General features: G+C 59.6%; 53 protein-coding genes, 1 tRNA gene and 2 pseudogenes (1 of these 56 only partly in view). 27 read left to right on the top strand and 29 right to left on the bottom strand.

Annotation, left to right across the window (positions count from 1 at the left end; all coding sequences use genetic code 11):
* The 6 genes and pseudogenes from ATY80_RS28595 to ATY80_RS12945 all read right to left on the bottom strand — a co-directional run.
* A pseudogene (locus ATY80_RS28595) lies at positions 1-124 on the bottom strand (S-(hydroxymethyl)glutathione dehydrogenase); the annotation flags it as partial.
* Positions 125-257: 133 nt separating this feature from the next.
* Positions 258-1,526: a hypothetical protein gene (locus ATY80_RS12965; RefSeq protein WP_088692821.1), complete on the bottom strand. Its 1,269-nt coding sequence runs from the start codon at positions 1,524-1,526 to the stop codon at positions 258-260.
* A 99-nt stretch (positions 1,527-1,625) separates the two neighbouring features.
* Positions 1,626-3,635: an acetyl/propionyl/methylcrotonyl-CoA carboxylase subunit alpha gene (locus ATY80_RS12960; RefSeq protein WP_088692820.1), complete on the bottom strand. Its 2,010-nt coding sequence runs from the start codon at positions 3,633-3,635 to the stop codon at positions 1,626-1,628.
* 84 nt (positions 3,636-3,719) lie between these two features.
* Positions 3,720-4,427, bottom strand: coding sequence for a hypothetical protein (locus ATY80_RS12955; RefSeq protein WP_088692819.1), 708 nt, complete (start codon positions 4,425-4,427; stop codon positions 3,720-3,722).
* Positions 4,428-4,524: 97 nt separating this feature from the next.
* Complete coding sequence (locus ATY80_RS12950) at positions 4,525-5,403, bottom strand: DMT family transporter (protein ID WP_088692818.1); 879 nt, start codon at positions 5,401-5,403, stop codon at positions 4,525-4,527.
* A 328-nt stretch (positions 5,404-5,731) separates the two neighbouring features.
* Positions 5,732-5,816, bottom strand: a tRNA-Leu gene (locus ATY80_RS12945).
* A 172-nt stretch (positions 5,817-5,988) separates the two neighbouring features.
* Here ATY80_RS12945 and lipB point away from each other — a divergent pair.
* Positions 5,989-6,708: a lipoyl(octanoyl) transferase LipB gene (gene lipB / locus ATY80_RS12940; protein ID WP_088692817.1), complete on the top strand. Its 720-nt coding sequence runs from the start codon at positions 5,989-5,991 to the stop codon at positions 6,706-6,708.
* 60 nt (positions 6,709-6,768) lie between these two features.
* On the opposite strand, the gene ATY80_RS12935 is transcribed toward lipB, so the two are convergent.
* Together ATY80_RS12935 and ATY80_RS12930 are read right to left on the bottom strand one after the other, a co-directional pair.
* Complete coding sequence (locus tag ATY80_RS12935) at positions 6,769-7,137, bottom strand: hypothetical protein (protein WP_088692816.1); 369 nt, start codon at positions 7,135-7,137, stop codon at positions 6,769-6,771.
* Positions 7,138-7,383: 246 nt separating this feature from the next.
* Positions 7,384-7,878, bottom strand: coding sequence for a peptide deformylase (locus ATY80_RS12930; protein WP_088692815.1), 495 nt, complete (start codon positions 7,876-7,878; stop codon positions 7,384-7,386).
* Between the two features lie 164 nt (positions 7,879-8,042).
* Here ATY80_RS12930 and mgtE point away from each other — a divergent pair, with 164 nt between their 5' ends.
* Both mgtE and ATY80_RS12920 read left to right on the top strand, forming a co-directional pair.
* Complete coding sequence (gene mgtE, locus ATY80_RS12925) at positions 8,043-9,458, top strand: magnesium transporter (protein WP_189637144.1); 1,416 nt, start codon at positions 8,043-8,045, stop codon at positions 9,456-9,458.
* 77 nt (positions 9,459-9,535) lie between these two features.
* Positions 9,536-9,928: a MerR family DNA-binding transcriptional regulator gene (locus ATY80_RS12920; RefSeq protein ID WP_016554043.1), complete on the top strand. Its 393-nt coding sequence runs from the start codon at positions 9,536-9,538 to the stop codon at positions 9,926-9,928.
* On the opposite strand, the gene ATY80_RS12915 is transcribed toward ATY80_RS12920, so the two are convergent.
* Positions 9,929-10,915, bottom strand: a complete 987-nt coding sequence (locus ATY80_RS12915) for a DUF1624 domain-containing protein (RefSeq protein WP_088692813.1) — start codon at positions 10,913-10,915, stop codon at positions 9,929-9,931.
* Entirely contained in the window at positions 10,916-11,680 is a 765-nt protein-coding gene (locus ATY80_RS12910) for a DUF599 family protein (RefSeq protein ID WP_088692826.1), read from the bottom strand.
* A 185-nt stretch (positions 11,681-11,865) separates the two neighbouring features.
* Here ATY80_RS12910 and ATY80_RS12905 point away from each other — a divergent pair, with 185 nt between their 5' ends.
* The gene (locus ATY80_RS12905; RefSeq protein WP_088692812.1) at positions 11,866-13,272 is read left to right on the top strand and encodes an L-serine ammonia-lyase; all 1,407 of its coding nucleotides are present in this window, start codon (positions 11,866-11,868) and stop codon (positions 13,270-13,272) included.
* Positions 13,273-13,331: 59 nt separating this feature from the next.
* Positions 13,332-13,769, top strand: coding sequence for a DUF1489 family protein (locus ATY80_RS12900; protein ID WP_016554039.1), 438 nt, complete (start codon positions 13,332-13,334; stop codon positions 13,767-13,769).
* Here the strand turns inward: ATY80_RS12900 and ATY80_RS12895 are convergent, their stop codons facing one another.
* The 7 genes and pseudogenes from ATY80_RS12895 to ATY80_RS12855 all read right to left on the bottom strand — a co-directional run bounded on the left by ATY80_RS12895 (position 13,770) and on the right by ATY80_RS12855 (position 19,880).
* On the bottom strand, positions 13,770-14,048 hold the full coding sequence (locus ATY80_RS12895) for a hypothetical protein (protein ID WP_088692811.1): 279 nt from the start codon (positions 14,046-14,048) through the stop codon (positions 13,770-13,772).
* Positions 14,049-14,157: 109 nt separating this feature from the next.
* Entirely contained in the window at positions 14,158-15,621 is a 1,464-nt protein-coding gene (locus ATY80_RS12890; protein WP_189637142.1) for a D-alanyl-D-alanine carboxypeptidase, read from the bottom strand.
* A 118-nt stretch (positions 15,622-15,739) separates the two neighbouring features.
* Positions 15,740-16,489, bottom strand: a complete 750-nt coding sequence (locus ATY80_RS12880) for a hypothetical protein (protein ID WP_088692809.1) — start codon at positions 16,487-16,489, stop codon at positions 15,740-15,742.
* A gap of 235 nt (positions 16,490-16,724) precedes the next feature.
* Positions 16,725-17,330 (bottom strand): transglutaminase-like cysteine peptidase, encoded by a 606-nt coding sequence (locus tag ATY80_RS12875; RefSeq protein ID WP_088692808.1) that lies wholly within the window; start codon positions 17,328-17,330, stop codon positions 16,725-16,727.
* Between the two features lie 372 nt (positions 17,331-17,702).
* A pseudogene (locus tag ATY80_RS28925) lies at positions 17,703-18,480 on the bottom strand (alpha/beta fold hydrolase).
* A gap of 56 nt (positions 18,481-18,536) precedes the next feature.
* Positions 18,537-19,148 carry a PilZ domain-containing protein gene (locus ATY80_RS12860; RefSeq protein ID WP_088692806.1) on the bottom strand — a complete coding sequence of 204 codons (612 nt, stop codon included), beginning with the start codon at positions 19,146-19,148 and terminating at the stop codon, positions 18,537-18,539.
* A 78-nt stretch (positions 19,149-19,226) separates the two neighbouring features.
* Positions 19,227-19,880 carry a PAS domain-containing protein gene (locus tag ATY80_RS12855; protein ID WP_088692805.1) on the bottom strand — a complete coding sequence of 218 codons (654 nt, stop codon included), beginning with the start codon at positions 19,878-19,880 and terminating at the stop codon, positions 19,227-19,229.
* A 290-nt stretch (positions 19,881-20,170) separates the two neighbouring features.
* Here ATY80_RS12855 and ATY80_RS12850 point away from each other — a divergent pair, with 290 nt between their 5' ends.
* Positions 20,171-20,941, top strand: a complete 771-nt coding sequence (locus ATY80_RS12850) for a rhomboid family intramembrane serine protease (RefSeq protein ID WP_088692804.1) — start codon at positions 20,171-20,173, stop codon at positions 20,939-20,941.
* A gap of 104 nt (positions 20,942-21,045) precedes the next feature.
* Positions 21,046-21,480, top strand: coding sequence for a CBS domain-containing protein (locus tag ATY80_RS12845; RefSeq protein WP_088692803.1), 435 nt, complete (start codon positions 21,046-21,048; stop codon positions 21,478-21,480).
* Positions 21,481-21,496: 16 nt separating this feature from the next.
* On the opposite strand, the gene ATY80_RS12840 is transcribed toward ATY80_RS12845, so the two are convergent.
* The 3 genes from ATY80_RS12840 to folE form a co-directional block, all read right to left on the bottom strand.
* Positions 21,497-22,471, bottom strand: a complete 975-nt coding sequence (locus tag ATY80_RS12840) for a patatin-like phospholipase family protein (protein ID WP_088692802.1) — start codon at positions 22,469-22,471, stop codon at positions 21,497-21,499.
* Positions 22,472-22,585: 114 nt separating this feature from the next.
* Entirely contained in the window at positions 22,586-23,044 is a 459-nt protein-coding gene (gene hisI, locus ATY80_RS12835) for a phosphoribosyl-AMP cyclohydrolase (protein ID WP_088692801.1), read from the bottom strand.
* Between the two features lie 26 nt (positions 23,045-23,070).
* Positions 23,071-23,691: a GTP cyclohydrolase I FolE gene (gene folE, locus ATY80_RS12830; protein WP_088692800.1), complete on the bottom strand. Its 621-nt coding sequence runs from the start codon at positions 23,689-23,691 to the stop codon at positions 23,071-23,073.
* A gap of 307 nt (positions 23,692-23,998) precedes the next feature.
* On the opposite strand from folE, the gene ATY80_RS12825 reads away from it, so the two are divergent.
* The 4 genes from ATY80_RS12825 (at position 23,999) to thrS (ending at position 27,602) form a co-directional block, all read left to right on the top strand.
* On the top strand, positions 23,999-24,445 hold the full coding sequence (locus tag ATY80_RS12825; RefSeq protein WP_088692825.1) for an iron-sulfur cluster assembly scaffold protein: 447 nt from the start codon (positions 23,999-24,001) through the stop codon (positions 24,443-24,445).
* 12 nt (positions 24,446-24,457) lie between these two features.
* Positions 24,458-24,856, top strand: a complete 399-nt coding sequence (gene yidD, locus ATY80_RS12820; protein ID WP_088692799.1) for a membrane protein insertion efficiency factor YidD — start codon at positions 24,458-24,460, stop codon at positions 24,854-24,856.
* Positions 24,857-24,969: 113 nt separating this feature from the next.
* Complete coding sequence (locus ATY80_RS12815; protein ID WP_088692798.1) at positions 24,970-25,494, top strand: DUF1697 domain-containing protein; 525 nt, start codon at positions 24,970-24,972, stop codon at positions 25,492-25,494.
* A gap of 122 nt (positions 25,495-25,616) precedes the next feature.
* Positions 25,617-27,602: a threonine--tRNA ligase gene (gene thrS, locus ATY80_RS12810; RefSeq protein WP_088692797.1), complete on the top strand. Its 1,986-nt coding sequence runs from the start codon at positions 25,617-25,619 to the stop codon at positions 27,600-27,602.
* Between the two features lie 85 nt (positions 27,603-27,687).
* On the opposite strand, the gene ATY80_RS12805 is transcribed toward thrS, so the two are convergent.
* Positions 27,688-28,785 (bottom strand): hypothetical protein, encoded by a 1,098-nt coding sequence (locus ATY80_RS12805; RefSeq protein WP_088692824.1) that lies wholly within the window; start codon positions 28,783-28,785, stop codon positions 27,688-27,690.
* Between the two features lie 113 nt (positions 28,786-28,898).
* Between ATY80_RS12805 and ATY80_RS12800 the strand changes: the two genes are divergently transcribed.
* From ATY80_RS12800 to ATY80_RS12790, 3 genes are all read left to right on the top strand, one after another.
* Positions 28,899-29,483, top strand: a complete 585-nt coding sequence (locus tag ATY80_RS12800; protein WP_088692796.1) for a nitroreductase — start codon at positions 28,899-28,901, stop codon at positions 29,481-29,483.
* Positions 29,483-30,085, top strand: coding sequence for a flavin reductase family protein (locus tag ATY80_RS12795; protein ID WP_088692795.1), 603 nt, complete (start codon positions 29,483-29,485; stop codon positions 30,083-30,085). Before ATY80_RS12800 ends, ATY80_RS12795 begins: the two co-directional genes overlap by 1 nt.
* A gap of 101 nt (positions 30,086-30,186) precedes the next feature.
* Positions 30,187-31,323 carry a DUF2336 domain-containing protein gene (locus ATY80_RS12790; protein WP_088692794.1) on the top strand — a complete coding sequence of 379 codons (1,137 nt, stop codon included), beginning with the start codon at positions 30,187-30,189 and terminating at the stop codon, positions 31,321-31,323.
* Here the strand turns inward: ATY80_RS12790 and ATY80_RS12785 are convergent.
* On the bottom strand, positions 31,320-31,730 hold the full coding sequence (locus tag ATY80_RS12785) for a hypothetical protein (protein WP_088692793.1): 411 nt from the start codon (positions 31,728-31,730) through the stop codon (positions 31,320-31,322). The two genes, ATY80_RS12790 and ATY80_RS12785, sit on opposite strands and share 4 nt — an antisense overlap.
* Before the next feature lie 115 nt (positions 31,731-31,845).
* On the opposite strand from ATY80_RS12785, the gene ATY80_RS12780 reads away from it, so the two are divergent.
* Positions 31,846-32,304, top strand: coding sequence for a GNAT family N-acetyltransferase (locus ATY80_RS12780; RefSeq protein ID WP_088692792.1), 459 nt, complete (start codon positions 31,846-31,848; stop codon positions 32,302-32,304).
* Here ATY80_RS12780 and ATY80_RS12775 read toward each other — a convergent pair whose 3' ends face one another.
* Positions 32,305-33,462: an AI-2E family transporter gene (locus ATY80_RS12775; RefSeq protein WP_245306838.1), complete on the bottom strand. Its 1,158-nt coding sequence runs from the start codon at positions 33,460-33,462 to the stop codon at positions 32,305-32,307.
* A gap of 236 nt (positions 33,463-33,698) precedes the next feature.
* On the opposite strand from ATY80_RS12775, the gene ATY80_RS12770 reads away from it, so the two are divergent.
* Together ATY80_RS12770 and ATY80_RS12765 are read left to right on the top strand one after the other, a co-directional pair.
* Positions 33,699-34,304, top strand: coding sequence for a GntR family transcriptional regulator (locus tag ATY80_RS12770; RefSeq protein WP_245306837.1), 606 nt, complete (start codon positions 33,699-33,701; stop codon positions 34,302-34,304).
* Between the two features lie 3 nt (positions 34,305-34,307).
* Positions 34,308-34,763: an OsmC family protein gene (locus ATY80_RS12765; protein ID WP_088692789.1), complete on the top strand. Its 456-nt coding sequence runs from the start codon at positions 34,308-34,310 to the stop codon at positions 34,761-34,763.
* 5 nt (positions 34,764-34,768) lie between these two features.
* Here ATY80_RS12765 and parE read toward each other — a convergent pair whose 3' ends face one another.
* The gene (gene parE / locus ATY80_RS12760; protein WP_088692788.1) at positions 34,769-36,841 is read right to left on the bottom strand and encodes a DNA topoisomerase IV subunit B; all 2,073 of its coding nucleotides are present in this window, start codon (positions 36,839-36,841) and stop codon (positions 34,769-34,771) included.
* Positions 36,842-37,059: 218 nt separating this feature from the next.
* Here parE and ATY80_RS12755 point away from each other — a divergent pair, with 218 nt between their 5' ends.
* From ATY80_RS12755 to ATY80_RS12740, 4 genes are all read left to right on the top strand, one after another.
* Positions 37,060-37,944: a phospholipase gene (locus ATY80_RS12755; protein ID WP_088692823.1), complete on the top strand. Its 885-nt coding sequence runs from the start codon at positions 37,060-37,062 to the stop codon at positions 37,942-37,944.
* Between the two features lie 193 nt (positions 37,945-38,137).
* Positions 38,138-38,908 carry a triose-phosphate isomerase gene (tpiA, locus tag ATY80_RS12750; RefSeq protein ID WP_088692787.1) on the top strand — a complete coding sequence of 257 codons (771 nt, stop codon included), beginning with the start codon at positions 38,138-38,140 and terminating at the stop codon, positions 38,906-38,908.
* A gap of 107 nt (positions 38,909-39,015) precedes the next feature.
* Positions 39,016-39,525 carry a preprotein translocase subunit SecG gene (gene secG, locus ATY80_RS12745; protein WP_088692786.1) on the top strand — a complete coding sequence of 170 codons (510 nt, stop codon included), beginning with the start codon at positions 39,016-39,018 and terminating at the stop codon, positions 39,523-39,525.
* A 139-nt stretch (positions 39,526-39,664) separates the two neighbouring features.
* Complete coding sequence (locus ATY80_RS12740) at positions 39,665-41,293, top strand: CTP synthase (protein WP_088692785.1); 1,629 nt, start codon at positions 39,665-39,667, stop codon at positions 41,291-41,293.
* A gap of 124 nt (positions 41,294-41,417) precedes the next feature.
* Here the strand turns inward: ATY80_RS12740 and ATY80_RS12735 are convergent, their stop codons facing one another.
* Positions 41,418-42,506 carry a citrate synthase/methylcitrate synthase gene (locus ATY80_RS12735; RefSeq protein WP_088692784.1) on the bottom strand — a complete coding sequence of 363 codons (1,089 nt, stop codon included), beginning with the start codon at positions 42,504-42,506 and terminating at the stop codon, positions 41,418-41,420.
* Positions 42,507-42,591: 85 nt separating this feature from the next.
* Between ATY80_RS12735 and ATY80_RS12730 the strand changes: the two genes are divergently transcribed.
* The 6 genes from ATY80_RS12730 to ATY80_RS12705 all read left to right on the top strand — a co-directional run bounded on the left by ATY80_RS12730 (position 42,592) and on the right by ATY80_RS12705 (position 49,408).
* A complete protein-coding gene (locus ATY80_RS12730; RefSeq protein WP_088692783.1) occupies positions 42,592-43,746 on the top strand; it encodes a citrate/2-methylcitrate synthase in 1,155 nt (384 codons plus the stop codon).
* A gap of 88 nt (positions 43,747-43,834) precedes the next feature.
* Positions 43,835-44,368, top strand: coding sequence for a FecR domain-containing protein (locus ATY80_RS12725; protein WP_088692782.1), 534 nt, complete (start codon positions 43,835-43,837; stop codon positions 44,366-44,368).
* Between the two features lie 5 nt (positions 44,369-44,373).
* Positions 44,374-46,233: an adenylate/guanylate cyclase domain-containing protein gene (locus tag ATY80_RS12720; protein ID WP_088692781.1), complete on the top strand. Its 1,860-nt coding sequence runs from the start codon at positions 44,374-44,376 to the stop codon at positions 46,231-46,233.
* Positions 46,234-46,330: 97 nt separating this feature from the next.
* A complete protein-coding gene (locus ATY80_RS12715) occupies positions 46,331-48,208 on the top strand; it encodes a DEAD/DEAH box helicase (RefSeq protein WP_088692780.1) in 1,878 nt (625 codons plus the stop codon).
* A gap of 56 nt (positions 48,209-48,264) precedes the next feature.
* The gene (locus tag ATY80_RS12710) at positions 48,265-48,696 is read left to right on the top strand and encodes a GNAT family N-acetyltransferase (protein WP_088692779.1); all 432 of its coding nucleotides are present in this window, start codon (positions 48,265-48,267) and stop codon (positions 48,694-48,696) included.
* Positions 48,697-48,715: 19 nt separating this feature from the next.
* Positions 48,716-49,408, top strand: coding sequence for a 50S ribosomal protein L11 methyltransferase (locus ATY80_RS12705; protein ID WP_088692778.1), 693 nt, complete (start codon positions 48,716-48,718; stop codon positions 49,406-49,408).
* Here ATY80_RS12705 and ATY80_RS12700 read toward each other — a convergent pair.
* The 4 genes in view from ATY80_RS12700 to trpC are tightly spaced (at most 59 nt apart) and all read right to left on the bottom strand, a layout consistent with a single transcriptional unit that may run on beyond the window.
* Positions 49,389-49,838, bottom strand: coding sequence for an ACT domain-containing protein (locus tag ATY80_RS12700; protein WP_088692777.1), 450 nt, complete (start codon positions 49,836-49,838; stop codon positions 49,389-49,391). The genes ATY80_RS12705 and ATY80_RS12700 overlap by 20 nt on opposite strands.
* A gap of 59 nt (positions 49,839-49,897) precedes the next feature.
* Positions 49,898-51,121 (bottom strand): gephyrin-like molybdotransferase Glp, encoded by a 1,224-nt coding sequence (gene glp / locus ATY80_RS12695; protein ID WP_088692776.1) that lies wholly within the window; start codon positions 51,119-51,121, stop codon positions 49,898-49,900.
* Complete coding sequence (moaC, locus tag ATY80_RS12690) at positions 51,118-51,618, bottom strand: cyclic pyranopterin monophosphate synthase MoaC (protein WP_088692775.1); 501 nt, start codon at positions 51,616-51,618, stop codon at positions 51,118-51,120. Before moaC ends, glp begins: the two co-directional genes overlap by 4 nt.
* Before the next feature lies 1 nt (position 51,619).
* Positions 51,620-52,134, bottom strand: the 3' portion of a protein-coding gene (trpC, locus tag ATY80_RS12685; protein WP_088692774.1) for an indole-3-glycerol phosphate synthase TrpC. Its footprint extends 298 nt past the window's final position; only the last 515 of its 813 coding nucleotides appear in the window; its start codon lies beyond the right edge, outside the window — the gene reads right to left on this strand; the stop codon is at positions 51,620-51,622.

Here is a 52,134-nt window from a genome sequence, read left to right as displayed (position 1 = left end):
TGTGGCAGATGCCCGTCGCCTTCACCTCGACCAGCACTTCGCCGGCCCGTGGTCCCTCCAGCTGAACGGTCATCACTTCAAGCGGCTTTCCAGCCTCAACGGCAACGGCGGCGCGAACGTCCATGTCAGGTGTCTCCTGCTGATTTGATAGCGCGGACCTTTGCACGCACGGCGCGGACGGCTCAAGGAAAAACTGTCCGTGACCATGAGTTTCCCTTCCGAATACACTGATTGCGCCAGGCGTTATACGGCCTGCGTCAAAAGAGCGTTTCAGTTGCGAAAATAATGGCATAGCCGTGTACTGCGATGGCCGCGTAGAGACCGAAGGCAACCAGCATGCGCTCGCCATCCCTCATCTCTTCGAGCATCTGGCGCGGCTTCACCGAACCGCCACTCACGAGGCTGACAAGCGTGAAGACGAGCAGGCCCGCCGTCAGCATGTTCGCGGGCAAACCGACCTCGAATCCAATGCCGAGAATGCAGAGCGTCACCACAAAACTGGCTGCAATCTGCGACCTTCGCGTACGGAAGATCTGCCGAAGAACCTGACCTCCATCGAAACGATGCATCGGCAGCAGGTTCAGCAAGTTGAAAGCGCCGAGGATCAACATGAAAATGAGCAGAGGTCCGCGTGACGCCACGGGCAGTAGGCCGGCATCCGAAAGCTGCGCGGCGACCGCAAGAATTGGAACCACAAAGGCCGACATTCCCGCGCCCATCAGCGCACAGGTTGCCACCTCGAACAGCGAGCGGTATGGCCTCCCGCCGATAGCGATGCCTCCAAGCAACGGGACAAAGATCATCCTGACGGATGCGTGACCGAACATGCGGTAGGCCGCCATATGCCCCAATTCATGCAACACGACGACCAGCGTCAGGAAGGTCGAGAGCATCAGGCCACCCGCATCGAACCCAAAGAAGGGCCAGAGGAGCAGAGTCGATACCACAGCAAGACCGCCTTGGACCCACGGTCGCTCAAAGTGACCCTGCGGCAGCGATTCGCCTGTCTTCAACCATCCGTCGAGCGCCTTCATTTCCCGGCGCAGAACAAAATAGCGAAACATGAGGAAAGCCAGTCCGCGGTATCTGTCCGTCTGCTCGACCTCCAGCAGGGCACCATCCGGTGTTGGTCGAATGATGCGCCGCTCCCGGTAATCGTTCCAGAATGAGGGATCGAGCGTGCTGTCATCGATGATGCGAGCCTGGAATCCTTGGGCATTCTTCGCGACCGATGGCAGCGGTTCCAACGCAAGCAGTCGGCGCGACGGCGCACCGTTCTTGTCGAGATGCTGGTAAGTCTGCTCCACGATACCGCATCGATTAGCAAGCGCACGACTGCTGATGACCGAGTGGTGCCACGACGCCTCCGAACCAGCGGGATTCATCGCGTTCCAGAGTATGTCGGGGGAGCATTGATAGGTTCGGCTGAGGCAGATGGTTCTACGTCCCAGCGGGACGCGCATCAGAAGCCAAAGAAGGCCGAGATTTGTGACCAGCAAGAGGATCGCCGATTGCAGCGCCGTCATTTGCTACCTCCACCCGGCATCCTGCCGGGCGGACCACGATAGGCAGTCAGCCGTTAATAAAACCTGACCGGCGAGACAGGAAAGGCGGCAGGGCGCTGGTCAGGCAAATTCCAGAATGACGGCATCAACAGCAAGGCTCTCTCCGGGCTTGGCGTTGATTTTACCGACGACCAGATCTCGCTCCGCGCGCAGGACGTTCTCCATTTTCATGGCTTCCACCACGGCAAGCGTTTCACCAGCTTTGACTTCCTGGCCCTCGACCACGGCAATGGAAACGACGAGGCCGGGCATTGGGCACAGCAACAGCTTCGACATATCGGGCGGAAGCTTCACCGGCATCAGCTTATCGAGCGCGGCGTGCCGCGGCATCAACGCCTTGGCCTTCAGAGATATCCCCTGCCAGTCCAGCCTGTGACCGTTAAGAACCGGGCGGATTTGTGCAATTACGTTTTGGCCCGCGACCTTGCCGTGCCAAACGGCGTCGCCGGGTCTCCAGTCGGTGACGACGTTGGAAATCCTGCCACCGATCTCGATGTCCATGTCGAACGGGATCGTCACCAGCCCGTCAACCAAACGCGCATCAACGTAACTGTCACCGAGCCTGACAGTCCAGTCGTCGCGGGTCGCACCGGTGGGAGCGCGCAAGCGGTCGGCGAAGCGCTCTCGACGATTGGCCTCAATGAGAGAGGCCGAAAGAGCGACCGCCGCGAGAGTCGCTTGCTGGTCTGCATCGGGCACCATCGGCGCAAAGCCATCCGGATACTCCTCGGCGATGAAGCCGGTAGACAGGCGCCCCTCGCGCCAGCGGGGGTGCTTCATCAGGGCGGCGAGAAAGGGGACGTTGTGTTCGATTCCATCGACAACGAAACCGTCGAGCGCCTCATTCATCGCTTCGATCGCCTCCAGGCGTGTCGGTGCCCAGGTGCAGAGTTTCGCGATCATCGGGTCGTAGTACATCGAAATCTCGGCACCCTCGAAGACGCCGGTGTCATTGCGCACGATGGCGCTTCCGGACCTGCCTTCCGCAGGCGGGCGATACCGCGTCAGCCGACCGATCGAGGGCAGAAAATTGCGATAGGGATCCTCGGCATACAACCGGCTCTCGATCGCCCAGCCGTTCAGCTTTATGTCGCCCTGCACGAACGGAAGCTTCTCGCCAGCTGCAACGCGGATCATTTGCTCGACCAGATCGATACCGGTCACCAGCTCCGTAACCGGATGCTCGACCTGCAGGCGCGTGTTCATTTCCAGAAAATAGAAATTGCGGTCACGATCGACGATGAATTCGACTGTGCCGGCGCTTTGATATTCCACGGCGCGGGCAAGCGCGACCGATTGCTCACCCATCGCCGCGCGCGTGTTGGCATCGAGGAACGGCGAGGGCGCTTCTTCGACGACTTTCTGATTGCGGCGTTGAATCGAGCATTCGCGTTCGCCGAGATAGACGATGTTGCCGTGCGCGTCGGCGAGCACCTGAATCTCGATATGGCGGGGCTCGACAACGTATTTTTCGATGAAGACACGGTCGTCACCAAAGGAACTCTTCGCTTCGGAACGTGCCCGGTCGAAACCGTCGCGCACATCCACTTCGTTCCACGCAATCCGCATACCCTTGCCGCCGCCGCCGGCGGACGCCTTGATCATAACGGGATAGCCGATCTCGGCGGCGATCTTTTCCGCGTGACCCGCATCCTCGATCACGCCGAGATAGCCGGGGACGGTCGAGACCTTGGCGGCGTTGGCAAACTTCTTCGATTCGATCTTGTCGCCCATCGCCATGATGGCCTTCGGCTTCGGACCGATGAAGACAATTCCTTCCTTTTCCAATGCCTCGCAAAACGACGCTCGTTCGGACAGAAAACCGTAGCCGGGATGGACCGCTTCGGCGCCGGTCTGCTTGCAGGCTGCGATGATCTTATCCGCGACGAGATAACTTTCGGCGGCTGCCGCGGGACCGATATGAACAGCCTCATCAGCCATATCCACGTGGAGTGCATCCCGATCCGCATCCGAATAGACCGCTACCGTCGCAATTCCCATATGGCGCGCGGTCTTGATAACGCGGCAAGCGATCTCGCCGCGATTCGCGATCAGGATTTTCTTGAACATGGAGACTCCACCCAAAATATGCGTTCCGGAGTTTTACGCATAAACACCGGAACGCACAATCAGCCGAAAGAATATCCGAGGGTGTCAGGCGACCGCGGTTTCGCCACCGAAGCTGTCATCCACGATCCTGAGCCACCGGCTGCGGCGCGGGGCCTCGGCGTAGTCCACGAGCTGGAGCGCTGATAGAATGTCTGCCCAACGCGGATGATTTGCGGCTGGCAGCGTTTCCTCCGCGATCCGCATCATAACACTCCAGGTGAGGGGCGGCGCATTGATGACGCCGGCATCGCTGACACCGCGCAGAATCCGCATGACGTAGTCGATATCCTGGCGCGTGATGCCCTTTCGATCCACTGCGCGACACAGCTTGTAGCCGCCGACGCTTTCTGTCAACGCAAGACGCAGTTGGTCGAGTGCGAAGGCGCGCAGCTCATCCGGCACGTTCGCGGAGATTTCCATTGCGTGCAGAACCAATTCAAGCTCTAGCGCCGAATTGACCACGCCATCTGTCGCGACCATGCGCATGAGCCAGGCCACATTGATCTCGTCGAGGGATCCTTGAGGGTAAGTGTAGTTGACGATGAAACCAGCGAGCTGCTCCACAAAGAAGGAACTCCACTCAGGGCATTTTTCGGGGCAGGAATTGTTCAGCGCCAGCATGGCGACCACGTCGTCCGCGGTCCGGATGCCTTCCGGAAAGGTATGCTTGCGCAGCAAACTTATATCTTCGGCCGTCAGCCGATGCTTCCCGGCAATCACACATGCCGGAAAAGCGAGACGGAATTCGCTCATTTTTTGTCTCCAAACCTCATCATGAGGCCGAAGGCCCTTCTACCGCGAGCGAATTGATGATCTCTCAAGAAGCACTGTTAACGGCACGCTCACCCAATCACGACGTTTTTAACGATCGCGCCTGCACGCGCTCCCGCCAGATGATGAAGAGACCGGAAGCGACGATGATCAGGATACCGATCCACTTCGAAGCGTTCGGAAAGTCGCCGAACAGCGCGTAGCCAAGCACCGTCGCGGAGATGATTTCGAAATACTGGAACGGTGCAAGGAGCGACAATGGTGCCAGCCGAAAAGCGCGGACGATGACCATGTGCGCATAGCCCGAAATCGTGCCGAGAATCAGCAACAGAGCGAGCGCCAACGCAGAGGAGGGCAAGGAGACGTGGAAATCACCGATGCCGAGTCCATTACCCACAATCAATGCCGCCGCCATGAAGGCAGTACCGCCGATGCCCGCCATCGTCTGCATCGTCAGTGGTGAATCGGCATCACCGATTGCCCGGTTCAGAAAGAGATAAAGTGAGTACAGGAAGGCGCAAAGGACAGGCAAGAGCGCTTTCAAGCCGAAGATTTCGTAGCTCGGCTGTATGACGATCATTGCACCGCCGAAACCAACGAAAATCGCCATCCATCGACGCCATCCAACCCTGTCACCGAGGAAAATTGCCGATAGCGCAGTAAGCATGAGGGGTTCAACGAAGTAGATCGCGAACACGTCCGCGAGCGGCATGTATTTCACTGCAACGAAGAAGAGCAAGCTCGCCGCACCGTGGAGGATCCCGCGAAACAAATTCATCCAGGGGCGTTTGGCGTGTAGGGCCTTGCGGCCGAAGATCACGAACAGAAACGGCAGCGTGCAGACGAGCTGGAAGAAGAAGCGGTAGAATGTCACCTGGCCCGGCGACATCGCCTCGAATGTCGCCATGTATTTCGCGATTGCATCCATCGCCGGCAACACGAGCATGGCGCCCGCCATCAGAGCCATTCCCTGCAGAGGATTTTGGTGTTCGGGAGAATTGTGCATCAGTGAGATTCTATATTCGGTCCAAGGGGCTATACAGAAAGTCACGGTTGGGGTGAAGGGGTCGAAGACGCACTGCAGACATAGCAGCTCATAGCGGACGCGAGCGTTCGCACACTCGGCAGTCGTGAAGCGAGCCTCGTTCGAATCGGGGGTAATGCGAACGCCAATACTTGCGAGGAAAAGCTATCCCACAAGTCGCAGCCAATACCGCGCCTGGGGTTATCTCCGATCGAAGATGAAAGAGAAGAGCCGAACTCTTGATAACCATCCCAGGGATGGTTGGTGCGGTCGAGAAGACTCGAACTTCCACGGGTTGCCCCACAGCGACCTCAACGCTGCGCGTCTACCAATTCCGCCACGACCGCATCGTGGTAGGTGCCGATTTGTGCCGGCGGGGCAGCATGTAGCAAAAGCGTTTGGGGTACACAAGGGCGATATGGCAGATTTTTTCAAAAGAAATCACAGCATTTGAATCGCCCTTGAAACGAGGCCATATAGACCTTCGCAACGCTGCCCCAGGCGCAGCAGCGACAAGGAATGGCTATGCTACGCACAGATATCGAATTCTCCATGTTGCCCCGTGAAGGCTCGCGGCCGATCCGATGGCGCATCGCCGACGGGCTCGTGCCCTACGAAGAGGCTGTGGAAAACATGGAGCACGAGGTCGCTGCGATCGCGGACGGCGGCGACGAACTCGTCTGGCTCGTGGAACATCCGCCTCTCTATACGGCGGGAACCAGCGCGGATGCCAAAGACCTAGTGCAACCCGATCGGTTTCCTGTCTTCGCGACCGGCCGCGGCGGTGAATATACATACCACGGGCCAGGCCAGCGTGTTGCTTACGTCATGCTCGACCTGAAGCGCAGACGCCAAGACGTGCGCGCCTTTGTTGCCGCACTCGAGGAGGTGGTCATTCGTACACTTGATTCGATGAATGTCCGCGGCGAGCGGCGCGAGGACCGTGTGGGCGTCTGGGTGCGCAGACCTCATAAAGCGCCTTTGCCCGATGGCACCATGGCTGAAGACAAGATTGCAGCGCTGGGCATCCGGCTACGAAAGTGGGTGACCTTCCATGGCCTATCGCTGAATGTCGAACCCGATCTCGACCATTTCGGCGGAATCGTTCCGTGCGGGATTTCCGCCTATGGCGTTACGAGCCTCGTCGATCTTGGCCTGCCAGTCATGATGGCTGATGTCGACATCCGCCTTCGGCAGGCGTTCGAATCGGTCTTCGGCGAGACTGTCAATGATCGGTGATCCAAAGCTCTCTCGAGGAAGGCGCAAAGGGCCGGATGCCCGACCCCTTGCAGTCGACGTCTATTTGTCGCCGATGTCGCGGCAGGCATCCGAGTGTGAAGCTCCGCTGTCGCCGCCGGCTGTATGCACCCTGGAGTTCGTCTTCATGTAGTCGCAGTCGGGCAGGGGCTTGACGCTCGCGGTCGTCATTTTGTCTACGGACGAAGACGTCCGCGTCGGGGCAAAGCCGTCGCTGTCGTTCGTGTAGTCGTCGGAATATTCCGGTGCCTTGCGATTGACGTAGTGAACCGGCTTCTTCGGCGTCATCTGGACAGGCGCAAACCCGTCGCTGTCGTTACTGTAGTCGTTCGAATACTGCGATTGGGCGAAGGCCGCACTTGCCAGGCCGAGGGCGAGAATGGAAGCGGCGGCAGCAAATTTGAAGCGCATGGGAAATATCCTCAATTCTTCGTTGTAGTGACAACGATACCAAACCCTCGGCAACGATGAGTTCGCGCTTGAATTGCGGCAAGAATGTGGGCGAAAAATCACGCATGCGCTGCTGCTTTATCAAATGAAATCACAGATCCGCGACCTAATTTGACAGTTTCGTGATGGAACTTTGTTTCTTATTCCAGAGCGCGTGCTGGCTGTATTTGCACAATCAACACGAGATTAATTCTGTAAAAATAACGGTTATGTGCGCATCTTATCCCAGCGCTTGGCCAACCGTTCGCGCTTGAGCCGTGAGAGGCGCTGTATCCAAAAGATGCCGTCGAGCTGATCGATCTCGTGCTGGATGCAGACTGCGAGGAAACCCTCCGCTTCTTCCTCGTGCTCGGCGCCGTTCAGGTCGCGGTAACGAACGCGAATGGCCTTGGACCGCACTACCTCGTCGGTCATTCCGGGCATTGAAACGCTCCCTTCGACATGGCGAATCGTGTCGTCGGAAGCAAAAGTGACCACCGGGTTGACATAGAAACGCACGCCCTCGCCACGGCTCAGCTCTATCACGAAGAGCCTACGGAAGACGCCGATATGCGCGGCGGTGATGCCAACCCCTGGCGCGGCCCGCATCGTATCCAGCAGGTCATCCGCGAGTTCACGCAATCGCTCGTCAAAGACGTCGACGGGCTCGCAAACGGTTCTAAGACCGACATCGGGGAACTGTAATATGGGGCGGATGGCCAATGGCGGGGTTCCTGATTTCAGTTGCGCGGAAACTATCGCTACGCACATGCATTGTCATCCACGCGAGGCGTTTGCGGCTGGACGGACTATGAGGTTTCGGCTAGCACAAACTCATATATTTCGACGCTTAGTCGTTGAACTTCAACCGGATGCGAGGGCGGCAAATCATGACGAACGACGCAGAAGAGCTCGTCCGCCCGCGGCCAGACAGCAGCGACGCCGACATCTACGACGAAAGTGGCAACGTCCGAGGCGATTTTCTGGCGCTCGTAGGCGCAGCCATCGCCGATCGCGACACGATCTTCCTGCGCCAGCACGTTGCCCGCCTGCACGAATCCGAAATAGGCGATCTTCTCGAATCGCTGCAGCCAGACCAGCGACTCGCGCTTGTTCGTCTCCTTGGCGACGAATTCGACATGACGGCGCTGACCGAGGTCGACGAAACGATTCGTCGCGAGATCGTCGACCAGCTGCCGAACGAGCAGATTGCCGCCGCTATCGGCGAACTCGATTCGGACGATGCTGTCTACATTCTCGAGGATCTCGACACCGAGGACCGCGAGGAGATCCTTGCGCAGCTGCCCTTTACCGAACGCGTGCGGCTGCGGCGTGCGCTCGATTATCCGGAAAGCTCGGCTGGACGCCGCATGCAGACGGAATTCGTCGCGGTGCCACCGTTCTGGACGGTCGGTCAGACGATCGACTACATGCGCGACGAGGAAGACCTGCCATATTCCTTCTCGCAGATCTTTGTCATCGACCCGACATTCAGGCTGTTGGGTGCCGTCGATCTGGACAAGATCCTGCGTACCAAGCGGCAGACAAAGATTGAATCCATCATGCGGGAGACGAATCATCCGATCCCCGCGGAGATGGACCAGGAAGAAGCCGCCCAGCTTTTTGAGCAGTACGACCTTCTCTCCGCCGCCGTTGTCGACGAGAACGACAGGCTGGTCGGCGTGCTTACGATCGATGATGTGGTCGATGTCATTCATGAGGAAGCCGACGAAGACATCAAGCGTCTGGGCGGTGTCGGCGACGAAGAGCTGTCGGACAATGTTTTCTCGACCGTCCGCTCTCGCTTTCTCTGGCTGGTGATCAACCTCGGAACGGCTTTGCTGTCTGCAAGCGTTATTGGGTTGTTTGACGAATCGATCGAGAAGATGATCGCGCTCGCCGTGCTGATGCCGATCGTGGCATCCATGGGCGGCAATGCGGGCACGCAGACGATGACCGTTACTGTCCGCGCATTGGCGACCGGCGACATCGATATCTACAACGCAGGCCGCATCATCCGCAGAGAGGCGGGCGTCGGCATCGCCAACGGCGCGCTCTTCTCGGTCATCATGGGCGCCATCGCCGCCACGTGGTTTCACGACTACCAGTTGGGCTTCGTGATCGGCGCTGCGATGATTATCAACCTCTTTGCGGCAGCCCTTGCCGGAATCCTGCTGCCTTTGCTGTTGCATAAGGTGGGAGCAGACCCGGCCATTGCTTCATCAGTTTTTGTCACGACGGTGACCGATTGCACGGGCTTTTTTGCCTTTCTCGGCATCGCTACATGGTGGTTCGGAATTTAGCCGGCTCGAATTTCGTTGCAGAAATTGACTATTACGTAAAAGTCAATATTATTGGCTACCTTAGTGGTGGGGAGCCCATGCCGGTCAGCAAATACTATAGCATAACCGAATTGACGCGCGAGTTTGGAGTGTCAACGCGTACGCTGAGGTTCTACGAAGACGAAGGATTGATTCATCCCGAGCGCCGTGGACGCACACGGTTGTTCCGTCCAGCGGACCGCCGCCTCATCCAGGAAATCCTGCGTGGCCGACGCATCGGCTTTACCATCGCGGAAATCCGCGAGATCATTCAGGTTTACAAGGAGCCGCCGGGTGAGCTGGGCCAGCTCAAGCTCCTGATGAAGCGCGTCGATGAGAAGCGCGAAGATCTACGCCAGAAGCGTAAGGACATCGACGACACCTTGGCCGAACTCGACAACATCGAAGAGGCATGCCTCGGTCGTCTGGCCGATATCGGCGTCGGCACCTGATTATTGCGTGTTGGCACTACACTCGCTCGCCAGCGCCATGATCCGCCCGTCATCCGGCTTGATGGCGCCAGACTGGAATTCCGTAAAGAGCTTTTGATTTTGCAGTTTATCGAGGGTGCATTGGCAGAAGCTGCGGCATACCGCTTCGCCTTCCTGCATCACGCACGAAGCATTGCATTGCCTCAGGTAGGTTTCGACAGGATCCGGTTTCGCGGGCGGAATAATCACGGATAGTCCGTAGGCAATTGCGATCAGCACAGGCTGGTGGATCAGGTAGAAGGCGAGGCTATGGCGCCCGGCCTTCGCCGGCAGGCTTGAGCCTGTGCCAAGCCGTGCGAGCTTGTCGAGCAGCCGCGTCCTCATCGCAAGCAAGGTCGCCGTCATGCCAAGCAGGAAAGGTACCGCCCAGGGGAAGATCGGAACATAGTCGTTCGATCGTTGCGGCATCTCGGCGAGTCCGATCCAGGCGAGGTAGCGCGCATTGAAGATCGGCGAGCGCAGTAGATCCGGCGCAACCCAGGTATCCACGACCCATGCCGCGGTGACTGCAGCGGTCGCGGCGATGGTGAAAGGCAAGGGCAGACGCAGGAAGACAAGGCCAAGCAGGCTGAGGACCGCGATGCAATGGAGAATGCCGAAGAATATCCATTCCCCGGGGAAGACGAACCGCGTCACCACCGAGATCGCAAGCGCGGCAGCAGCGATCATCGCAAACCGCTTCCAGAACGAGCGCAAGCGAATCTCCGGCGTGTTTGCGAGCACCAGGCTGACGCCGACAATGAACAGGAACGTCGATGCGATGGCGCGGGCATAGAGCTTCAGCCAGCCGGTTTCGGCGGTGCCTGGGGCAAGGTAGCCCATGAACTCCATATCCCAGGTGAAATGATAGCTCGCCATCGCGAGCAGGGCGACACCGCGCGCTGTATCCAGCAAGCCGATGCGAGGCGGCTTAACGCTCGCATATGTTTCCGTTGCCAGAGCCGTCATTCACAATCCCTCGGATGAATCGTTGCCATCGTTCGAAGGCTCAGCGCGGGGAATAGGAGAAAGGTGGAGATTTGATGACGGCTGAGCGTCCATGATCGCCAGACGCGCCTCAGAGAAGAACTGCCGCCTTGTCAGGACGACAATGACGATCGTCGTCGTCAGCATGAAGACATAGGGGTTGATGAACCAGCCGAGGTAACCGATCGAGAGGAAAATGGCGCGCAGCCCCTCGTTGAAATGACCGGCAGCAATGATGTTCATGCGGATGACGCGTTCGGCCGCCCGCTCGGCGGCAATCACATCCTGTTCGCTGTCACGCATCATCGGAATCGAGCCGAAAAGAATAGTGCAGTAGTTGAACAGGCGATACGACCAGCCGAACTTGAAGAAGGCATATCCGAAAAGCGCCGCCAGGCCGCCGACCTTCATTTCGAAGACGGCATGCCCGCTATGAAAGACGAAGGGCAGGTCGGCAAAGACGGCATCGACCTTCTCCGTGGCGCCCAGCAGGGCAAAGCAGCTGCCGATGGCGAAAATCGATGTCGACGCGAAGAATGCGGTGCCGTTCTGCAGGCCGGCCATGATCTGGGTGTCGATCATCTTCAGGTCGCGCCGGAGCGAATTGTAGATCCACTCGCGCCGGCGCTCCCGCATGGCATGAGTGAGGCTGGTCCTGCCGAAGAAATTCGCACCCTGCAGCAGGCGCGCGTAGCCAAACCAGATCGCCGCAAAGAACACCAGTGCAATGTAATCCGCTGTCGTCATCATTATATTGAATCAGGTTCCTGTCGCCGCGCCACTCTACAGATGCGGGCGCACGCTGCAATGACTGGCAAGCCGCAGCACTTCGTTTTACAGATGTCGCATGCGTGAAATGCCATGTCGGTCCATCGCAGTGATCACGAGAGCCGTTAGCGTAGATTTACGCAGCAACTTTATAGGACGCAGTCATGTTCCTTTCCGTTTTCGACGTATTCAAGATCGGTGTCGGGCCTTCCAGTTCGCACACGATGGGTCCGATGACTGCGGCCAATCGTTTCCTCGATCTGATTCTATCGGACGATTGGCCGCGTCCGACCTCTGGCGCTCAGGTTGCGTCCATCAAGGTTAGTCTGCACGGTTCGCTGGCGCATACTGGCATCGGACACGGGACGGGCAGGGCAGTCATTCTCGGGTTGATGGGAGAGCAGCCTGACAGCGTCGATCCGGACAAGATGAACGGTATTATCGATCAGGTGGAACGCTCCGGACGCATCTCGCCGCCCGGCCATCCGAGCTACAGCTTCCAACCGAAGAACGATCTGATCTTTGACAAGAAGCTGCCGTTGCCGGGCCACGCCAACGGCATGTCGCTTTCCGCTTTCGACAAGGACGGTCGGATGCTGATCAAGCGCATCTACTATTCCGTTGGTGGCGGCTTCGTTGTGACTGACACCGAGCTCGAGCAGATGCGCGCCAAGAAGAAGGTACCTTCCGATTCGCGTAAGGTTCCGTATCCTTTCTCCTCAGCCAGGCAGATGCTCGACATGGCCGCGCGTTCCGGCCTCTCGATCGCGCAGATGAAGCGCGCCAATGAGGAAACGCAGCGCAGCCGCGAGGAACTGGACGCAGGCCTTGATCGCATATGGGAAGCCATGCGCTCCTGCATCGAACGCGGCCTCAAGGTCGATGGCATCATGCCGGGTGGACTTAATGTGCGCCGCCGCGCCCGTGCGATTCATGACAAACTGCAGGAAGAGTGGCGCAGCAACCGTATTAACCCGCTGCTCGCGAACGATTGGCTGAGTGTCTACGCCATGGCAGTCAACGAGGAGAACGCCGCTGGCGGTCGCGTGGTTACGGCTCCCACGAACGGTGCAGCGGGCGTGATCCCGGCAACGATCCGCTATTACGAGCATTTCCACGACGACTGGGACCAAAACGGGATCCGCGACTATCTGCTGACTGCCGCCGCGATTGGCGGGATCATCAAGCACAACGCCTCTATTTCCGGCGCAGAGGTCGGCTGTCAGGGCGAGGTAGGGTCCGCGGCCGCCATGGCGGCTGCCGGCCTCGCGGCGGTTATGGGCGGCACGCCGGAGCAGATCGAGAACGCGGCCGAAATCGCGCTGGAACATCATCTCGGCATGAGTTGCGACCCCGTTGCCGGGCTCGTGCAGGTTCCCTGCATCGAACGAAATGCCCTCGGCGCGGTCAAGGCAGTTACAGCGGCGTCGCTGGCAATCAAGGGAGACGGCAAGCACTTCGTTCCCCTGGATGCCTGCATCGAAACTATGCGGCAGACCGGCAACGACATGAGCGAGAAGTATAAGGAGACATCCACCGGCGGGCTTGCCGTCAACGTCGTGGAATGTTGACTTTGTGAACATGCGACTTGCCGCTTGACGTTGCCCGATAAAAGGACTTCAACGGCGGCATGGCATTGCATCTCATTAAATTATGCGTAGGCGCGGACTCGATTGACGATCTGCGCGAATGGGTCGCAGAACGCTCTCTCCGGGCGATTGCGGCCGGGCTTGAGCCGCATTCCGTACATACGACAAGGATGGTCCCGAAGCGTGTCGAGGAACTACTCGACGGCGGTTCGCTCTATTGGGTGATCAAGGGGCAGGTGCAAGCACGCCAGAAACTGCTCGACATCCAGACCTTTACCGATGGCGAAGGAATCTCGCGATGCCATCTTGTGCTTGGGCCTGAAGTCATCGAAACGGCCGTGCAGCCGAAGAGAGCTTTCCAGGGCTGGCGCTATTATCCGCAGGACGATGTACCGCGCGATTTGAACAGCCTGGGAGAAGGGATTGCAGAAATGCCCGCGGACCTTCGCCGCGAGCTCTCCGAACTCGGCCTGCTCTGATCAGCGCAGGCGCAGCGTTACCGGTGCCCGACCTTCCGGACACGTGACATGAAGGTGGATGTTGGCTTCCGCCTGCGAGCAGCGCCACGCCCGCGCGCCGTGGCACAACAGCAGATTAATCAGGTCCTTGGTCTTTGCCGACTTTGGCTTCTGCCGCTGCAACCCCACCTCTGCCAGCCGCAAAGCCGCTTCGTGTAGTGGGTGCAAACCGGCTCGCGGATTCTTGCCGGTCACCCGGCCATGTGGCGGAAACTCCGGAACATTCTCGTTGATCGCCATTCTCATCCCCTACGCATTACAAACCGAGTCTCAGAACTCCGTCGGATCAAAAACACCGATCACGACGTCCTAGACTGCCGCCTGCGCATGTCAGGCGGCAGGTCGCTGATCACTGAGCCGTGGCCCAGCACTTCACGCCAGCCCGCTTGAGGGCGTTGCAGGCGTTCACGGCAGAACGCTGATCATCAAAGCCGCCGAAGCGAGCACGATAGCTTCCGGCGTTAGCGACTGCGATAGGCTTCGCCGAGCGCAGAGCCTTGCCGCCCTTGCTCTTGGCGCTGTCGAGCAGATCCATTGCACCTTCCTTGCTTGCGGAAACGCCAATCTGGACAGCCCACCCCGTTAGTTGCGCCTCCTTGGTGGAGGCAGTCGTCAGTTCGTCGACTGAGGTGTCACCCTGTTCCGGCGGTACATAGGCCGGCGCAGGTGCCGGCGTGGCGACAGATGCCTGCTTGATGGCCTGCGTCTTGACCTTCTTCGGCGCGGGCATTTCTTGCTGGAGTAGCGGATTTTCGGACTTCGACTGGGCGACATCGGCATACGCGACCTGCGCAGATGCCGGCTGAGAGCGCGGGTCCGGAGCAGTGCGCGGCACGCTGACTTCAGCCGCAGCCGAAGCGACGCGCGTTTCCGCGACAGGCGCTGCGGGTTGCGATGGGGTCTGGGCGACCAACTCCGAAGAACCGCCGCGGCTGGATGCCTTCGGCAGATAGGCCGCAATCAGCTTGCGCATCTGATTGTCGCGGGCAGGGGTCGACGCACCGCCGAGAACAACTCCAACGATCGACTTGCCGTCGACCTGAACGGAGCTCACCAGGTTGAAACCCGCCGCGCGGGTATAGCCGGTCTTGATTCCATCGACGCCGCGCACAGAACCAACGAGACGGTTGTGGCTTCGGATGATGCGATTGCCGAACTTAAAGCTCTGCGTGGAGAAATAACCGTAATACTGCGGGAAATGCTGGCGAAGTGCGATACCGAGGCGGGCCTGGTCGCGAGCGGTCGTCATCTGGGCGGTATTCGGCAAACCGTTGGCATTGCGATAGGTTGTACGCGTCATGCCCAGCGCGTGTGCCTTGGCGGTCATCACTTGCGCAAAGCGATCCTCCGAGCCACCGAGCAATTCGCCGAGAGCCGTAGATGCATCGTTGGCTGAGAGCGTGACAAGGCCGAGGATTGCCTGTTCGACCGTGATCGTACCGCCGGCGCGGACACCGAGCTTCGTCGGCGCCTGGGCGGAAGCGTGTGCAGAGAAGGGAACTGGAGTATCCAGGCGAATGCGGCCCTGTTCCAGGGCTTCGAAGGTCAGGTAGAGCGTCATCATCTTGGTGAGGGACGCCGGATACTGCAGACGATCCGCGTTCTCGCTGTAGAGAACATTGCCGGTCTTCGCATCGACAACGATGCCGGCATATTTCGAGTTGGCAGCCTCCGCATCGGCATCGATCGAGTCGGCCATGACGATACCGGCAGCGAGAGACAACGCCGTGACCGCTCTTATCAGAAAATTGCGGGATCGCGATGGGGATACGGAGGAGACTGACCTTAGCACTATTCTACTCTTCGCTTGCATTTCGGATATTGGAGAGATCGCCCGCCCTCTCGGCGCGATCGCTCTCTCACCAAATTTATCCGTCCGGGGTTACCAATCCGTTTATGATTAATCGTTTGTTTCGCCACATCGGATCATTCTAGCGACCTGTCGCAGAAGTGTTCACAAGCCGTGCCTCCACAAAATGGCGAATAGCGGCGTCAATATGGTCCCAATCGGGCAGATGCGTGCTTGAGAACCGGTAAAGCACAGTTAAATCGCGACCGACTTTTATGTCACGCTGGCAATCGCCGCGGGTGGCCATTTGAGGCATTGCCGGCAAGGTGCAACGCACGACGTAATCCGGCGCGCCGGTGCGCGGCGCGGTCAACAGAACCTCGTCGGCATAGCCTGCGTCTGCGCGCAGGTGATGCAGCGTCATGCCATTGGCAAAGGGCGCGCCGTTGCCCTCGATCAGATGCGAGTAGATCGGCTCAAGGCGACCGGACATATCCCGGGACATGGTGCTTTGCGCGATCTGGAGGAAGATCAACCCCGACGACTGGCTGATATCGTCGAATCGCTCCCGACGGGCCTTGTTGTAGCCCTGCATTTCCGGCCACGTGAGGTAGAGGTCCGCCCGTTTGGATGGGCCGTCTTTCCGCTGACTGGGGAAGCGCAGCGTGTTTTCGGGAAGACTGATGGTGTCGCGGCCGATTGTCAGAATTATTGGAGTGGTCGAAGCGGTATTGCCAGCGAGGGAAATGCGAGCACCGAACCAACGGCCACCGAAACTGATAATCATCGTCAATGCCGCAAGGCAGGCGACAGCGATCGTAAGGCGGATGATGAAACGCGTCGAAAGGAGGGGCGATTCCTCGATCTCGCGGACGGTACCGGTATGGTTCATGGCGACCTTCGGCTGTCAGACCGCCGCGAAGAGAACAGAGTCGCCGGTGCCGTTGATAATTCCGCTATGATCCCGCCATCACAGTTAACGAACAATTAAGCCACATATTGGGGCACGATAAAAAGCGAACCGCTCCCGGGACAGCGGGAGCGGTTCTATGGCACCGGTCAGGGACGGGGATGCGGGGGACGACCGGAGCCGTATGGTTGTCGTCATCTATCCGGCGACGTCATGCTTACTTGACGCTGCCGACCGCCACTGCACGACCATCCTGCAGCTTGACCCAGCGGGTCGGATCGTCAGCCGACTGACGTTTCAGGTACGTGTATTCTGTGTCGGCCCAAAGCATGACCTTGTTGCGCATATTATCGAGAATGAAATCGCCGCGGTCGGTGCGGACCGTCAGCACCGCATGGCCTTCGCCATTCGGCTGCAGGACGACCGTCATCAGCAGATCAGAAGGCGAAAAGCCGGCATCGATCAGCATCTTGCGCTTCAGCAGCGCGTAGTCTTCGCAATCGCCAGCCGTGCGGGGATAGGCCCAGCGCTCTTCAACGCCGTAGATTTCCTTGTCGGTCAACGGCGTAATCGACGAATTGACCTGGTAGTTCACCTTGAGGATCGTCTTCCAGCGCTCTTCCGTCAGAAGAAGTTCGCCTTGGTCGCCAGCTGCATTGGCGCAATCGGCAGGCATCTCCTTGCAGAATTGATAGGCGCCGATCGGCGGGCTCGCATTGCCAAGGACGGTCATGTTGAGGGGGCTCGCTTGTCCCGAACCCACCATCGCAATCAACATCGCACCGACGGCTAAACTGCCCTTGATGAAAGTTGCTATCGTCATTTGTCGTCTCCCCGTTGTGAGAAGAACCTGACACGGACGCTTTTATTCTGCGCAAAATTACGCAGATAAATTAAAGGCTTAGTTGATTTAAACACGCAGAGAAATCGACTAAAAGGAAAGTCGAATACACATAAAATTCGAAGCGCTTTTGCGCTAATTTCGATTAAAATTGTTCCTTCCTCGGAAAGGCGTCCGGCGAGTGATCGGAGCATTTTGGGACAATTTATTAACGGCGCGACCGGACTCGGAGTTTTCGCAGAACTTGTTTACCATCCGAGATGGCCTCGGCACGAGCCTGCACCTCGATTGAAACCGAAGAATCGGCGCTGAAAGTGGCCGATTGGCCCAGCGATTTCAGTTTCGGCGCCAGAATTATTTTCGAGAAACTTCGCGAAAGATGTCTGTCGAGTCGACGATCGCGCCCGCCAAACCCTGGTGCGACGCCGAATGGGCGGCAGCCTCAACGATAGCAAGCCGGCTTTGCGGCCAGGCTTTCGACAGCTCCCATGCCGTCACGAGCGGGGCCTCCAAGTCCAGCCGGCCCTGAACAAGCACGCCGGGTATGCCTGCCAGTTTTCCGGCATCGCGGAGCAGAACGCCGTCGTCTAGCCACGCGAGATTACGGAAGTAGTGCGTATGATCCATGCCCGCGTCAGTAAGTAGCCGGGATCTTGCCGGCGGCAAGGGAGGCCCTTGGGATCAGCAAGGAGGATCGAGGCGGCCTCCCATTCGTGCCAATTTCGAGCTGCGCGCGAACGCTTGCTGGATATGTCTCAGCGTAGGCAAGTGCCAGCGTCGAACCCCAGGACGTTCCGAGCAACAACCAGCTTGTCACTCCCAGGTGATGCCGCAATCTCTCGACATCGTCGACCGAGTGCCAGGTCGTGTTCGCGCCAAGTTCGGTGGTCATATCGGCAGCGCTCGGCAAGCTCCGACCGCAATTGCGCTGACCGAAGCGGACAATCCGGTAGACTGCGGGATCAAAGTAGCGACGAGCGAATGTCGAACAGCCAGAGCCAGGGCCACCATGAAGATAGAGCGCCGGCAGACCATCCGGATTGCCTCAAGCCTCCCAATAGACCTGCTGCCTGTCGCCCACATCGAGAAGGCCGTGCTCGTAGGGCTCTATTTCAGGATACAGACTCTTCATACGCCAATCTTCCGGCAGCGTCGTGCATCATGTTCGTGACGTACGGATGACAGAGATCAGAGAAACTCGCGGAGCGTTTCCCGCGACTGAATGGAAAGAAACTCGACCGCGACGCCTTCTACGAAATGGCGAACAACACGACCGCGCATGTTGCCGAGACGGAGAGGCGTGCCAATCGGCGGACGCACCTCGACATCAATCGCGGCGCCAGAAAGCGACAAGTCCATGATACGGCAGCTGTAGCGGGCGCCGTCTTCCAGGGTGATTTCGGTTTTGGTCTCGCGCGGCGTCAGGCGGTCGTGGCGACGGTCTTCCGGAAGCCCGAGTTCATGCTTGTTCGCAAGCCAGGTGAGCTGCGCCGCGAGTTTCTCCCGCTTGCGTTCGGTCGCATGGATCGACATCGAGAAGCCATGACCGTCGACCGCCTGCACATAACCTTCGACGCGTCCGAGATGGTCGATATAGGCAACAATGCGCTCATTGGCGCGAGGACGACCCAGGCAGGTCACGTACATATCGCCCGGCGACATGTCGATGACCATGCACTCATATTCCTCATAGTTCGCCAGCATCAGCCGGCCCTGCATGTTGATGGGAACGCGTTGAAAGGCACCTTGTTCGAGGCGAGGCGCAGTCCGTTGCGTCTGAACTTGCTGGAACGCGTGCATCAAAGGGCTTCTTCATGAAATACAACCGCCCGATCATTACCCGTAATCCCTTAACAGAAGGTTGTTCAGGTTCGGCCTCTATGCACGCACGCGGTTGTGTCGAATCGAAACAGCAGAGACATCGCGTTCCGCGAGCAGATCTGACACGACGCGTCGCATTGTATCGGCAATCGATGGCCGACGCACGTAGAGCGTGTGTTCATTTTCAAGCTCCGCGTCATTGCGCTTCTCCTCGCCGCCAAGTCGTTCATGCAGCAATCGGCTGCGATCAAAGGCAAGGAACTGCAACGGCACGACTTCGAGCCAACTTACCGCGACGGCGGGAGCGATGGCGCCCAACAGCTTGTCACACTTGCTATCCTCGGAGCGCAGCGGCAGCAGGACAATTTCGAAGCAGGCACTATGGCCGGCTGCGGTGAAACCCGTCGCATTGAGCAGCGCGGGGATCGCATGAGCCATCACGCCCGCCGCCGTGTGCTCGATATCGTCGCTCCCATGCGCCCAGAGTTCGGAAAACGGAGCACCACGGAGGTCGCGACCAAAGAGATCACAAATGCGCGTTCCGGCAAGACGGAACGCAACGCGGCCCGTTTCGTTTGTTTCGAGGAGAAACACACTTGATAGGATCTGGCGCAAATCCGTTGGTTCGACCTGCGATCTCAGCGGTGCCACGTCGTGGCCGCGGATGCGATTCCAGTATTCGAATAGGTCGATCGTCGTTTTGACACGCATTACGGCACCAGTTGCTTCAGTTTGGATCAAAACACGGCCGTCATGGCCGTGCGCTCTTATGCCGTGCGTATTTCATGCCAACTCGCGGCAATTAAGGTTAAGAAAGGGTTTCGATTGAGCTGCCAGCCGTGCCGTGGCAGTGTTTGCCCATCGCTTCCTACCTTTGGGAAGTTCAGCACAGACTGTCGGGCGGCTCCCTGGGACGCTCGGAGCCGTCCGGCCTCTGCCTGACGGCTTTTTTTTTGACCTTTCGTCCTGTAAGGCTGTGCCGGAATGAAGTGAGGACGAAGATGAACGAGCACTCGGTCGAGCCGCAAGCGGCGATGGAGCCCCCGGCAACGCCGCCGTCAGCGCCCATCTTCAACCTTCCAGGCCCGGTGCTCGCAGCCCTTGGACTGTTGGGGCTGATATATGCCGTTCAATCAACGCTTCTGTCTGGTAACGCTCTCGACTGGCTGTTTTTCAATTTCGGCTTCATTCCGTTGCGCTACATTACGCCACTGTCGGAACAGGGGCCGCAGCTCTTCTGGACACCGATCACCTATTCGCTTCTCCACGGCAGCATTGAACATATCGTTTTCAACGGGCTATGGCTCATGGCTTTCGGAACGCCGGTGGCGCGCCGCATTGGAACGTTTCGCTTCCTCGTTTTCTGGGTGCTGTCCGCGGTTGCGTCGGCCGCTCTGCATGCGGCGCTGAATTGGGGAGAGGCCACGCTGCTAATCGGCGCATCCGGCGTTGTGTCCGGCCTAATGGGCGCTGCCTGCCGCTTTGCGTTCCCGCCGGAACAGCGGATCACCCGACCGGCGCATCTCAATCCCCGTCTTTCAATGGTCGAATCTTTTCGCAGCCGCACGGTCGTCGCTTTCATTCTCTTCTGGTTCGTGGGCAATATCCTGATTGCGGTGGGCGTCCCACTGATCGGCGACGGCTCGCAAGCAATCGCCTGGGACGCCCATATAGGTGGGTTCATTTTCGGCTTCGCTCTCTTCCGTCTTTTTGACCGCAGACCGCCCGAGCCGCCGCCAACTTCAGAGACATCGGATATATTGCAATCTTGACAGTTGGAGTGCACCATTCGAACTGATCCGTGTCGAGAGGAGAGACCGTCGCGGATGCCTGTGATCAGTTGAAGTGCTGCACTTTCGACATAGGAGGTTCAAAAATGTCCAATTCAGTCAAGGCCATACTCGACGTAAAAGGCAGAGATGTCGTAACCGCCGGGCCGAACACGACTGTTTCTGAAGCGGCCGTGATTCTCAGCAAGAAAAAGATCGGCGCGATCGTCATCGTCGGGATGGAGAACAAGATTTCCGGGATTTTCACGGAACGTGACGTGGTGCACGCAATCGCCAAGGCGGGTGCCGCCTGTCTCGATCAGCCCGTTGGCTCGTTGATGACCTCCAAGGTTTACCGGTGCCATGAAGACTCAACCGTGAATGACCTCATGGGACTGATGACAAGCCGCCGCTTCCGCCATGTTCCCGTTGAAACGAACGGCAAGCTCGCCGGCATCATCTCGATTGGCGACGTCGTGAAGACCCGTATCGCGGAAGTCGAACTGGAAGCCGAACAGATCAAAGCCTACATCGCCGGCTGAAACGCTTCGCCGGCGCTCAGAGAGGGCCGGCGAATATCTCCTGCATTCGTTTCAATTCAGGAAGCCGCAGCTTGGCTTCCTCATAGCCGCGCTCGATCGCTTCTCCGGCGCGATGGAACTCCGACAAACCGATATCGCCGAGACGCGGCTGAAGCGATAGATCCGGCGGATCACCCGCCAGGCGCGCACGCGCGATCCTGTCCTGGATAATGTTAAAAGCCTGCACCATCACGCCGGTCATGCCGAGTTTGGCATAGGGTGCCTCCTCGCGCCGGTGCACTTCGGACGGTGAGAGGGTGGCGTTGTGCCGGACGACAGCAGACCGACCATAGAGATCGTAGTTCAGGTTGACGGCGACCACCAGCGGTTGCTCATAGGCACGGCATACCGAAACGGGAACCGGATTGACCAAGGCGCCGTCGACGAGCGTCCGCTGGTTGCTGCGAATTGGCTCGAAAATGCCGGGTAGGGCATAGGAAGCGCGAAGCGCGGTGATCAACGAGCCGTTGGCGATCCAGACTTCATGCCCGGTGTTGACCTCCGCGGCGACGGCCACGAACGGCCGGTCCAGATCTTCGACGTTCAGGCCTTCCAGATGCTCCTGCATGCGCTTCGTCAGTCGCATGCCACCGAACAAGCCGCTGCCGCCGATCGTCAGGTCAAGCAGACTGGCAATACGCCGCATTGTCAGCGAACGGGCGAATCCTTCCAACTCGTCAAGCTTGCCGGCCAGATAACAGCCCCCGACCAAGGCGCCGATCGAGGTTCCGGCGACCATGCCGATCTCGATGCCTTCCTCGTCCAATGCGCGTAGGACACCTATATGCGCCCAACCGCGCGCGGCACCACCGCCGAGTGCAAGGGCAAGTTTCGCTTTTTTGGGGGGGGCAGGCGCGGGAATGGCGGGAGCGTTCATGTCTGGCGCTGTCGGGGTACTGATGTTGGACGTGCCCAGCTCAGAGCTTTGGCGGTACAAACCCCAATTCAGCATGGCTCGCCTCCCTCCCGGCAAACAATCAAAAACGAACTATATTAGTGTCCCGTGTCCCTTTCCAATTCGTATATAGGCGTAGATTTTGGCCCAATAAGAGGCGATTTTCGGCTTTTATGAGTCTTTTCCGTAAACTTCATTCGGATCGAACTGGAGATCGTCATCGACGATTTCAAGCATCGGCTTGCCATCTTCGAGGTTCACGGTCCGATAGAAGCAGGAGCGGCGGCCCGTATGACAGGTGGCATCGTGACCAGCTACCTCAACCTTCAGCCAGATGGCGTCCTGATCGCAATCCGTCCGGATTTCCTTGACCATCTGAGTGTTGCCCGACGTTTCGCCTTTGATCCAGAGCTTGCCACGCGACCGGCTGAAGTAGTGCGCCTTTCCGGTCTGGATGGTCAGGGCGAGAGCCTGTGCATTCATATGCGCCACCATCAGCAACTCGCCATCGGTAGCATCTGTGACGATCGCAGTGATCAGACCGCGGTCGTCAAATCGCGGCGTGAAGTCGCCCGCGTCCTCGAGTTCGGATTTATCGTCGGACGGTGCATTGAAGGCAAAGGGCATCATCGCGGCTTTCTCATTCGAAGCCGTCTTCAGCGGCTCCGGACCATGGACATGAATCGGGCTTGATCAGCCGGCTCAGTTTTGAACGTTCCGGTAAATGTTGTCGTCAATGTGGTCGAGCCCTGCTTTTGCACACCGCGCATTGCCATGCACATATGTTCAGCCTCGATCATGACGGCAACGCCGCGGGGAGCGAGTGTGTCGTCGATGGCCTTCGCGATCTGGGCGGTCATGGTCTCCTGCGTTTGCAGGCGGCGACCGTAGATTTCCACGACGCGCGCGATCTTAGAAAGACCAAGGACTTTGCCGTCGGGCATATAGGCGACATGCGCCTTTCCGATGATCGGCACCATGTGGTGTTCGCAGTGCGAAAAGAAAGGAATGTCCCTGACCAGGACCATGTCGTCGTAGCCGGCGACCTCTTCGAAGGTGCGGCCAAGCACGTCTTCGGGGTCCATATCGTAGCCGGCGAAAAGTTCGCGATAGGCCTTTGCCACGCGAGCCGGAGTATCAAGCAGGCCTTCGCGCGACGGATCGTCACCAGCCCAGCGCAGGAGCGTGCGGACGGCGTCCTCGGCTTCCTTCTGGCTGGGCCGATCGGCTTCTAGATCGGTGGGGGTCTGCGGAAAATTCTTGATGATGGCGTCCATATGTAACAGTCTCCTGGTCCGCTTTAGCGAACCGTCTTTCGGACTAGCCACTGGCAATTCCACTCGAGGGAATTCATGCACCTTTGGCAGGCTCCGGGGCTTTCAGGGCTCAAATAGCTACCCTTCCGGCACGGTTTCCCAATCAAACTTAGCCGAGGCCATTGCATTTTTATGGCCTTCGAACGACATACATATAGGAAAACGGCACCTTTATGTAAGTCTCCCGGCACGACACGCTGTGTTTTTCTTTTGTGCTACAATGAGTTTCAAGGCGCCGATCCGCATGAATTCTGGAGCGGAATCCACGATGGACGATATCTACAACAGCAAAATCCTCGAATTTGCGGGCAATATTCCACTGATCGGCGATTTGCCGGATGCCGACGCCAGCGCCCAGGCTCACTCCAAGCTTTGCGGCTCCAAGGTGAAGATTTGGCTGAAGATGGATGGCGACACGGTGACCGGATTTGCGCATGACGTCAAAGCCTGCGCGCTTGGGCAGGCATCCTCTTCGATCATGGCGCGCCATGTAGTTGGCGCCAATGCGGGTGAAGTACGCAAGGCGCGCGAGGACATGCTGGCCATGCTCAAGGCGGACGGCGAGGGGCCGGAAGGCCGGTTCGAGGACATGCGCTATCTCCGCCCAGTGAAGGATTACAAGGCCAGACATGCCTCCACGATGCTCACGTTCGAAGCCGTCGTCGATGCCATCGGCCAGATTGAGGCCAAGCGCGCCGAAACAATCGAGGCCTGAGCGGCATAGTCGATGTGCGAGTTCTGTTCGATAAACCATGATGACGACGAAGACGAGGGCGGTGCAGCCGCATCCCGTCGGTCAGCAGGCTCCTATTCCCGTAATTATTCCGGGCCGTTTCGCAAGACGCCGGGCAGGTTGCTCGGGATGGGCTTCATCCGCCTCTATCAGCTGACGCTCTCCGGTTTCATCGGCAATTCATGTCGCCACATCCCGACCTGCTCTGAATACGGTTATGAGGTGGTCGCGCGCCATGGGCTGTGGAGCGGCGGGTGGATGACGCTGTTTCGCGTCGCGCGTTGTGGGCCGGGCGGCACGAGCGGGCTCGACCCGGTTCCCGACCAGCTCGACGTGCGCTTACACTGGTGGACACCCTGGCGCTACCTCGCGCTTGGGCGCAAGACAGGCTGAGGGATGACACAGGGCGCATTTCAGGGAGTTTGCCGTCACGTCCGAATCGCTGATGCGTTGTGCAAGCATACCGGTGCGGCGCCGCCCGAGAGCAATGCGGAGTTCTGGAAAGCATGATCTACGTTGCGCTGCTGCACAGCATCGTGCTTGCGCCAGGTCGCCGCGTGGTGATGTCCGACCTTCGCGACATGGCCAGGGACATCGGTTACCAAGATCCGAGAACGCTGGTTTCGACCGGCAATATCGTTTTCGAAACAGACACTTCTCCGCTCCCGGACATTGAGGCAAAACTGGAGGCCGCGTTTAAGACGAGGTTCGGCAAACCAGTCGATATCATCGTGCGCAAAGGCGCCGACTGGTTGAAGCTTGCAGGCTCCAATCCATTTCCGGACGGTGAGGGCAGCCAAGTCATCGTGCGTGTGATGCGCAAACCACTTGGTCCCGCAACCGTGCAAGCGCTTCGGCCTTATGCCGATCCGAAGCAGCGAATGGCACTCGCCGGAGGCGACCTCTGGATAGATTTTGCGGGCAAGCCAAGCGAATGGAAGTTGCTCTCGGCCCTGACGACCAAGCGGATGGGCGTCGGCACGTTGCGAAACTGGAATACGGTTCGCGGCCTTGCCGAAATGATCGGTTAAGTTGGCTTTTTCTTTACTCAAGCAGCAAATCTCGATATCAGGCGGCGGCGCATTCGTGCGGACGAAGCGCTTCATTGCAACCACCCGCATTCGTTGGCGGGACTGGACAAGGAGAATTCTAGATGTCCCAATCCGTTTCCCTGACATTTCCCGATGGTTCCGTGCGCAGCTACGATGCTGGCGCAACCGGCAAGGATGTCGCAGAATCCATTTCCAAGTCGCTTGCCAAGAAGGCGGTAGCAATCGCCATCGACGGTCAGGTTCGCGACCTTTCCGATCCGGTGACAGCAGGCACTATTGAAATCATTACCCGCACCGATGGCCGCGCGCTCGAGTTGATCCGGCATGACGCAGCCCACGTGATGGCGGAAGCGGTGCAGGAACTCTGGCCCGGAACGCAGGTCACGATCGGCCCGGTTATCGAAAACGGCTTCTACTACGACTTTGCCAAGAACGAGCCCTTCACACCAGACGATCTGCCAAAGATCGAAAAGAAGATGAAGGAAATCATCGCTCGCAACGCGCAGTTCACCAAGGAAGTCTGGTCGCGCGAGAAGGCCAAGGAAGTGTTCGCCGCCAAGGGCGAAAGCTACAAGGTCGAACTCGTCGACGCGATTCCCACAGGCCAGGATCTGAAGATCTACTATCAAGGCGACTGGTTCGACCTCTGCCGTGGGCCGCATATGGCGTCAACCGGCCAGATCGGCACGGCGTTCAAGCTGATGAAGGTGGCCGGCGCCTATTGGCGTGGCGACAGCAACAATCCGATGCTGACCCGCATCTACGGCACGGCATTCGCCGAGCAGACCGACCTCGACAACTACCTGCACGTGCTCGCCGAAGCCGAGAAGCGCGATCATCGCCGCCTCGGCCGCGAGATGGATCTCTTCCATTTCCAGGAAGAAGGTCCCGGCGTCGTCTTCTGGCACGGCAAGGGCTGGCGCATGTTCCAGACGCTGGTTGCTTATATGCGCCGCCGTCTCGCCGAAGACTACCAGGAGGTCAATGCACCGCAGGTGCTCGACAAGTCGCTCTGGGAAACCTCCGGTCACTGGGGCTGGTACCGCGACAACATGTTCAAGGTCACGGTTGCCGGCGACGATACGGATGACGACCGCGTCTTCGCGCTGAAGCCAATGAACTGCCCCGGCCACGTGCAGATATTCAAGCACGGCTTGAAGTCTTATCGTGAATTGCCAATCCGCCTTGCGGAATTCGGTACGGTGCATCGCTACGAGCCGTCGGGCGCGTTGCACGGGTTGATGCGCGTGCGTGGCTTCACGCAGGACGATGCGCACATCTTCTGCACCGACGAGCAGATGGCCGCCGAATGCCTGAAGATCAACGATTTGATCCTCTCGGTCTACAAGGACTTCGGCTTCGACGAGATCACCATCAAGCTTTCGACGCGCCCGGAAAAGCGTGTTGGTTCGGATGACCTCTGGGATCGCGCCGAAAGCGTGATGACCGAAGTGCTGGAAACGATCCAGCAGCAGTCGAACAACATCAAGACCGGTATTCTGCCGGGCGAGGGTGCGTTCTACGGTCCGAAGTTCGAATATACGCTGAAGGACGCGATCGGCCGTGAATGGCAGTGCGGCACGACGCAGGTCGACTTCAATCTGCCGGAACGCTTTGGTGCGTTCTACATCGACAGCAACTCGGAAAAGACACAGCCGGTGATGATCCACCGCGCCATATGCGGCTCGATGGAACGCTTCCTCGGCATCCTGATCGAGAACTTCGCAGGACACCTGCCGCTGTGGGTATCGCCGCAGCAGGTCGTGGTCGCCACGATCACGTCCGAGGCAGATGGCTATGGCGCCGAAGTTGCGGCAGCGCTGCGCGACGCTGGCCTGACGGTCGAGACTGACTTCCGTAACGAGAAGATCAACTACAAGATCCGCGAACATTCCGTAACGAAAGTCCCCGTCATTGTCGTCTGCGGCAAGAAGGAAGCGGAAGAGCGCACGGTCAACATCCGCCGTCTCGGCAGCCAGGAGCAGACCTCGATGTCGCTTGACGAGGCCATCGCAAGCCTCGGGCTCGAGGCCACGCCACCGGACGTTCGTCGCAAGGCGGAAGCCAAGAAAGCCAAGGCAGCCTGAGCTGCCTCCGGCTCCAATACAAAAACCGCCCGGTCCCTAGCAGGACCGGGCGGTTTTTCTTTGTCCGAGATATTCCGAAAGCCGATTACTCCACGTCGTCGCCGGTGCCGGCGCCTCCCTGCAATTGATCGTAGGAGGGCAGCGGCGCTTGCGTCCTCGGCGACGCGTCACCCGCTGGCGGCTGTTGATCGGGCTGAACCTGCACCGTCTTTGCCGCTTCGGTCGGCTCTTCGGGTTGCACATCCTTCATCAGAACTTCGACGTCGGTGTTCTTGCCGGCTTCGACCTTGAAATCGCGCTGATAGATCTTGTCCTTGTTTCGAGCGACGGCGGAATATTCGCCTTCGGCAAGCACCATGGTCGGGAAGGCGCTGACGCTCTCGCCGACACTGTCGCCAGCGGCTGTCAGGATCGACCAGGCGGTATCGGCAATCGCTTCGCCACCGGCGTCGGACACGAGCTTGAAGGTGATCTGCGCGGCTTTATGCTGGATCGTCGCTTCCGTGAGCTTGCCGGCCTCAACCTGTATGTCGGCGCGGATCGATGCATTGGTGTCGCCGTATTCAGAGACGATGTGGTAGGTCCCGGCATTCAGGCGAACCACGGTGTTTGGCGGCACGTCAGCCATGACAAGACCGCGCTCCCCGTCCTCACGCACCTCGGCGGAGTAGATCGAGAAACTGAGCTGATCTGGTCGAATGCGCACGTCTGAGCCCGACACCGCGTTCAGTAGCAATCCACCGGCTTCCAGCACCAGCGTCTGCTTGTCGACCTGACCGTCTTCGGGGACCGTCAGCTTGCGGGTGACGCCGGCACGGCCGAAGGAAACGTTGACGAAATAGTCGCCAGGCGCGAGCTGGAAATCCGCAGAGCCGCCCTGCGAGGATGCGATCAGCGGAAGCTTGCCATCCGAGCCGGCCATCGGGCTAAACACATACCAGGCTAGTCCATCCTGCACCGCTTCACCGTTGGCCGTCAGCTTTGCCTCAAGGGCAACCTCATGCAGCTTCGAGCCCTGCGGCACCGCACCCGGCGCGATGAAGGCATTCAGCTTCGGCATCTTCGCAGTCGTATCCAACTGCTTGAAGGTCTGGAAGGCGTCCTGGGCCTGGCCGCTTAAAGGTAGTAGGGCGGTCAAAACCAAAGTTAGGCTTATGCGTGCATACGGCGAAATGCCAACCATCTGTCGTGCGAACCAATTGACATCTGAAATCACAGAGGCCACTTCAAGACCAACGCGATGGCAAATTCAAGACCCATCCCAAATGCTGTCATGAAAATGGAAGTCTCTCCCGCATGAAATCCGATATCAAGCTGATCGACTATCTCGGTGTCCGCCGTTCTATCCCCGCGTTTCAGATGTGCGAGCCGGGGCCTGACAAGGCCGAGATCGAAGAGATTTTGCGCCTGGCCTCCCGTGTACCGGATCACGGCAAACTCGCGCCCTGGCGCTTCATCGTCTATCGCGGCGAAGAACGTGCCCGGATTGGCGAGGAGCTTCTGAAGCTGGCACTTGAGGCTAAGCCGGACCTTTCCGACGAAATGATCCAAGTGGAGCGCACCCGTTTTACCCGCGCTCCTGTTGTCGTTGCCGTCGTCAGCAAGTCCGGCCCGCACATCAAGATTCCCGAGTGGGAGCAGTTGATGTCTGCGGGCGCGGTCTGCCTCAACATCATCTTTGCTGCCAACGCCCACGGCTGGGTCGCCAACTGGCTGACCGAATGGTTCGCGTACGACGAACGTGCTTACGAACTGTTCGGCGTCAAGCCGGGCGAAAAGATCGCTGGTTTCATTCACATGGGGTCGACGACGTTTCCTGCCATCGAGCGCCCGCGTCCTGAATTGACCGAGACGGTGACCTGGGTCGGTGGAGAGGACTGATGTTCTATACCACCGATGCGAACCGGCATGGTCTGGCGCATGATCCCTTCAAGGCGATTGTCGCCCCGCGTCCAATCGGCTGGATCGGCAGTAAGGGAAGTGACGGTTCGATCAATCTCGCGCCGTACTCTTTCTTCAACGCGATTTCCGACCGCCCGAAGCTCGTGATGTTCTCCTCCGCCGGTCTCAAGCACAGCCAAAGGAATGCGATCGAAACCGGCGAGTTCACCTGCAACTTCGTGAGCCGAAACCTGGTGGAGAAGATGAACGTTTCGTCGGCGACCGTCGACTACGGCGTCGATGAGTTTGCGCTTGCGGGTCTGACGGCGAAAAGGGGTGAGCTTGTAGACGCACCCTACGTCGCCGAAGCCTTTGCCGTGCTCGAATGCAAGGTAACGGAAACCCTCGTGCCGAAGTCACTGACTGGTGAGGACTCCGAGAACATTATGGTCTTCGGCCAGGTTGTTGGCATCCGCATCGACGAAACGATCATTCGTGATGGCCGCCTCGATATGGCGATCGCCCGGCCGGTGGCACGCTTGGGTTACATGGACTACAGCGAAGGCAGTGATGTGTTCGAAATGTTCCGGCCGAAGCTCTGAGGCTTAACGAACATGGTGAACCAATCATAAACTTTTCGGAGGTACCGTAGTTCCATTGATTGGGGTGCGAGAGAATCGCATTCGGGCATGGGGCACCACGGGTGATCGTAGAAGCATTTCTTCGTTGGGCGGAAACCGCCAAGGCCGGAGACAGGGCGCGTGCGGCCAATGTCCTCGGCAGAGCCTACCTGCAGTCCGAGATGGCTGCAGCAGAACGCGCCGCCGCCGAGATGGCTATGACGTTCCTGCTCGATGACCCATCCCCCAAGGTAAGGCTGGCGCTAGCCGAGGCAATCGCCTGGTCGCCGGACGCACCGCGAGCTGTTATTCTCTCGCTGGCAGCGGACCAGCCGGAAATCGCCTGCCATGCCGTCACATGTTCCCCCTTGCTGTTGGATGCGGAGTTGGTGGATCTCGCCGCCAGCGGCAGCGACGTCACGCGAATGCTGATCGCGGCGCGCGGCACGATCTCACGGCCGGTTTCTGCCGCGCTTGCCGAAATCGGTGAGGAAGAGACTGTCCTCTGCCTGCTCGAAAACGACGGGGCGGTCATTGCACCTTACTCGCTGAAGAGAATTGCCGAGCGGCTCGGCCACCACTGCGAAATCCGCAACCTGCTCCTTGATCGTGAGGACCTGCCTGTGGACGCGCGTCAGCTGTTGACGCAGCATGTCAGTGTCGCACTCTGCAATCTGCCTTTGGCACAAGCGATGATCGATCCGAGCCGACTGCATCGGATCAGCCGGGAAGCCAACGAAGCCGCCATCGTGTCGATCGCAGGCGAGATTACGTCGCGCGAGATTTCAGATCTTGTCGAACATTTGCGAGCCAGTGGCCACCTGACGCCGTCCTTCCTGATGCACGCCCTCTGCTCGGGAAAAGTCGAGTTCTTCGCAAGCGCCATCGTCAACCTGACCGGTTGTGAGGAGCGACGCGTTCGCTCCATCCTCGCGACCGGACGCATGCACGCTGTGCGCGCCCTTTACGAGACGGCAGGCCTTTCCCGCGAGATCAGCGCGCTCTTCGTCGAAGCAACGCTACTGTGGCGGGATGCATCGAAAAACCTTTCAGCAACCATGCTCGGCGACGTCTGCGGCAAGCTGCTTGAGAAGTTCCGCAGGCATGCAACGCATGGAGCCCAGCGGGAACTCCTCGAGATGATTGAAAGGCTACACATTGCGGAGCAGCGACAGCACGCGCGCGCTTACGCCCATGTGGCGTCGCTCGCGGCAGCCTAGTAGTGCAGCCGCTTCGCGACCCAGGAATAGCTGCCTGAGACGAAGTGTACGGGTGAATCCAGCACCGTTTTCATGTCACTGCCGGACGGCAGATGCGCACGCACCTGACCCGCCACCCGATCGGCGAAGGCCGACAGCCGACCCTGCGTTTCGGCTGGAATGGACGGCGCTGGAGTGTTTTCGGCGACAGCCTTCGGCGCTTCCGGCGTCGCAACCGGCTTCGGCGGCTCGCAGACGGCAATGACCGTCGGATAGCTGACATTCGCATAGTGCTTCAGCTGCTTTTCCGAGGCTGCGTCGCAGAGCGCAACGGTTTGCCACTGTTTCTGGACCGTGGCGATGTAGTTGCATTGTGTGACCGCGTCGTTACACCCCAAGATGGTCATTGCCACCAAAATCGTTTGCATAGTATCGCCTTTTGAGTATTGAAATGTCGCCTCTTAGAAGCTGAAATTCCAACGGAATGAAGGCGAGCCAGCATTAACTTTTCGTCATGCAGGCGCACCAAGACAGGAGCATCCCGTGTCCATTACGATTGCTTTGGAACCGCCGCGCCAAGAAGGGGTGCTCCGCCTTCTCGATATGTCCGACGCCTATGCGCAGTCACTGTATCCACCGGAGAGCAACCACCTCGTCGACGTCTCGACGCTGGAAAAGCCGGCAGTCAGCTTCTTCGTCGCCCGCCACAATGGCACGGTCGTCGGCTGCTGTGCTCTGGTGGAAGCCGGCGATGGAACCGCGGAGATCAAGCGCATGTTCGTCGACCCGGATGCGCGTGGCTTGAAAGCGGCGAGCAAGCTGATGGACACACTCGAAGCGACCGCCACTGAAAGGAAGCTCCGGGCGGTTCGGCTTGAAACCGGAATCTACCAGCCGGAAGCGATCGCTCTCTACCGCAAGTACGGCTATCTCGAAATCGAAGCGTTCGGCAGCTACCAGCCGGATCCGCTCAGCCTGTTCATGGAAAAGCAGCTGACCTGATCATTCGGCCGCGCGAGATGCTGGTGGCGCCTGTTCGTCGATCATGACGTGCGGGCCGGTTTCAGCATTGCGGACCTCATGCATCCATTCGCGCCAGATCGCGACGATGAGGGCCATCAGCACTGGCCCGATGAAGAGACCGAGAAAGCCCATAGTCTTCACGCCGCCGACAAGGCCGAAGAAAGTCGGCAGGAATGGCAGCTTGATCGGACCGCCAACGAGTTTCGGACGAAGAGTTTTGTCGACAATGAACAGCTCGACCGTTCCCCAAACAAAAAGGCCGATACCGGCGACGTGGGAGCCACTGGCGAGCAGATAGACGGACACCAAGGAAAAAGACAGCGGCGCACCGCCAGGTATCAGGGCCATAATGCCGGTCAGGACGCCGAGCGTGACCGGCGAGGGGACACCGGCGATCCAATAGGCGACGCCGAGCACGATGCCTTCACCGATCGCGATCAGTGTCATGCCCATGACGGTCGAACTGATGGTTGCCGGGACCACTCGCGAAATCCGCTCCCAACGGTTTGGGAGAATGCGCTCGCCAAGCATATCGATCTGCTGCGAGAAGGCGGAGCCATCGCGGTAGACGAAGAACAGTGCAATCAACATGAACAGCAGCGTCAGCAGCAGATGGAAGGCGCCGCCGCCTGCGGCCAGGACCGCCCGATAGATGTTACCGATATTGGCGCCGCTGACAGCCTGGATCACCTCACCCATGGAGCCGGGGCTGCCGATATATTTGGTCCACAATTCATCGAGATAGGGGCCGGCAAACGGGAGCGAAATGATCCATTGCGGCGTCGGCGCACCCGACCTGTTTGCATGGACGGCCCATGCCACCCATTCTCGCACCTCGCCTGTCGTGTAGGTGACAGCGAAAACGATCGGTAGGACCAGGAACGTGACGATCAGCACAATGGCGATGGTAGCAGCGATCGTCGTGTTTTCGTCGACGCGCGCCAGGAGCCGGCGATAAAGCGGCCAACTTGCAAAGCCGATCACAAGGGCAGCAAGCACGGGGACGGCAAAGCCGTAGAAGAAATAGACACCGGCCGCAACAACAAGGATCAGCAGCCAGCGCGCCGCAGAGATTGAGGGAATGAGCGGCGTGCGGGCAGGGGCCGAAGGGCCGAGCCATCGCGACTCTCGCTGGATATTGTTGTTCGGAAGGCTCACTCGTTCTTTTCCCCCTATTTTGACTATGGATATGGGCTATGCATCCGTCGGACGCAAGCACAATGACGGATTTATGCCATCGACTGGCGCACCCAGATCCCCGGCGATCTATACTACGCTCGTTAGCCCTATTCTCCGCAATCAATATGACAGAAATCCTGCAACGCGTTGTCAAAACTCACTCAGGCAGCTATTTTGGATCCATGGATACAAACATGATTGCAACGGCACTCCGGCGCGAAATTGAAGGCGGCAGCCTGCCGCCAGGAACAGTCTTGAAACAAGAGCTTCTCGCAGAACGATTTGGTGTAAGCCGTCAGCCGGTGCGCCAGGCGCTTGATCGGCTGCTCGCGTCGGGCCTGCTCGACCGGCGGCCGGACCGGAGCCTGGCGGTTGTCGGTTTGACGGACGAGCAAGCCCGTGAACTCGCCGAGATCCGCGCAGCCTTGGAAACCATGGCGCTCCGCGCAGCGCTACCAATGTTCGGCGATCGCGACATGCGCAAGGCTCGCCGCCTCAATGAAGACCTGATCGAAGAGGAAGATCCGGCCACATTGGAAGAGCTGGATGTCGCGTTTCATCGAACGCTCTATGGCCCATGCGGCAATGCCCGTCTTCTTTCGATGATCGACGAGCTGCGACGCGAATCGCGTCGCGCCTATCTGAAGCAGCCGAAGGGCTCAGATGAACGTGTCATCCTCCACGCGGAGCATTGCGCCATCATTGAAGCCTGCGCACGCCGCGACGAGTCTACGGCGCTGCAGGCACTGTCCGACCATTTACAGCTGACAACAGCGCGCCTGACGCGCGAAGGAGAATGACAGATGACGACGTTTTCCGCAGAGGTCGCGTGGGAGCGGGGCGCGGCAAGCTTTACCGACGGGCGCTATAGCCGCGGACATACCTGGAGCTTCGACGGTGGCGCGATCGTCGCCGCCTCCGCGTCACCGCACAACGTACCATTGCCCTATGCACTTGCCGAAAATGTGGATCCGGAGGAGGCTTACATTGCAGCGCTGTCGAGCTGCCACATGCTCTTCTATCTCTGGCTTGCCTCAAGGATGGGCATCATGATTGACAGCTATGTCGACGCCGCAACTGGCCTCATGGAGACTGTGCAGGGCCGGACCATGGTCAGCCGCGTCGAGCTTCGGCCACATGTTACCTACGCCGGTGACATTCCAGGCCGCGAAATCGAACACAAACTGCACCACGAGGCACATGAGCTGTGCTTCCTCGCCAACTCGGTGAAGACGGAAATTACGGTGCGCCTCGACTAGCTATTTCAGATGTCGAGGTTTTCAGCAAAGGCAGCACGATCCTGAATAAAGCGGAAGCGAGCTTCCGGCTTCGTTCCCATCAGGTCGTCGACGGCCGTACGCGTACCTTCGAAATCCACCTCGTCAATCACCACACGCAACAGCGTGCGATTGCTTGGGTCCATGGTGGTTTCCTTGAGCTGCGCCGGCAGCATTTCGCCGAGACCTTTGAAGCGGCTGATTTCAACTTTCGCTTTGCCCTTGAACTCGGTCTCCATCAGCTCGGCCCGATGCGCGTCGTCGCGGGCATAAGCCGACTTCGCACCCTGGGTGATCTTGTAGAGCGGTGGCACAGCAAGGAAAAGGTGGCCGCCACGGACCAGCTCCGGCATCTCCTGATAGAAAAAAGTGATCAGCAGCGAAGCAATGTGAGCACCGTCGACGTCGGCATCGGTCATGACGATGATGCGTTCGTAGCGAAGGTCTTCTTCTCGATACTTCGAACGCGTTCCGCAACCGAGCGCCTGCACGAGATCGGCGAGCTGCTGGTTGGCGCCAAGCTTTTCGCGACCGGCACTGGCGACGTTGAGGATCTTGCCGCGTAGGGGGAGGATGGCCTGGTTGGCACGGTTTCGCGCCTGCTTGGCCGAGCCACCTGCCGAGTCACCTTCGACGATGAAGAGCTCCGCGCCCTGGGCGGTGTTCTGCGCGCAATCGGCGAGCTTGCCCGGCAGGCGCAGCTTGCGCACGGCCGTCTTGCGGTTGACTTCCTTTTCCTTGCGACGGCGCAAGCGTTCTTCCGCGCGCTCTATGACCCAGTCGAGCAGCTTGGCTGCTTCGTTCGGATTGTCGGCAAGGTAGTGGTCGAACGGGTCGCGAAGTGCGTTTTCAACGATGCGCTGCGCTTCGACGGTCGCAAGCTTGTCCTTCGTCTGGCCGACAAATTCGGGCTCGCGTATGAAGACCGACAGCATCCCAACCGCGGAGATCATCACGTCATCGGTGGTGATCTGAGCCGCGCGTTTGTTCTGCGTCAGTTCGGCGTAGTTCTTCAGGCCCTTGGTCAACGCAATGCGCAGACCCGCCTCGTGCGTTCCGCCTTCGGGCGTTGGGATGGTATTGCAGTAGGAGTGGACCTGCGGATCGCCACCGTACCAGGTGATTGCCCACTCCAGGGAGCCGTGGCCGCTGGTCTTCTCCGTCTTGCCTGCGAATATCTCGCGGGTGACGGTGAATTCCTTGCCCATCGTCGCCTGGAGGTAATCCTTCAGGCCGCCGGGGAAGTGGAAGACCGCTTTATCCGGTATCTCCGAACCCTGCGGAAGCACACCTTCTTCGCAACTCCAGCGGATTTCCACGCCGCCAAAAAGGTAGGCCTTGGAGCGCGCCATACGGAACACGCGCCCCGCATCAAACTTCGCATGCTCGCCAAAAATCTGAGCGTCCGGGTGAAAACGGACGCGCGTGCCGCGCCGATTGTGGACATCACCCAGCTCTTCCAAGCCGCCTTGCGGCAGGCCGCGCGAGAAGCGCTGGCGATAAAGCTTGCGATTGCGCGCGACTTCGACCTCCATGAAATCGGAGAGGGCATTGACGACGGAAACACCGACGCCGTGCAGACCGCCTGATGTCTCGTACGCCTTGCCGTCGAATTTTCCGCCGGCATGCAGCTTCGTCATGATGACTTCAAGGGTGGACTTCCCGGGAACCTGCGGATGGTTCTCGACCGGGATACCGCGGCCATTGTCGCTGACTGTCAGGTAGCCTTCGCGGTCAAGATAGACCTCGATGAAGTTGGCATGGCCGGCGACCGCCTCGTCCATCGAGTTGTCGATGACTTCGGCGAAGAGATGGTGCAGCGCTTTCTCGTCGGTGCCACCGATGTACATGCCGGGGCGCATCCGAACGGGCTCGAGACCTTCGAGAACGCGGATCGAGGACGCGCCGTAGTCTTCAGATGTCGAGCTCACGGGCGCCGGACGCGAGGCGGGAGCCGCCGTCTCGACGGGCGCGGCCCTTTGCGGCTCGGCAGGCTTTGGAGCCTCCTCCTGTTTCGGTGTCAGGGGCAATCCGGAAAAGAGGTCGTTGCTATCGTCCATGGGGCCGTTCAGATCTTCATCCTGTCAGGGCAGGCGGCCTACGCCGAGCCTGACCCAAAATCACCGCATTTGATGTCACGTTTGCGAATCAGGCAGATTCTGCCAGAAAGCGCCTTCTTACGCGACGCCGCCCAATCCGGCGGACACTTTCTCAGGAAATGGTTTGCGTTGGTGGGCGTGGAATGGCAAGCGGCCAGAAGGCTCAGGGAACCATAGGCATGCGAATGTCCACAAGTCATTGCACCATTATCGCTGCAATTGCGGCCTTTTTCCTGATGACCACGGCGACCGGTCAAGCCGCTGAGCGACTGCCGCCGTACAAGGACGATCTCTTTTCCACACAAAATGTGCTGGAGACCAGCGATGGTGGCTCGCTTGACGTCATCGAATACGACGAAATGCGCGACATCAACGGTCGTGATCAGATACCAGAGAAGCGCGCCCAACAAAAATATGTTTCCCTCGGGATCAGAAAGCAGCAGTCGGACGAGACCTTACAGCTCGGCGATCAAAAGCTCGATGTCACTAGGGTGGGACCAAGCTCCGCAGCGGCGTTTACGGTCATCTTCATTCACGGACGTAATGGCGACCGGCGCCTCGGCGCGAATGACTACAGCTTCGGTGGAAACTTCAATCGCCTGAAAAATCTGGTCGCCGGCAACGGCGGAGTCTACTACTCGCCGTCGGTCAAGAGCTTCGACAGCGCTGGCGTCGCAGCAATTGCCGGCCTGATCCGCTACGCTTCCGAACAGTCGAGCGGCAAGCCAGTCATCCTGGCATGTGCGTCGATGGGCAGCCAAGTCTGCTGGGGCGTGAGCCGCGACGTGGACAGCGTCAAGCGCCTGAAGGGGATGGTGATCCTGAGTGGCGTTACCGATCCAGACTTTGCCAAGAGCCCGTCCTTCAAGGCCAAGCTGCCGCTCTGGTTCGCGCACGGCAGCCGCGATCCGGTCTACGCGGCAACCGACCAGCAGGCGCTCTTCGAAAAGCTGCTGAAGACCGATTATCCTACGCATTTCACGCTCTACCAAACAGGGAACCACGGAACTCCGATCCGGATGATCGATTGGCGCCGTACGTTGAACTGGATCTTGGGCTCCTGACAATCGTCCCGAAGGGGCAGCGCGCATGCCATTCATGACGCTCCGGCCTGTGATCTTCAGCAACATCGATCGCAAATTTTAAGCATTTGCGCGACAAAAGGCCGTTATTTCCTTTAGGTAAGGGCACGAAACCTTTTCATTGACTCCCGCTTTTGCTATGGCCGCTCGATACGTGGAAGATTGGAAGGCTGGCATGACACCTGACGTGCGCCCGCTCGTTGCGGGAAACTGGAAAATGAACGGCACGCGTGCCTCCCTCGACCAGATCAAGGCGATCGCTGAGGGTGTTCAGAGACCGCTTTCCGCAAAGGTGGAAGCGCTGATCTGCCCTCCGGCAACGCTGCTCTACGTGGCCACGGCGCTCTGCACCGATAGCCCGCTGGCAATCGGTGCGCAGGATTGCCACCAGAATGCGTCGGGTGCCCACACCGGTGACATCTCGGCTGAAATGATTGCCGATTGCTTCGGCACTTATGTCATCGTCGGCCATTCTGAACGTCGCACCGACCATGCCGAGACCGACCATCTCGTTCGCGCCAAAGCAGAGGCTGCCTTCGCCGCGGAACTGACGGCGATCGTCTGCATCGGTGAAACAGCTGACGAGCGCAAGGCCGGCCAGACTCTCGACATCCTCAAGCGTCAGCTTTCGGCCTCGGTGCCGGAGAGCGCTACGCCCGAGAATACCGTCATCGCCTACGAGCCCGTCTGGGCGATCGGAACCGGCGTCACGCCGACGGTGGAAGACGTCGAGAAGGCGCACGCCTTCATGCGTTCCGAGCTCGTTGCCCGCTTTGGCGATATCGGCAAGAAGATCCGCATTCTCTATGGTGGCTCGGTCAAGCCCAACAATGCGAGGGAGTTGATGGGCGTGGCGAATGTCGATGGCGCATTGATCGGCGGCGCCAGCTTGAAAGCAACAGATTTCCTCGCCATCTACGGCGCATACGAAGCGCTGCTTGCTTAGAGCCGTGTATATTCCGAGCCGAAGGGCTTGGAATAGCGGATTACCTCATGTAAAGAGCGCCAGAATTTTACTTTATGCCCGCCGTGCGTGTGGGCAGGACTGGACCCATGCAGACCGTTTTGATTGTCATCCACCTCATGATCGTGCTGGCGCTTGTCGGCGTCGTGCTCATTCAGCGCTCTGAAGGCGGCGGCCTGGGCATCGGCGGCGGTTCGGGCTTTATGTCTGCCCGCGGCACGGCCAATGCGCTGACGCGCACGACCGCGATCCTGGCGACTCTGTTCTTCATCACGTCGCTCGGTCTCGGTGTCCTCAACCGCTATGAGAGCCGTCCGACGGATATTCTGAACCGTATTCCGGCGACGAGCGGCCAGGGTAAGGGTATCCTCGATTCGCTCGGCGGCCAGAATGGCAACGCCGCTCCGGCGGCCCCGCAGAGCAATAACGGCGTTCCGACCGGCGGTGAGGCCGCTCCGGCTCCGGCGGCGACCACGCCCGCGGCTCCGGCTGCATCGGCACCTGCCGAGACTGCCCCGTCCACTCAAACTGCTCCGGCTGCTCCGCAGGCAACCACGCCTGCCGCTCCGGCACCCGCGACCGTCCCAAGCGGACAATAAGCGGCATACAGCATAACCGCCGGCAGGCCCTCGGGTCTGCCGGTTTTCTTTTGTTCAGATTTCGCGCTGGCGCCAAAAATTCAGGAAATGAATTTTTGGGCTGGTGGAATCGTTTTTGAAAAGGTATCCGGTGACTCCCATGGCGCGATACGTATTCATCACTGGCGGCGTGGTTTCCTCTCTCGGTAAAGGAATTGCGGCCGCGGCTCTCGGAGCGTTGCTGCAGGCCCGCGGTTATAGGGTGCGGCTTCGCAAACTCGACCCCTATCTGAACGTGGACCCGGGCACCATGAGCCCGACCCAGCACGGCGAAGTCTTCGTCACCGACGACGGTGCCGAAACCGACCTCGATCTCGGGCATTACGAACGCTTCACCGGGCGCTCGGCGACCAAGACCGACAACATCACCACCGGGCGCATCTACAAGAACATCATCGACAAGGAACGCCGCGGCGATTACCTCGGCGCGACGGTGCAGGTCATTCCGCACGTTACGAACGAGATCAAGGACTTCGTCACCGAAGGCAATGACGACTACGACTTCGTCATCTGCGAGATCGGCGGCACGGTCGGCGACATCGAGGCCATGCCGTTCATGGAAGCGATCCGCCAGCTCGGCAACGATCTGCCGCGTGGCACTGCCATCTACGTCCACCTGACGCTGATGCCCTATATCCCGGCCGCTGGCGAGTTGAAGACCAAGCCGACGCAGCATTCCGTCAAGGAACTGCAAGCGCTTGGCATTCATCCCGACATCCTGTTGGTGCGCGCAGACCGCGAGATTCCGGAAGCGGAGCGCCGGAAGCTCTCGCTCTTCTGCAATGTCCGCCCGTCCGCCGTCATCCAGGCGCTCGACGTCGCCAACATCTACGATGTTCCGATCGCTTACCACAAGGAAGGCCTCGACAACGAAGTGCTCGCAGCCTTCGGCATCGAGCCGGCGCCCAAGCCGCGCCTCGACCAGTGGGAAGAGGTCTGCAACCGTATCCGCACGCCGGAGGGCGAAGTCACGATCGCGATCGTAGGCAAGTATACCGGCCTCAAGGATGCCTATAAGTCGCTGATCGAAGCGTTGCATCACGGCGGCATTGCCAATCGCGTCAAGGTGAAGCTTGAATGGATCGAATCCGAGATCTTCGAAAAGGAAGATCCGGCGCCTTACCTCGAAAAGGTCCACGGGATCCTGGTTCCCGGTGGCTTCGGCGAGCGTGGCTCGGAAGGCAAGATTCATGCGGCTCGCTTTGCGCGCGAACGCAAGGTGCCGTATTTCGGTATCTGCTTCGGCATGCAGATGGCCGTCATCGAGGCAGCCCGTAACCTCGCCGGCGTGGAAAGCGCCTCGTCGACCGAGTTTGGTCCGACGAAAGAACCGGTCGTCGGTTTGATGACCGAGTGGGTGAAGGGCAATGAGCTGCAGAAGCGCACGGCATCGGGCGATCTCGGCGGCACGATGCGCCTTGGCGCCTACAAGGCTGCGCTGAAAAAGGACACCAAGATCTCCGAGATCTACGGCGCAACCGACATTTCGGAGCGCCATCGCCACCGCTACGAAGTCAACATCGATTACAAGGATCGTTTGGAAGACTGCGGTCTCGTCTTCTCCGGAATGTCGCCGGACGGCGTCTTGCCCGAGACGATCGAATATCCGGATCATCCGTGGTTCATTGGTGTCCAGTACCATCCGGAACTGAAGAGCCGGCCACTCGACCCGCATCCGCTCTTCGCGAGCTTCATCGAAGCGGCGACCGAGCAGAGCCGCCTGGTCTGATTACCAAGAGACCGCCTCGTCAATCGACGCGGCGGTCTTTTCAATTGGTGTGCCGTCGCAATCTTGCAGCGGATGAGCCAAAGCCGCAGCACGACCGTTTCCCGGGCTGTTTTTGTATCAACGATTACGCCGCTTCCGGCAGCGGCCCAACATAAACCGAACGTGGCCGGATAAGTCGGCCCTCCAGCGCCTGCTCGCGCGCATGCGCGATCCACCCTATCGTCCGGCCGATCGCGAACACGCCGGTGAAGGACTCACGCGGGAAGCCCAGCGCTTCGAGCAGCAAGGCCGTGTAGAATTCGACATTGACGTCCAGCGGACGATCCGGCTTACGCTCCTTAAGGATGGCGAGCGCCGCGTGCTCTACGGCTTCTGCCAATTCGATCCGCTGTCTGTCGACCTGTGCGGCTAGGACCAGCGGCCGAAGAGCCTGCTTCAGGGCATCGGCGCGCGGATCACGCACCCGGTAGATGCGGTGGCCAAAGCCCATCAAGCGTTCGCCGCGGTCCAATGCGTCGCCAAGCCAATCGCGCGCATTGTCGCTGGTCCCGACCGCATCGAACATGTCCAGCACGGGACCCGGAGCGCCGCCGTGCAACGGTCCCTTGAGCGCACTTATCGCCGCCAGCACTGACGAGGTGAGGCCGGCACGCGTCGAGGCGATAACACGCGATGCGAAGGTCGAGGCGTTTAGGCCGTGGTCCGAGATCGTCACAAGATAGGCGTCGAGCGCAGCCGTCTGCTCCCAACTCGGCAACTGGCCAGTCAACATGCGCAGGATGTCGGCCGCCTGCGACAGGGAACCATCAGGCGCTACCGGCTCTTTGCCGCTCTGCATGCGGAGGATCGCTGGTAGGAAAACCGCCGGGGCGGCCAGTAATCTGAGTACTGCTTCAAAGTCCTCACCATCCGGCAGGTGAGCGATCAGAGCGCGCATCGCGTCCACAGGCGGCAATGCCAGCAACTCCGTGTCAAGAACCGTCACATGGGCGAACAAGCCTGACCGCATTTCGCCCAGCCACTTGCCGAGTTCTGCTGCACCGAAACGCCGTTCCGTCAGGCCGTCGAGCAACAGCGCAGCCACACTTTCATAGGTTGATGTCGACACGAGATGATCGAGCGACACGCCACGGATAATCAGGCGACCTGCTTCGCCGTCCACATCAGAGAGCCGCGTTTCAGTTGCAATGACATCTTCCAAACCGTTATTCATCATGTTTCTCCTTTACGTGCAACAGGATCGAGCCTAGATTAATTGACGTCAATCTTGATGAAATTGATCAATGTAAGAGGGCAGGATGTCCTGGCTAACCGCCGAGCAGGCGCTTGAGAAACTCGGCACAAAACCGCAAACGCTCTACGCCAATGTGAGCCGCGGCCGGATCCGGGCCAAGGCGGATACCAGCGACCCGCGGCGCAGTCTTTACAACGCGGCCGACGTCATGCGGCTCGCCGAACGCCACGCTGGTCGGCGCAAGACCGAGACGGTCGCGGCAGATACCATCCAGTGGGGTGACCCAATTCTGCCATCAGCCATTTCGACCATTCTGGATGGCCGGCTGTATTATCGCGGCCACAATGCGACGACTTGGGCGGAACATGCGACGCTTGAAGATACCGCCGCGCTTCTGTGGAATTCAGAACCGATTGCAGCAGCACCCAGCATGGAGCCGGAAGAATCCCCTTCGTTGGAGCGGGCATTTCTTCTGCTCGCACGGCGCGTCACCCGCGATCTGCCGACCCCTGGGCGGTCGGCTAAGGTGTTGAAGACGGAAGCGGAAAGCATTCTGTCGACCGTGGCAAGTGCGCTCACACCGGATAGGACGGCTTCGCCCTTGCATTTACGCCTCGCCATGGGTTGGCGAAGGCCCGAAGCGGCCGATTGCGTCAGGCGCGCACTGGTGCTCCTTGCCGATCATGAACTCAACGCATCGACCTTCGCCACACGCGTGGCCGCCTCTTCAGGCGCAACACTGTCCGCTGCGGTCCTGTCAGGCCTTTCGACCTTGACCGGACCGCTCCACGGAGGCGCCTGGCGGAGCGTCGTCTCTTTAGTCGCAGAGGTCAATGCGCGTGGGGCCAGCCAAGCAATACGGCAGGCGCTGACGCAGGGAAGGGCGCTCCCTGCCTTCGGCCATCCTCTGTATCCGGACGGAGACATTAGAGCGAAGGCGCTAATGTCCAATTTTTCCTTGCCGCCAACCTATGCCGAACTGGCAGAAGCGGGGCAAGAAATCATAGGAGAAGGTGTCAACATCGATTTCGCGCTAACGGCCATGGGCGCAGCTTTTGATCTTCCCGACGATGCCCCTCTTGTCATCTTCGCGCTTGCACGAACCGTGGGATGGCTGGCTCACGCCATGGAGCAAGTCGAGAGCGGCCATCTCATTCGTCCAAGAGCACGCTATACTGGACCTGCAGTCGAAGTACCCGAGAAGCTTCTCATAGCATAGGAAAGTCATTGACGTTTGGGCATGCGTGCTGCAGCAATCAAGGCATGATGGCCGTTACACGCAATGTCGTTCGATCGGGGGGACGGATATGCTTGTAAACTTGAGACTGCTTTTCGCCGCAGCCGCCTGGGGTAGCGCGACCTTTCTCTTCACCTCTGATGCGGCCTTGGCACAAACGAGCGGATGCGCCATGGAGCGCGTGACGGGAACGTCACGGCAAATCATGCGCTGCGCGGATGGCGTCACGATCACAGCAGAGGGTGGGGCGCGCTTCAATCTCGTCGATCGCAACCGCGATGGGCGGCCAGACGCCATGTCATTGCGGAACAAGGCCGTCCTCGTTGACGTCGACCGCGCACGGCGGTCGGACGGGTTCGAGGTGATTACGCCACAAGCGATCGCGGCCGTGCGCGGCACGCGCTGGGCTGTCGACGTCAAGAACGGTACGACATCCGTCTTTGTCGTACGCGGACGTGTGGCGGTCGGTCGTCCATCGGCAGGAGAGCGCGTCGTATTGAATGTAGGTGAGGGCGTAGACGTCGCGCGGGGTAGCGGACCGCTTACCGTCCGCCGCTGGCCCCCCGCCCGCGCCGCGGCTCTGCTTGCCCGCCTTGGCCAATAGCGCCGATGCAGGCCAAAAGGCTCCTGATCACGATCTCGCTATTGCTCTCCGCACTTTGGGGCGGGCTTCTTGGCTATATGCATCTTTCGGGCGGCATAAGCTTCCTCGACAGCCTCGAAGCCTCTCTCACCGATCTGCGTAGCACGGTCATTGGCGCCAAGGAGCCCCCGCCGATTACCAGCATCATTGCAATCGACGACCAGACCGCCGCCGACAACGGCTATCCGCTCAATCGGGCGACGCTCGCCCGCGTGGTGGACGCCGTCAATGCCTTGAAACCAAAGCTAGTAGCGCTTGATCTCTTGCTGGTCGATCCCGGACCGGAAGAGGGCGATGCCGCACTTGTCGTGGCGCTCAAGCAGACCCCCAGCGTGATCGCCGCCGCCGGCGTCTTCCAAAAGGAGACACAGGCGGTCGGTATCGACACCAACGATCCGCTGGCGTCGATACCGACCGCCAGCAAGATGCTATTGCCCCTTAGCCGGTTTTCCGACGTTGCGGCCATCGGCGTCGTCAACGTCGCCACCGATGAATCAGGTACACCACGCTTCATCCCCCTGATTTCCCGCGGCGGCGAGCGGGTCGATGCCTCGTTTCCATTGCGGGTCGCCTCATTGGCGCTGGGTATCAATCCGGCGTTCTCGCCCGGCGGCCTTGCGCTCGGTGACCGGCATTTGCCGACCGACAATGGGCAGCGGCTACCGGTTACCTTCTATGGTCCACGCGGCACAATTCCGACATTCAGTGCCGCAGACGCGCTCGCCGGCAAGCTCCCGGCCAATGCAATCGAGGACAGAATCGTCGTCATCGGCTCGACTGTGACCGGCGGCGGCGATGTCTTCCCGACACCTTTCGATCCGGTGCTCCCGGGCGTTGAGGTAATGGCAACGGCAGCGACACATCTGATTGCTGGCGACAGCATCATCAGGGACCATAATGTGCGTCTGCTCGATTCGCTAATGGCCGTGGCTCTGCCGCTCCTGCTGATCAGCCTGCTTGCATGGCGGCGCAGCTCTATCGGCTATGCCATCATAGCCTCCGTGGCTTTCGCCTGGGCCGGCCTGAACATTGCCGCCTTCGCGCACGGCTATTGGTTCAGTGCGGCATTGCCGATCGCAGCAGCGCTGCCGCCGGTGCTGCTTTTCGGTGCAGCAGAGATCTGGATCGATCGTCGCCAGGCCGCACACTTTGCGGCGCAAAGCGATCTCCTGCAGCGCATCGAGGCCCCGGGCCTGGGTGAGTGGCTCGCGCGCGATCCTAACTTTCTCGCAAAACCGGTCCGGCAAGACGCCGCGGTCGTCTTCATCGACCTCTCCGGCTTCACAGGCTTGAGCGAGGCAATTGGCGCGACCAATGTCCGCGAAGTTCTCAGCGATTTCTTCGAGCTCGTTGACGAGGAGGCGCGCTCGCATGGTGGCGCAATCACCAGCTTCATGGGCGATGGCGCGATGATTCTCTTCGGGTTGCCGCAACCGGCCGATGACGATGCCGCGCGTGCCGCCGCGTGTGCCATTCGCCTGTGCGAGCGAATGCGGCCCTGGCTTGCGGCACATCCCGCCCTGAGCGGCCGAAAAACCGGTTTCAAGGTTGGGGCTAATTGTGGTCCGGTCGTTGCCTCGCGACTTGGAACCGGCAGCCGCCAGCAAATTACGGCAACCGGCGACACCGTGAATGTCGCCAGCCGCCTGATGGAGGTCGCTGCCGAGCGCGGTGTCGAACTAGCGTTGAGCACCGCACTGATGGAGGCGGCGGGGGCGGATAGCGCGCCCGTTCGAGCCGGCCGCCTTGAAGGCCCCGCAAAGGCACGCATTCGGGGCAGAAGCGAAGGCATCGATGTATGGTTATGGCAGGGACATCCGCTTTGACATTTGCCGCCTGACCGAGTAGGAACGGCCAACTTCTCCACCGGCAACTGCTGGCCAGGGCGCAACATGCGCGCGAGACTTCCGAAAGATAGACAACATGACAGATTTTAACGGCGTCGTTCCGGCGATCGCCAAGGCGTTGGTGAAGCGCGGTTACACCGAGCTGACGCCGGTTCAAAAGTCCATGCTCGACCCGGCTCTCGCCGCGTCGGACGCCCTCGTTTCTGCCCAGACCGGGTCAGGCAAGACCGTCGCCTTCGGCCTTGCGCTAGCGCCGACGCTGCTCGAGGACGCGGAACGCTTTGGCCCCGCGGCCGAACCGCTTGCCCTTGTGATCGCACCGACGCGAGAGCTTGCGCTTCAGGTCAAACGCGAACTGGAATGGCTTTACGAAGCGACCGGCGCGCTGATCGTCAGCTGCGTCGGCGGCATGGACATCCGTAGCGAGCGCCGCGCGCTGGAACGTGGTTGCCACATCGTTGTCGGCACACCCGGTCGCCTCTGCGATCATATCCGTCGCGGCGCACTCGATATATCCGCGCTCAAGGCTGTCGTGCTTGATGAAGCAGACGAAATGCTCGACCTCGGGTTCCGAGAGGATCTCGAATTCATTCTGGATTCCTCCCCGGATGATCGTCGCACGCTGATGTTCTCGGCAACGGTGCCGGCAGCCATCGCCAAGCTCGCGAAGAGCTATCAGAAAAATGCCGTGCGGATCGCAACGGCAACCGAGGAAAAGCAGCACGGGGACATCGAATATCGCGCTCTTGTCGTGTCGCCGAGCGACCGCGAAAACGCGATCATAAACGTCCTGCGGTACTATGAAGCGACCAACGCTATCGTGTTCTGTTCGACGCGCGCGGCGGTCAACCATCTGACTGCGCGTTTTCACAATCGCAACTTCAACGTCGTCGCCTTGTCGGGCGAACTGACGCAGAACGAGCGCAGCCATGCGCTACAGGCGATGCGGGATGGACGTGCGCGCGTCTGCATCGCAACGGATGTTGCCGCTCGCGGGATCGACCTTCCGGGCCTTGACCTTGTCATACATGCCGACCTTCCGACCAATCCGGAAACCCTGCTTCATCGCAGCGGCCGCACCGGTCGCGCCGGCCGCAAGGGCGTCAGTGCACTGATCGTACCGCTGAATGTGCGCCGCAAGGCAGAGCGCCTTCTCGACAACGCCGGCATCTCGGCCGCCTGGGCTCGTCCGCCGTCAGCGGAAGAGGTCACAGCACGTGACGAGGCGCGGCTGCTTGCCGATCCCATCTTCGAGGATGCTCCGAGCGAGGAGGTGCGGGACCTGGTCCAGCGGCTCCTCGATACACATGGCGCCGAAAAGCTCGCCGCCGCCTTCGTTAATCTCTACCGGTCCAACCAGTCTGCACCGGAGGATCTGATCGAGGTCTCGGTCCAGGATAGCCGCGGCGGCAAGCGCCGCGAGCACACCGACGGTCCACGCGAACCATATCAGAAAGGTCCCCGCGATGACTTCGGCGCGAGCGTGTGGTTTTCGATATCGGTCGGTCGCAAGCAGAATGCAGAGCCACGCTGGTTGATCCCGATGCTTTGCCGGAACGGCAATCTGACGAAGCGGGAGATCGGTGCGATCAAGATGCAGCCCGACGAAACCTACGTCGAGATTTCAGCGGACAGCGCCGACACCTTCCTGCAGTCGATCGGTCCAAACAAGACGATGGAGCGTGGCATCCGCGTCACGCCTCTCAACGGCACGCCCGATTTCAGCAAGCCTGCGGCGGCTTCCAAAGCCTATGCCGGCAAAAAGGCCTTTGGCGAGCGTCGTGAATTCAGCGATGAGCGCCCAAAAGGCAAGTTCCGCAAAGAAGCCCGCAACGAGGGCGGGAGCGACGAGCGGCGCGACTCAAAGCCCTGGGCCAAGAAGCCGGGCAAAGCGAAGTTCGAGGGCAAGGGCAGTAGTGGCCCAAAGCCCAAGTTCTCGAAAAAGAAGGGATAATCATCCCGCCAGCGGCGCAGCTTTTGCGCCTCCGCTAGAAATAGGGGGAGAAGACAATGACAGATACGATCGTCTTGACGGTTCCTGTTTTCAGTACCCTTTGCAATGAGGCGTTCAGGCTCCGACGTGCGGTCTTCATCGCCGAACAAAATGTCCCTGACGATCAAGAGTTTGATGCGCTCGACCTGACGGCGCATCATGTCGTCGCTGTAGCAGGCGGCGAGGTCTGCGGGACGCTCCGCACCATCCATACGAACGAGCATGTGAAGATCGGCCGCGTCGCCGTCGGTAAGCCATGGCGCGGACACGGCGTCGCGAGCGCAATGTTGACCTATGCGATGAACGAGCATCGATCCGCCCGCGAGAACCGATTTTACCTGACGGCACAAAGCGATAAAATAGCGCTCTACGAACGCTTCGGATTCGTTGCTTTCGGCGACGAGTTCGCCGATGGCGGCATGCCGCATCTGGCGATGAAGAATTATTGATTGGCCGAGCGGGAAGAGGATGAGCCGACAGCACCGTCGTGAGGCTAAGCCAAGTCGCAGCGCTCTCCCCCTATCAGACGTTCGCGCCTTTATCGTCGAAAACCTTCACCTGAAACCAGCACCTGACCTGTCGGAGATAATACTCTATACGGCTCATCCCGGAAGCAGGCTCTCACGTCTCAGACCCAACGATGCGAACGGTTCGCCGCCGTACTGGGCCTACAACTGGGCCGGCGGAACGCTGCTTGCGCGGCATATTATGAGGTATCCGGATACCATTCGCGATCGCCGCGTCCTCGATCTCGGTTCTGGGTCCGGTATCGTTGGGATCGTGGCTCGAAAGTGCGGAGCATCCCACGTACTTGCCGCGGAGATCGACACGAACGCGATCGCAGCAATCGGTCTCAACGCGGAAGCGAACGGCGTCGCAATCGAAGTGACGAGCGCCGATGTGCTCGCCGGCGCTCCACCGGATGTCGATGTCATCCTTGCAGGCGACGTCTTCTACGATGCCCGGCTGGCAGCGAGGGTCTTGCCGTTCCTTGTGGCCAGTCGCAAGGCAGGCATTGACGTGCTCATCGGAGATCCACGCAGGCAGTCGCTGCCACTCGCGGCCCTAAGGCTGGTGGCTGAATACGCTGCCCCCGATTTCGGCGACGGTTCGACTGGGCAGGGGGCGATCGGCGGGGTGTTCACTCTAGCGGAGTCCTGATCAACGAGGACACTCGATTCGACGACGCTTCTTGCAGCTTCAGCAAGACCTCAAGCGCCAAATCCGCCATCGCGGCAGGAACGAAAACATGATCGTGGTGGTAGGCTGCTACCATGTTGCATGGGATTGAGTGGGTTGCCAACGCGGAGGCAACGGTGGCCGTCAGGCCGACACCTTCCAGCGACGAAAAAACTTCGAGAACGATACGCCGCATCGGCGTATCGCAATTGAAGCCGAGTTCCGCGGCCCGCCGCTTCGAGAGGATCACGGAGATTCCTTCGCGCTCGCGAAACCAGGCGAGTGCATCGGGCAGCGCAAGCCGAGCGACATCCTCGTCAGATGTCACACAGAATACGAACTCGCCCTCCATGAGTGTCGGCCTCATGCCGGAGAGCATGGCCTGTGTGTCCTTGACAGCCTCCGTCGTCATCTCAATCCTGCTTCTGTTCCCAGGAAAATACTCAGTAGCGCAAATGAGGCTCGACGGCGTCAGTCGAGAAGGTCGGGCCTTAGCAACATCACTGGGCAGGGACTCCCCGCGCTGAGTTCCGGTGCATGAGGCGGCCGAACGATCAAGCAGTCGGCCTCGGCAAATATCTTCATCATGGACGAGTCCTGCTTGGCGAACGGCTTTGCCGCCAGCACGCCCGCTGACGATCGCGACAGTGTGGCTCGGACATAGTCCTGCCGCTGGTCGTTGGCACGGAGCGTTGCAGCCGCCTCGACAGTCGCGTCGCGTTTGACCGGCGGCAGTGAGGCCAGCTTGCGAATCAACGGCTCAAGGAACAGCAGCCCGCAGACCAGGCTTGATACCGGGTTTCCGGGTAGGCCAAGGACATGCACTTCGCCGAGGCTGCCCACCATCAACGGTTTGCCGGGTCGCATCGCAATCCGCCAGAAATCGAGCTTCATACCCGACGCGAGGAGCGTAGCCTGTACCAGATCGTGGTCGCCGACCGAGGCTCCGCCGAGTGTCACAATAACATCGACCTCGGCCCGCCTTGCGCGCTCGATCGCCGCCGAAATCGCCGCCTTGTCGTCGGGCACGATCCCGAGATCAAGAACCTCGGCTCCAGCCTTGCGCGCCAAGGCAGCGATGCCGAAGGTGCTAGACGCAATGATCTGCGCTGGAGCCGGTGAGCTTCCGGGTGGCAGCAATTCGTCGCCTGTCGCAAGCAACGCGACCACCGGCTTGCGCCAGACCTCAAGGGAGGCATGGTTCATTCCGGCCGCCACTGTTAGGCGGGAGAAATCCAGCGCAGTGCCTGCCTTGAGCACCGCTTCGCCTTCAAGAAAGTCCTGACCGCGAGGCCGGACGTGCTGACCAAGACGAACAGGGAATGTCGTCCTGATACCGCCTTCGATTTTCTCTGCATCCTCCTGCAGCAAGACGCTATCAGCGCCCGGCGGAACCGGGGCGCCGGTGAAGATCCGAACAGTCTCACCCTTGCCGATAACACCCTCGAACCCATGACCGGCGGACGACATGCCTATCAGCCTCAGCTCGGCGCCGGGCTCCGGCGCGTCGTCACGGCGCAGGGCGTACCCATCCATCGCGGATGCGTCGAAAGGGGGTTGGGTCAGCCTCGCTTTAACATCAGCTCCCAGTACACGGCCTTCGGCCTCCGTCAAGGAAACAGTTTCAATCGTCTGGACCGGCTTTGCGCGTGACAGCAGGCGATCCTGTGCCTCAGCAACGGGCAGCATGCTCATTTGCCGTACTCCGGATGACGAAAGTCTCCAGACTTACCGCCTGATTTTTCGAGCAACCTGATGCCGCCGATTTCCATGGCCTTGTCGGCAGCCTTGGCCATGTCGTATATCGTCAAGCAGGTAACAGAAACGGCTGTCAAGGCTTCCATTTCCACGCCGGTCTTGCCCGTCAGCTTCACCGTTGCAGTGACGCGCAAACCAGGAAGATCGGCATCCTCCGTGATGTCGACCGAAACTTTCGTCAGCATCAAGGGATGGCAGAGCGGGATGAGATTACTCGTTTGCTTGGCCGCCATGATGCCGGCCAGGCGTGCCGTGCCGATCACGTCCCCCTTCTTCGCATTGCCCGCCCGAATGAGATCAAGGGTCGCAGCCGCCATTCGCACGTGGCCTTCGGCGGTCGCAACCCTCGTGGTCTCGACCTTGTCGCCGACATCGACCATGCGCGCCTCGCCGGAGGCGTCAATGTGTGTGAGACCGGATTGGCCGCCGCTCATATCACTCGGCCGCCTGAGCGGCTTCGGCGAAGAGTAGTGCGCGCGTGGCCGCTGCAACGTCTTCCTTGCGCATCAGGCTCTCGCCGACCAGGAAGGTGTTGATTCCGACTGCCTGCAGGCGCTTGCAATCTGCGTTCGTGAAAATGCCGCTTTCGCCCACCAGCAGACGATCCCCGGGAACCATCGGCGCGAGCTTCTCGCTGACCTCAAGGCCGACTTCGAATGTTCGCAGATTGCGATTGTTGATCCCAACGAGCAGGGAGGAGAGTTTCAGCGCACGCTCCATCTCCTCGGCATCGTGGACTTCCACCAGCACATCCATACCGAGCCCAAAGGCTTCGTCTTCAAGGCGCTTTGCGTCGTCGTCCGAGAGCGAGGCCATGATCAGCAGAATGCAATCGGCGCCCCAGGCGCGCGCTTCCTGCACCTGATAGGTCTCGAACATGAAATCCTTGCGCAGCGCCGGCAGCGAACACGCTGCACGCGCCGCCATAAGAAACTCCGGCGCGCCCTGGA

The sequence above is a fragment of the Rhizobium sp. R711 genome (genome assembly GCF_002211365.1).
Classification (GTDB): Bacteria; Pseudomonadota; Alphaproteobacteria; order Rhizobiales; family Rhizobiaceae; genus Rhizobium.
Note: the sequence above shows the minus strand (reverse complement) of the source record. Positions and strands in the feature narration are given on the sequence as shown.

What these genes read in the sequence shown, in the direction of transcription:
- ATY80_RS12965 (WP_088692821.1), bottom strand. Translation starts at nt 1,526, where the DNA reads ATGACGGCGCTGCAATCGGCGATCCTCTTGCTGGTCACAAATCTCGGC.
- ATY80_RS12960 (WP_088692820.1), bottom strand. Translation starts at nt 3,635, where the DNA reads ATGTTCAAGAAAATCCTGATCGCGAATCGCGGCGAGATCGCTTGCCGC.
- ATY80_RS12955 (WP_088692819.1), bottom strand. Translation starts at nt 4,427, where the DNA reads ATGAGCGAATTCCGTCTCGCTTTTCCGGCATGTGTGATTGCCGGGAAG.
- ATY80_RS12950 (WP_088692818.1), bottom strand. Translation starts at nt 5,403, where the DNA reads ATGGCGGGCGCCATGCTCGTGTTGCCGGCGATGGATGCAATCGCGAAA.
- lipB (WP_088692817.1), top strand. Translation starts at nt 5,989, where the DNA reads ATGGCTATGCTACGCACAGATATCGAATTCTCCATGTTGCCCCGTGAA.
- ATY80_RS12935 (WP_088692816.1), bottom strand. Translation starts at nt 7,137, where the DNA reads ATGCGCTTCAAATTTGCTGCCGCCGCTTCCATTCTCGCCCTCGGCCTG.
- ATY80_RS12920 (WP_016554043.1), top strand. Translation starts at nt 9,536, where the DNA reads ATGCCGGTCAGCAAATACTATAGCATAACCGAATTGACGCGCGAGTTT.
- ATY80_RS12915 (WP_088692813.1), bottom strand. Translation starts at nt 10,915, where the DNA reads ATGACGGCTCTGGCAACGGAAACATATGCGAGCGTTAAGCCGCCTCGC.
- ATY80_RS12910 (WP_088692826.1), bottom strand. Translation starts at nt 11,680, where the DNA reads ATGACGACAGCGGATTACATTGCACTGGTGTTCTTTGCGGCGATCTGG.
- ATY80_RS12905 (WP_088692812.1), top strand. Translation starts at nt 11,866, where the DNA reads ATGTTCCTTTCCGTTTTCGACGTATTCAAGATCGGTGTCGGGCCTTCC.
- ATY80_RS12900 (WP_016554039.1), top strand. Translation starts at nt 13,332, where the DNA reads ATGGCATTGCATCTCATTAAATTATGCGTAGGCGCGGACTCGATTGAC.
- ATY80_RS12895 (WP_088692811.1), bottom strand. Translation starts at nt 14,048, where the DNA reads ATGGCGATCAACGAGAATGTTCCGGAGTTTCCGCCACATGGCCGGGTG.
- ATY80_RS12890 (WP_189637142.1), bottom strand. Translation starts at nt 15,621, where the DNA reads ATGCAAGCGAAGAGTAGAATAGTGCTAAGGTCAGTCTCCTCCGTATCC.
- ATY80_RS12880 (WP_088692809.1), bottom strand. Translation starts at nt 16,489, where the DNA reads ATGAACCATACCGGTACCGTCCGCGAGATCGAGGAATCGCCCCTCCTT.
- ATY80_RS12875 (WP_088692808.1), bottom strand. Translation starts at nt 17,330, where the DNA reads ATGACGATAGCAACTTTCATCAAGGGCAGTTTAGCCGTCGGTGCGATG.
- ATY80_RS12860 (WP_088692806.1), bottom strand. Translation starts at nt 19,148, where the DNA reads ATGCACGCGTTCCAGCAAGTTCAGACGCAACGGACTGCGCCTCGCCTC.
- ATY80_RS12855 (WP_088692805.1), bottom strand. Translation starts at nt 19,880, where the DNA reads ATGCGTGTCAAAACGACGATCGACCTATTCGAATACTGGAATCGCATC.
- ATY80_RS12850 (WP_088692804.1), top strand. Translation starts at nt 20,171, where the DNA reads ATGAACGAGCACTCGGTCGAGCCGCAAGCGGCGATGGAGCCCCCGGCA.
- ATY80_RS12845 (WP_088692803.1), top strand. Translation starts at nt 21,046, where the DNA reads ATGTCCAATTCAGTCAAGGCCATACTCGACGTAAAAGGCAGAGATGTC.
- ATY80_RS12840 (WP_088692802.1), bottom strand. Translation starts at nt 22,471, where the DNA reads ATGCTGAATTGGGGTTTGTACCGCCAAAGCTCTGAGCTGGGCACGTCC.
- hisI (WP_088692801.1), bottom strand. Translation starts at nt 23,044, where the DNA reads ATGATGCCCTTTGCCTTCAATGCACCGTCCGACGATAAATCCGAACTC.
- folE (WP_088692800.1), bottom strand. Translation starts at nt 23,691, where the DNA reads ATGGACGCCATCATCAAGAATTTTCCGCAGACCCCCACCGATCTAGAA.
- ATY80_RS12825 (WP_088692825.1), top strand. Translation starts at nt 23,999, where the DNA reads ATGGACGATATCTACAACAGCAAAATCCTCGAATTTGCGGGCAATATT.
- yidD (WP_088692799.1), top strand. Translation starts at nt 24,458, where the DNA reads ATGTGCGAGTTCTGTTCGATAAACCATGATGACGACGAAGACGAGGGC.
- ATY80_RS12815 (WP_088692798.1), top strand. Translation starts at nt 24,970, where the DNA reads ATGATCTACGTTGCGCTGCTGCACAGCATCGTGCTTGCGCCAGGTCGC.
- thrS (WP_088692797.1), top strand. Translation starts at nt 25,617, where the DNA reads ATGTCCCAATCCGTTTCCCTGACATTTCCCGATGGTTCCGTGCGCAGC.
- ATY80_RS12805 (WP_088692824.1), bottom strand. Translation starts at nt 28,785, where the DNA reads ATGGTTGGCATTTCGCCGTATGCACGCATAAGCCTAACTTTGGTTTTG.
- ATY80_RS12800 (WP_088692796.1), top strand. Translation starts at nt 28,899, where the DNA reads ATGAAATCCGATATCAAGCTGATCGACTATCTCGGTGTCCGCCGTTCT.
- ATY80_RS12795 (WP_088692795.1), top strand. Translation starts at nt 29,483, where the DNA reads ATGTTCTATACCACCGATGCGAACCGGCATGGTCTGGCGCATGATCCC.
- ATY80_RS12785 (WP_088692793.1), bottom strand. Translation starts at nt 31,730, where the DNA reads ATGCAAACGATTTTGGTGGCAATGACCATCTTGGGGTGTAACGACGCG.
- ATY80_RS12770 (WP_245306837.1), top strand. Translation starts at nt 33,699, where the DNA reads ATGATTGCAACGGCACTCCGGCGCGAAATTGAAGGCGGCAGCCTGCCG.
- ATY80_RS12765 (WP_088692789.1), top strand. Translation starts at nt 34,308, where the DNA reads ATGACGACGTTTTCCGCAGAGGTCGCGTGGGAGCGGGGCGCGGCAAGC.
- parE (WP_088692788.1), bottom strand. Translation starts at nt 36,841, where the DNA reads ATGGACGATAGCAACGACCTCTTTTCCGGATTGCCCCTGACACCGAAA.
- ATY80_RS12755 (WP_088692823.1), top strand. Translation starts at nt 37,060, where the DNA reads ATGCGAATGTCCACAAGTCATTGCACCATTATCGCTGCAATTGCGGCC.
- tpiA (WP_088692787.1), top strand. Translation starts at nt 38,138, where the DNA reads ATGACACCTGACGTGCGCCCGCTCGTTGCGGGAAACTGGAAAATGAAC.
- secG (WP_088692786.1), top strand. Translation starts at nt 39,016, where the DNA reads ATGCAGACCGTTTTGATTGTCATCCACCTCATGATCGTGCTGGCGCTT.
- ATY80_RS12740 (WP_088692785.1), top strand. Translation starts at nt 39,665, where the DNA reads ATGGCGCGATACGTATTCATCACTGGCGGCGTGGTTTCCTCTCTCGGT.
- ATY80_RS12735 (WP_088692784.1), bottom strand. Translation starts at nt 42,506, where the DNA reads ATGAATAACGGTTTGGAAGATGTCATTGCAACTGAAACGCGGCTCTCT.
- ATY80_RS12730 (WP_088692783.1), top strand. Translation starts at nt 42,592, where the DNA reads ATGTCCTGGCTAACCGCCGAGCAGGCGCTTGAGAAACTCGGCACAAAA.
- ATY80_RS12725 (WP_088692782.1), top strand. Translation starts at nt 43,835, where the DNA reads ATGCTTGTAAACTTGAGACTGCTTTTCGCCGCAGCCGCCTGGGGTAGC.
- ATY80_RS12720 (WP_088692781.1), top strand. Translation starts at nt 44,374, where the DNA reads ATGCAGGCCAAAAGGCTCCTGATCACGATCTCGCTATTGCTCTCCGCA.
- ATY80_RS12715 (WP_088692780.1), top strand. Translation starts at nt 46,331, where the DNA reads ATGACAGATTTTAACGGCGTCGTTCCGGCGATCGCCAAGGCGTTGGTG.
- ATY80_RS12710 (WP_088692779.1), top strand. Translation starts at nt 48,265, where the DNA reads ATGACAGATACGATCGTCTTGACGGTTCCTGTTTTCAGTACCCTTTGC.
- ATY80_RS12705 (WP_088692778.1), top strand. Translation starts at nt 48,716, where the DNA reads ATGAGCCGACAGCACCGTCGTGAGGCTAAGCCAAGTCGCAGCGCTCTC.
- ATY80_RS12700 (WP_088692777.1), bottom strand. Translation starts at nt 49,838, where the DNA reads ATGACGACGGAGGCTGTCAAGGACACACAGGCCATGCTCTCCGGCATG.
- glp (WP_088692776.1), bottom strand. Translation starts at nt 51,121, where the DNA reads ATGAGCATGCTGCCCGTTGCTGAGGCACAGGATCGCCTGCTGTCACGC.
- moaC (WP_088692775.1), bottom strand. Translation starts at nt 51,618, where the DNA reads ATGAGCGGCGGCCAATCCGGTCTCACACACATTGACGCCTCCGGCGAG.